The 57,114-nt window shown below is 73.2% G+C and carries 47 protein-coding genes, 1 tRNA gene and 1 pseudogene (1 of these 49 running past the window's edge); 20 read left to right on the top strand and 29 right to left on the bottom strand.

Translation table 11 applies throughout. The features are described from left to right. The 5 genes in view from ACZ5NW_RS35150 to ACZ5NW_RS35130 are tightly spaced (at most 54 nt apart) and all read right to left on the bottom strand, a layout consistent with a single transcriptional unit that may run on beyond the window. A protein-coding gene (locus ACZ5NW_RS35150; RefSeq protein ID WP_468748085.1) for a lipid II flippase MurJ crosses the window boundary here: on the bottom strand, positions 1-218 show its 5' end (the start). It extends 1,477 nt beyond the left edge of the window; the window shows 218 of its 1,695 coding nt (coding positions 1-218); the start codon lies at positions 216-218; its stop codon lies off the left edge, out of view. Then, complete coding sequence (locus ACZ5NW_RS35145; RefSeq protein ID WP_468748084.1) at positions 215-1,597, bottom strand: O-antigen ligase family protein; 1,383 nt, start codon at positions 1,595-1,597, stop codon at positions 215-217. Before ACZ5NW_RS35145 ends, ACZ5NW_RS35150 begins: the two co-directional genes overlap by 4 nt. Before the next feature lie 8 nt (positions 1,598-1,605). Beyond that, positions 1,606-3,021: an exopolysaccharide biosynthesis polyprenyl glycosylphosphotransferase gene (locus ACZ5NW_RS35140; protein ID WP_468748083.1), complete on the bottom strand. Its 1,416-nt coding sequence runs from the start codon at positions 3,019-3,021 to the stop codon at positions 1,606-1,608. Beyond that, positions 3,018-4,193, bottom strand: coding sequence for a glycosyltransferase (locus ACZ5NW_RS35135; protein WP_468748082.1), 1,176 nt, complete (start codon positions 4,191-4,193; stop codon positions 3,018-3,020). The genes ACZ5NW_RS35140 and ACZ5NW_RS35135 overlap by 4 nt, the downstream gene beginning before the upstream one ends. Before the next feature lie 54 nt (positions 4,194-4,247). Further along, a complete protein-coding gene (locus ACZ5NW_RS35130; protein ID WP_468748081.1) occupies positions 4,248-5,342 on the bottom strand; it encodes a DUF3344 domain-containing protein in 1,095 nt (364 codons plus the stop codon). A gap of 238 nt (positions 5,343-5,580) precedes the next feature. Here ACZ5NW_RS35130 and ACZ5NW_RS35125 point away from each other — a divergent pair, with 238 nt between their 5' ends. From ACZ5NW_RS35125 to ACZ5NW_RS35090, 8 genes are all read left to right on the top strand, one after another. Continuing rightward, positions 5,581-5,820, top strand: a complete 240-nt coding sequence (locus ACZ5NW_RS35125) for a chaplin (protein WP_468748080.1) — start codon at positions 5,581-5,583, stop codon at positions 5,818-5,820. 253 nt (positions 5,821-6,073) lie between these two features. Then, positions 6,074-6,910: a hypothetical protein gene (locus ACZ5NW_RS35120; protein WP_468748079.1), complete on the top strand. Its 837-nt coding sequence runs from the start codon at positions 6,074-6,076 to the stop codon at positions 6,908-6,910. Between the two features lie 219 nt (positions 6,911-7,129). Continuing rightward, entirely contained in the window at positions 7,130-7,420 is a 291-nt protein-coding gene (locus ACZ5NW_RS35115; RefSeq protein WP_468748078.1) for a hypothetical protein, read from the top strand. Positions 7,421-7,587: 167 nt separating this feature from the next. Further along, a complete protein-coding gene (locus ACZ5NW_RS35110) occupies positions 7,588-8,088 on the top strand; it encodes a DUF5949 family protein (protein ID WP_468748077.1) in 501 nt (166 codons plus the stop codon). Continuing rightward, a complete protein-coding gene (locus ACZ5NW_RS35105; RefSeq protein WP_468748076.1) occupies positions 8,088-8,726 on the top strand; it encodes a vitamin K epoxide reductase family protein in 639 nt (212 codons plus the stop codon). The genes ACZ5NW_RS35110 and ACZ5NW_RS35105 overlap by 1 nt, the downstream gene beginning before the upstream one ends. A gap of 119 nt (positions 8,727-8,845) precedes the next feature. Then, positions 8,846-9,361, top strand: a complete 516-nt coding sequence (locus ACZ5NW_RS35100) for a hypothetical protein (protein WP_468748075.1) — start codon at positions 8,846-8,848, stop codon at positions 9,359-9,361. Positions 9,362-9,558: 197 nt separating this feature from the next. Then, complete coding sequence (locus ACZ5NW_RS35095) at positions 9,559-10,065, top strand: tyrosinase family oxidase copper chaperone (protein WP_468748074.1); 507 nt, start codon at positions 9,559-9,561, stop codon at positions 10,063-10,065. Next, complete coding sequence (locus ACZ5NW_RS35090; protein WP_468748073.1) at positions 10,049-10,915, top strand: tyrosinase family protein; 867 nt, start codon at positions 10,049-10,051, stop codon at positions 10,913-10,915. Before ACZ5NW_RS35095 ends, ACZ5NW_RS35090 begins: the two co-directional genes overlap by 17 nt. Before the next feature lie 111 nt (positions 10,916-11,026). Here ACZ5NW_RS35090 and ACZ5NW_RS35085 read toward each other — a convergent pair whose 3' ends face one another. Together ACZ5NW_RS35085 and ACZ5NW_RS35080 are read right to left on the bottom strand one after the other, a co-directional pair. Beyond that, complete coding sequence (locus ACZ5NW_RS35085; protein ID WP_468748072.1) at positions 11,027-11,314, bottom strand: chaplin; 288 nt, start codon at positions 11,312-11,314, stop codon at positions 11,027-11,029. Between the two features lie 199 nt (positions 11,315-11,513). Continuing rightward, on the bottom strand, positions 11,514-12,464 hold the full coding sequence (locus ACZ5NW_RS35080; protein WP_468748137.1) for a beta-ketoacyl-ACP synthase III: 951 nt from the start codon (positions 12,462-12,464) through the stop codon (positions 11,514-11,516). Positions 12,465-12,561: 97 nt separating this feature from the next. Between ACZ5NW_RS35080 and ACZ5NW_RS35075 the strand changes: the two genes are divergently transcribed. Further along, a complete protein-coding gene (locus tag ACZ5NW_RS35075; protein ID WP_468748071.1) occupies positions 12,562-13,161 on the top strand; it encodes a TetR/AcrR family transcriptional regulator in 600 nt (199 codons plus the stop codon). 416 nt (positions 13,162-13,577) lie between these two features. On the opposite strand, the gene ACZ5NW_RS35070 is transcribed toward ACZ5NW_RS35075, so the two are convergent. Both ACZ5NW_RS35070 and ACZ5NW_RS35065 read right to left on the bottom strand, forming a co-directional pair. Then, entirely contained in the window at positions 13,578-15,116 is a 1,539-nt protein-coding gene (locus ACZ5NW_RS35070; RefSeq protein WP_468748070.1) for an NlpC/P60 family protein, read from the bottom strand. 516 nt (positions 15,117-15,632) lie between these two features. Then, a tRNA-Arg gene (locus tag ACZ5NW_RS35065) sits at positions 15,633-15,705 on the bottom strand. A gap of 320 nt (positions 15,706-16,025) precedes the next feature. Between ACZ5NW_RS35065 and ACZ5NW_RS35060 the strand changes: the two genes are divergently transcribed. The 7 genes and pseudogenes from ACZ5NW_RS35060 to ACZ5NW_RS35030 all read left to right on the top strand — a co-directional run bounded on the left by ACZ5NW_RS35060 (position 16,026) and on the right by ACZ5NW_RS35030 (position 25,157). Further along, positions 16,026-17,636 (top strand): dynamin family protein, encoded by a 1,611-nt coding sequence (locus ACZ5NW_RS35060; protein WP_468748069.1) that lies wholly within the window; start codon positions 16,026-16,028, stop codon positions 17,634-17,636. A gap of 3 nt (positions 17,637-17,639) precedes the next feature. Further along, on the top strand, positions 17,640-19,769 hold the full coding sequence (locus ACZ5NW_RS35055; RefSeq protein ID WP_468748068.1) for a YfjP family GTPase: 2,130 nt from the start codon (positions 17,640-17,642) through the stop codon (positions 19,767-19,769). Between the two features lie 221 nt (positions 19,770-19,990). Further along, a pseudogene (locus ACZ5NW_RS35050) lies at positions 19,991-20,413 on the top strand (single-stranded DNA-binding protein); the annotation flags it as partial. Positions 20,414-20,849: 436 nt separating this feature from the next. After that, positions 20,850-22,265, top strand: coding sequence for a Cys-Gln thioester bond-forming surface protein (locus ACZ5NW_RS35045; protein ID WP_468748067.1), 1,416 nt, complete (start codon positions 20,850-20,852; stop codon positions 22,263-22,265). Between the two features lie 136 nt (positions 22,266-22,401). Further along, positions 22,402-24,066: an energy-dependent translational throttle protein EttA gene (ettA, locus tag ACZ5NW_RS35040; protein WP_468748066.1), complete on the top strand. Its 1,665-nt coding sequence runs from the start codon at positions 22,402-22,404 to the stop codon at positions 24,064-24,066. 6 nt (positions 24,067-24,072) lie between these two features. After that, a complete protein-coding gene (locus ACZ5NW_RS35035; protein WP_468748065.1) occupies positions 24,073-24,489 on the top strand; it encodes an acyl-CoA thioesterase in 417 nt (138 codons plus the stop codon). Then, on the top strand, positions 24,486-25,157 hold the full coding sequence (locus ACZ5NW_RS35030; protein WP_468748064.1) for a DUF8185 domain-containing protein: 672 nt from the start codon (positions 24,486-24,488) through the stop codon (positions 25,155-25,157). The genes ACZ5NW_RS35035 and ACZ5NW_RS35030 overlap by 4 nt, the downstream gene beginning before the upstream one ends. A 329-nt stretch (positions 25,158-25,486) precedes the next feature. On the opposite strand, the gene ACZ5NW_RS35025 is transcribed toward ACZ5NW_RS35030, so the two are convergent. The 5 genes from ACZ5NW_RS35025 to ACZ5NW_RS35005 form a co-directional block, all read right to left on the bottom strand. Beyond that, a complete protein-coding gene (locus ACZ5NW_RS35025; protein WP_468748063.1) occupies positions 25,487-26,437 on the bottom strand; it encodes an ABC transporter ATP-binding protein in 951 nt (316 codons plus the stop codon). A 64-nt stretch (positions 26,438-26,501) separates the two neighbouring features. After that, positions 26,502-29,228 (bottom strand): FtsX-like permease family protein, encoded by a 2,727-nt coding sequence (locus tag ACZ5NW_RS35020; RefSeq protein ID WP_468748062.1) that lies wholly within the window; start codon positions 29,226-29,228, stop codon positions 26,502-26,504. Positions 29,229-29,232: 4 nt separating this feature from the next. After that, positions 29,233-32,529 (bottom strand): FtsX-like permease family protein, encoded by a 3,297-nt coding sequence (locus ACZ5NW_RS35015; RefSeq protein ID WP_468748061.1) that lies wholly within the window; start codon positions 32,527-32,529, stop codon positions 29,233-29,235. Positions 32,530-32,699: 170 nt separating this feature from the next. Continuing rightward, complete coding sequence (locus ACZ5NW_RS35010) at positions 32,700-33,113, bottom strand: globin (RefSeq protein WP_468748060.1); 414 nt, start codon at positions 33,111-33,113, stop codon at positions 32,700-32,702. A gap of 75 nt (positions 33,114-33,188) precedes the next feature. Then, positions 33,189-33,623 carry an Lrp/AsnC family transcriptional regulator gene (locus tag ACZ5NW_RS35005; protein WP_468748059.1) on the bottom strand — a complete coding sequence of 145 codons (435 nt, stop codon included), beginning with the start codon at positions 33,621-33,623 and terminating at the stop codon, positions 33,189-33,191. A gap of 101 nt (positions 33,624-33,724) precedes the next feature. Between ACZ5NW_RS35005 and ACZ5NW_RS35000 the strand changes: the two genes are divergently transcribed. Together ACZ5NW_RS35000 and ACZ5NW_RS34995 are read left to right on the top strand one after the other, a co-directional pair. Further along, positions 33,725-34,651 (top strand): SMP-30/gluconolactonase/LRE family protein, encoded by a 927-nt coding sequence (locus tag ACZ5NW_RS35000; protein WP_468748058.1) that lies wholly within the window; start codon positions 33,725-33,727, stop codon positions 34,649-34,651. Between the two features lie 70 nt (positions 34,652-34,721). Then, positions 34,722-35,711 (top strand): methyltransferase domain-containing protein, encoded by a 990-nt coding sequence (locus ACZ5NW_RS34995; RefSeq protein WP_468748057.1) that lies wholly within the window; start codon positions 34,722-34,724, stop codon positions 35,709-35,711. Between the two features lie 30 nt (positions 35,712-35,741). On the opposite strand, the gene ACZ5NW_RS34990 is transcribed toward ACZ5NW_RS34995, so the two are convergent. From ACZ5NW_RS34990 to ACZ5NW_RS34930, 13 genes are all read right to left on the bottom strand, one after another. After that, on the bottom strand, positions 35,742-37,493 hold the full coding sequence (locus ACZ5NW_RS34990) for an FHA domain-containing protein (RefSeq protein ID WP_468748056.1): 1,752 nt from the start codon (positions 37,491-37,493) through the stop codon (positions 35,742-35,744). A 36-nt stretch (positions 37,494-37,529) separates the two neighbouring features. After that, positions 37,530-38,876 (bottom strand): vWA domain-containing protein, encoded by a 1,347-nt coding sequence (locus ACZ5NW_RS34985; protein ID WP_468748055.1) that lies wholly within the window; start codon positions 38,874-38,876, stop codon positions 37,530-37,532. 110 nt (positions 38,877-38,986) lie between these two features. Then, complete coding sequence (locus tag ACZ5NW_RS34980; RefSeq protein WP_468748054.1) at positions 38,987-40,222, bottom strand: PP2C family serine/threonine-protein phosphatase; 1,236 nt, start codon at positions 40,220-40,222, stop codon at positions 38,987-38,989. A gap of 3 nt (positions 40,223-40,225) precedes the next feature. After that, a complete protein-coding gene (locus ACZ5NW_RS34975; protein ID WP_468748053.1) occupies positions 40,226-42,703 on the bottom strand; it encodes a serine/threonine-protein kinase in 2,478 nt (825 codons plus the stop codon). Further along, positions 42,700-44,031: a coiled-coil domain-containing protein gene (locus tag ACZ5NW_RS34970; RefSeq protein ID WP_468748052.1), complete on the bottom strand. Its 1,332-nt coding sequence runs from the start codon at positions 44,029-44,031 to the stop codon at positions 42,700-42,702. Before ACZ5NW_RS34970 ends, ACZ5NW_RS34975 begins: the two co-directional genes overlap by 4 nt. A 55-nt stretch (positions 44,032-44,086) precedes the next feature. Next, on the bottom strand, positions 44,087-45,124 hold the full coding sequence (locus tag ACZ5NW_RS34965; RefSeq protein WP_468748051.1) for a glutamate ABC transporter substrate-binding protein: 1,038 nt from the start codon (positions 45,122-45,124) through the stop codon (positions 44,087-44,089). 17 nt (positions 45,125-45,141) lie between these two features. Beyond that, positions 45,142-46,581, bottom strand: a complete 1,440-nt coding sequence (locus ACZ5NW_RS34960) for a hypothetical protein (protein WP_468748050.1) — start codon at positions 46,579-46,581, stop codon at positions 45,142-45,144. A gap of 210 nt (positions 46,582-46,791) precedes the next feature. Then, the gene (locus ACZ5NW_RS34955; RefSeq protein ID WP_468748049.1) at positions 46,792-47,763 is read right to left on the bottom strand and encodes an N-acetylglucosamine kinase; all 972 of its coding nucleotides are present in this window, start codon (positions 47,761-47,763) and stop codon (positions 46,792-46,794) included. After that, positions 47,754-49,019, bottom strand: a complete 1,266-nt coding sequence (locus tag ACZ5NW_RS34950; protein ID WP_468748048.1) for a 6-phospho-beta-glucosidase — start codon at positions 49,017-49,019, stop codon at positions 47,754-47,756. Before ACZ5NW_RS34950 ends, ACZ5NW_RS34955 begins: the two co-directional genes overlap by 10 nt. 6 nt (positions 49,020-49,025) lie before the next feature. Further along, positions 49,026-49,916 carry a carbohydrate ABC transporter permease gene (locus ACZ5NW_RS34945; RefSeq protein WP_468748047.1) on the bottom strand — a complete coding sequence of 297 codons (891 nt, stop codon included), beginning with the start codon at positions 49,914-49,916 and terminating at the stop codon, positions 49,026-49,028. Between the two features lie 3 nt (positions 49,917-49,919). Further along, a complete protein-coding gene (locus tag ACZ5NW_RS34940; protein WP_468748046.1) occupies positions 49,920-50,864 on the bottom strand; it encodes a carbohydrate ABC transporter permease in 945 nt (314 codons plus the stop codon). Further along, positions 50,864-52,213, bottom strand: coding sequence for an ABC transporter substrate-binding protein (locus ACZ5NW_RS34935; RefSeq protein ID WP_468748045.1), 1,350 nt, complete (start codon positions 52,211-52,213; stop codon positions 50,864-50,866). Before ACZ5NW_RS34935 ends, ACZ5NW_RS34940 begins: the two co-directional genes overlap by 1 nt. 66 nt (positions 52,214-52,279) lie before the next feature. Then, on the bottom strand, positions 52,280-53,491 hold the full coding sequence (locus ACZ5NW_RS34930) for an ROK family transcriptional regulator (RefSeq protein ID WP_468748044.1): 1,212 nt from the start codon (positions 53,489-53,491) through the stop codon (positions 52,280-52,282). 208 nt (positions 53,492-53,699) lie between these two features. Here ACZ5NW_RS34930 and ACZ5NW_RS34925 point away from each other — a divergent pair, with 208 nt between their 5' ends. Next, a complete protein-coding gene (locus tag ACZ5NW_RS34925; RefSeq protein ID WP_468748043.1) occupies positions 53,700-54,284 on the top strand; it encodes a hypothetical protein in 585 nt (194 codons plus the stop codon). Here ACZ5NW_RS34925 and ACZ5NW_RS34920 read toward each other — a convergent pair. Together ACZ5NW_RS34920 and ACZ5NW_RS34915 are read right to left on the bottom strand one after the other, a co-directional pair. Then, positions 54,245-54,862, bottom strand: a complete 618-nt coding sequence (locus tag ACZ5NW_RS34920; protein WP_468748042.1) for a Uma2 family endonuclease — start codon at positions 54,860-54,862, stop codon at positions 54,245-54,247. The two genes, ACZ5NW_RS34925 and ACZ5NW_RS34920, sit on opposite strands and share 40 nt — an antisense overlap. A gap of 153 nt (positions 54,863-55,015) precedes the next feature. Beyond that, positions 55,016-56,125, bottom strand: a complete 1,110-nt coding sequence (locus ACZ5NW_RS34915; RefSeq protein WP_468748041.1) for a mechanosensitive ion channel family protein — start codon at positions 56,123-56,125, stop codon at positions 55,016-55,018. A 303-nt stretch (positions 56,126-56,428) separates the two neighbouring features. On the opposite strand from ACZ5NW_RS34915, the gene ACZ5NW_RS34910 reads away from it, so the two are divergent. Beyond that, complete coding sequence (locus ACZ5NW_RS34910; protein WP_468748040.1) at positions 56,429-56,965, top strand: HNH endonuclease; 537 nt, start codon at positions 56,429-56,431, stop codon at positions 56,963-56,965. Positions 56,966-57,114 lie beyond the last annotated feature (149 nt).

Raw genomic sequence — 57,114 nt, 5'->3', positions numbered from 1 at the left:
AACAGCCGGGCCAGCGCCTGGTCGCGCACCAGACCGAGCAGGGCACCGGCGAGCGACAGCCCGGCGGTGACGAGAGCGGCCCGGGCGAGGAACCTCCGGGAGGCGGGCGGGAGTTCGGCGAGTTCGCCGGGGGTCTCCCCGGACCATACGGTGGCCTCCCCGGACGGCACGGGTGCGGCGCGGTCCGTCCTGGACGTCCGGGAGGGCGTCACCGTCATCGCGCGGGGGCCTCCTCGCGGCCCCCCGGAACGCCGGTGCGGCCGTCCGGCCGGGCGACCGCGCCGACCAGCGCCCACCAGGCCGCGAGGCCGAAGCAGACGGCGGTCAGCACGGTCGAGGGGCCACCGATGTCGGCGTACATGAAGTCGGTGAGCTGCCAGATCATCAGCCCGCAGGCGACCAGCGCGCACTCCGGCCCCGGGCGCCCCCGGTGCGTCGCCAGCAGCCCGCGCAGCGCGCACACCAGCAGCGCCAGCCAGCTGCCCCCGAGGGCGAGCAGTCCGATCAGGCCCTGTTCGCTGAGGATCAGCAGATACATGTTGTGCGGGGACAGCAGCGGCTGCTTGACGTACGCGGAGCCGGCGCCCTCGGTGTCGCTGCCGGACGACAGGGCGAGCGAGGCGCTGCTGTCGCGGTGCTCGGGGAAGCCCTTCAACCCGACGCCGGTCAGCGGCTGTTCGCGCCACATGCCGGTCGCGGCCGCCCACATCGTGTACCGGTCGGTGACCGACTGGTCGGGGGCGTCGGCGACCTGGCCGATGCTGCTGATGCGCTCCTGGAGCATCGTCGTGCCGACGCCGAGGCCGCCGACCAGGATCACACCGAGCGCGGCGACGACCGCGCCCACCTTCAGCGCCCTGCGCGGCCCGGCCAGCACCAGCTGCGCCGAGCAGGTCACCGCGGTCGCGATCCAGGCGCCCCGGCTGAAGGACAGGGCGAGCGGCAGCAGCAGCGCGCCCGCGCACACGGCGGCGATCAGCCGCTGCCGTACCGCGGCCCCGCCCCCGGCCGGCCGCCCGGACCCCGCCCGGCCCGCGGGCCCCAGGGCCAGACCCACCGCGCAGACGATCCCGAAGGACACGACCGTCGCCATGCCCATCACGTCCTGCGGCCCGAACGTGCCGACCGCGCGGATCTCCTCGCCCTGGTACGAGGCGCCGGTGCCAGTGACGTACTGGTGCACGCCGACCGCCCCCTGCCAGCCCGCGAGCCCCACGAACGACCAGGCCAGCAGCCGGAAGTCGCCCCGGTCGCGGATCAGCAGCAGGACGGCCGCCGGGACCAGCACGAAGATCTGCAGATAGCGGCCGAAGCCGGTGATCCCGGCCCCCGGCGAGGCGGCGCCCATCGCGGCGAGCGCGAGCCCCGTCACCGGCAGTCCCAGGATCACGGCGGCCGTGCGCGACAGGGGGCGCCGACGCCGCCGTAGGAGCCGTACGGCGCAGTACAGGACGACCAGCGCCGACAGGGCGTCGGCCGGACCCGCGCCGCCCTCGCCGCCGGGGCCGACGGGCAGGGCGAGCAGACCGATCACGGCCGCCACGGGCAGGACCGGCGACAGCGTCCGGGCGCGGGGCAGGGGCAGGGCGAGGGACATCGGACGGTTCAGCTCCCGGTCGGTCGCACGAAGGCGGCCGCGGTGCGCAGCAGGATGCAGACGTCCTGCCACAGCGACCAGTTGTCGATGTAGGCGTTGTCGAAGCGGGCCCGGTCCTCGATCGAGGTGTCACCGCGCAGGCCGTGGATCTGGGCGAGCCCGGTGATGCCGGTCCGCATCCGGTGGCGGGCCGCGTAGCCGGGGTAGGTCTGGCTGAACTGGCCGACGAAATAGGGGCGTTCGGGGCGCGGTCCGACCAGGCTCATATCGCCCCGGAAGACGTTCCACAGCTGGAGCAGCTCGTCCAGCGACGTCGTGCGCAGGAAGCGGCAGAAGCGGCTCATCTCGCGCTCACCGGCCACGCTCCAGCGGGTCGCCGCCTCGTGCTCGTCGGCCGGCCGGTGGGTGCGGAACTTCAGCAGGGTGAAGGGGCGCCCGTCCTGTCCGATGCGCTCCTGCCGGAACACCACCCCCCGCCCGCCGCTGATCCGCAGCACCGCCGCGCACACCAGCAGCAGCGGGGCGGCCAGCACCAGCAGGGGACCGGAGACGGCGATGTCCAGCAGCCGCTTGCCGACGCTGCCCCGCCGCCGGACGCCCATGTCCAGACGGCGGCGCGAGAAGCCGGCGAGCTGCTCGCGCGTGGCGTACGAGGGGGAGTCGGGGTCGAGCTCCCACACCGTGCAGCCCGACTCGGCGAGCGCCCGCAGCAGCGGGCCCTGGGCGGTGCGGGCGGCGGGGTCGACGCACAGGATCTCGCGCACCCCGTTCTGGATGAGCGCCCGCTGCACCTCCTGGCCCGTCGTCAGGACCGGGAGTCCGCCGCTGCCCTCGGGACGGCCGGCGACGACGCCCACCGGCCGCACTCCGCAGCGCGGGTGGCGCAGCACGGCGGCCGCCACACGCTGCGCGGTCGCGGCGGGGCCGACGACGAGCGCCGCCCGCGGATGCCGCAGCAGCGCCCGCCGACGGCGCCCGTGGACCAGCGCGCGGCCCGCGCACGCCACCGCGCACTGCACGCCGAAGCCGACGGCCAGGGTGCGCGCCGACAGGGCGTGCGCCGGGGCGCGGGCGGCGACGAGCGCGGCCAGGGCGAGCCAGGCGACCGCGATCCGGCCGCAGACGTCGGGCAGTTCGTCCAGCACGCCGGCCACCGGCCGGGCCCGGTGCGGCCGCAGCAGCATCGTCGCCGCGACCAGCAGACCGACCACGAGCGGGCGGCGCTGCGCCTCGGCCAGCGCCGGCACGCCCGCGAGCGCGGCGAGGCCGTCGGCGAACAGCAGCGGCAGGGGCGAGACGGGCCGCGCCGGGGGCCGCCGGGCCGGGAACCGGAATCCGGTGCCCGTGCCGCGCCGCGGGATGACCGAGACGGGTGAGAATCCGGGCCCCGCGGTGGGGGACGGGACGGTGCTTTCCGCAGTCACGAGTGGATGGACTCCCTGCACTCGGAGGGCACGGCATGCGAAGCCGGCGCGTGGCCGAGCAGGTCGCGGTAGAGATCCGCGACCGCCCCGGCCGTGCGCCGCACGTCGTGCGTGGACAGGACGTAACGGCGCCCCTGGGAGCCGAGCGACTCGCGCAGCAGCGGATCGAGCAGCAGACCGGCGACCGCCCCGGCCAGCGCGGCGGGACGCTCCGCGGGCACCAGGCAGCGTTCGGCGAGCGCGGGCGGCAGGCTCTCCCGGGCGCCGTCCACCTCGGTCACCACCACGGGCCGGCCGCAGGCCATCGCCTCCAGCGGGGCCAGCGCCATGCCCTCCCAGCGCGACGGCAGGACCACCAGATCGGCGGCCTGGTACCAGGGCACGGCGTCGGCGACGGCCCCCGCGAACAGCACCGACCCCGGTGCCCGGGCGCGCAGCCGATCGCGCTCCGGTCCGTCGCCGACCAGCACCAGCCGCGCGCCGGGCACCTTTTCCGCGACGGTTCGCCAGGCGTCGAGCAGCACGTCCTGGCCCTTCTGCCGGCACAGCCGCCCCACGCACACCACCAGCGGTGCGGCCGGGTCGACGTCCGGGAGGAGAGCGGCGCGCACGGTGCCGACGGCGGCCGGGTGGAAGCGCTCGGGGTCGATGCCGTTGGGGACGACCCGGTAGCGCCCGGTGATCCCGGCCCGCCGCCCGGTCGCTCGCTCGGCCTCGCTCACACACACCAGCCGGTCGGCCCAACGCGCCCCGAACCGCTCCCAGGTGAGGGCGACGGCCGCGGTGGGCCCGCCGACCGCCTCGAACGACCAGGCGTGCGGCTGGAACACCGTCGGGATCCGCCCGCGCACCGCGAGCCGTCCGGCCAGCCCGGCCTTCGCGCTGTGCGCGTGCACCAGGGCGGGCCGCACGTCGTCGAGGACGCGCGCGAGCCGCCGTACCTCACCCGGGAGCGCGGGCCCCGGCGCCCGCGTCGCCTCCCACCGCCGTACGTCCGCGCCCAGGTCCCGCAGATGACCGGCGAGGGGGCTCGCGGGGCAGGCGACCGTGACGCGCAGCCCGGCGGCGAGCTGGGCCCGCGCCAGATCCGTCACGACGCGGGCGACCCCGCCGTCCACCGGCTGGGTGACGTGCAGAACCCCCGGGCCGGGATCGGGTGCTGGCTGATGCATCGCGCGTTTTCCTCGCTCACGGGTGGCGCTCGGGACGGGCGGGAACGCGCCTGGTCACTGCCGGGCGTCGACGGTGACGAAGAGCGCGCCGGCCCATGCCGCGTCCCGCTGGGAAACGAGCCGGACGGCCGGCTGGTCACCGCCGTGCCGCAAACCCGGGCCGAGATCGAACACGTCCGAGTCGTAGCCGAGGGTGTTCGCGTACGCCGGGACACGCGCCGCCGGAGCCTCCCCCGGCTCGCTGATCGTGGAGTTCAGTACGTCCGCCGCGGGGTTGGCGGGATCGGTGAGCGCGACGGCGGCCCGGTGACCGGTCGAGAACATGAGCGAATCCCCCGTACGGCCGCGGTCACCGTCGTAGGCCACCAGTCCGGCCGTGCCGTGGGCGCCCGCCGGCAGGCCCAGGTCCAGGCGCGGGCCGGTGGCGTGGTCCAGGGTGTCGAAGCCGTCCCACAGGGCGAGGTGGCGTAGCGGTTCGCCGGCTCTCTCGTACGCCACGACGAGCGTCCAACCGCCCCACGCGCCGTCCGCCGATCTGCCCATCGCCGCGTTGATCTGCGCGACGGTGTACAGGCCCGAGCCGCTGTCGCGCACGAGCCGCGTGACGTCGGCGCCGGCCTGGTAGGCGTCGGCGCCCCCGGACGCGGCCGGGACGCGGTGGCCGACGAGGGTGTCCGCGAGGACCTCCTTGTACTGGCCGCCCGGCTCGGCGATCAGCACCCGCCCGTTGTCCCGCGCGGGCTTCTGCTCGCCGACGCGGAGATTGCCGCCCCAGTACAGGCGCGCGTACGTGACCCGCGCGCCCGGGGGCAGACGGACCTCCGCGCGGGAGGAGTTGTAGGTGTTCGGATCGCTGTCGACGTCCACGTAGAACATGTCGAAGTCGTCGTTCGCGGCCGCGCCGCCCGCGCGGGCCCCGGCGCATCCGGGGGCCGTCGTACGGCAGCTGACGGCCGTGTTGGCCGCGCGCACCCACCCGCCGTGCTGGGTGGCCCGATAGCGCTCGGCGAACGGGATGCGCTCCGCCTCGGCGGGGGCCGGCGCGGACACGGCCCCCGCGCCCGACGGCGCCCAGAGCGCGGCGAGGGCGAGCAACCCCACCGTGGCGCGGCGCAGCAGCGGACCCGGGGAAGCCAGGGGAAAACGCATGACCGGCATGGCCTTTCGTGCGATTTGCGGGCTATAGGGGTGCGTCGGATGGGCCGCAACTCTAACCGCTATCCGGATTAATCCATCGAAACCGGGCAAGTGTGTCGGATTCGTGGAGCCCACCCTCGGGGGACATCACCCCATTGGCGGCACAACCCCCGCTGATGTCGCGCGTTGACACAGCGCCGGGCATCCCCGCCCGGGTGTTTGTGTCAAAACCCCCAAGGAGCACCTCTCCATGTCGCGTATCGCGAAGGGCCTGGTCCTGACCTCCGTTGCCGCCGCGGCCGTCGCCGGCGCCTCCGGCATCGCCGCCGCCGACAGTGGCGCGAACGGTGTCGCCGAGCACTCCCCGGGCGTGCTGTCGGGCAACGTCGTCCAGGTTCCGATCCACGTGCCGGTCAACGTCTGCGGCAACACCGTCAACATCATCGGCCTGCTGAACCCGGCGTTCGGCAACACCTGCGTCAACGACTGACGTCTCGCCGACGGCTGACGTACCGGCGTACACCATCGACCGGCCGCCCTCCAGCCAGGAGGGCGGCCGGTCGCGCGTTGCCCCGAATGGGGGCCCGGTGCGCGACCCGCTCGACGGGCCATGACAAGGGCTCTCACCAGCGAGGATGACGCCGACCGGGTGGGTCGCTCCGGGTGAGCGAGCTGTTGCGGAGTGTCACATCCACTCTCACGGTGGACGCGAGACCCCCGATGGCTCATCGAAAGGAACCCCCATGCGTGGTCTGCCCGTTCGGCGTGTCGCGTCCACCGCACTGTGCGCCGCCCTCGTGATCGGAATAGCCGGCCCGGCCGCTGTCGCGGCCGACGGCGACTCGACCCGGGAGCGCGTCCATGCGGCGTCCCGCGCGCCCGTCCCCGGCGCGGACGCGCTGCTCGCCCAGGTCAAGAGCCTGGGCGACCTCGGATCCGTCCTCACCCCGGTCACCGATCTGCTCAACACCGTGCTGGCCGCCGACGACGGCCAACTGACCGCCGATCAGGCGAAACAGCTGGGCGACGCGGTCGCCGCCGCCATCGCCAAGATCACGGGCGCGGTACCGGTGACCCCGCCGGCCACGACGACGCTGCCGGACACGTCGTCCACGACGACACTGCCCGACACCTCCTCCACGTCGACGCTCCCGGACACCTCGGGCACGACGACCCTGCCGCAGACCCCGGCGGAAGCGGCGACCCCGGCGCTGTCGGCGACGTCCTCGCTGCCGGCGACCTCCGCCCTGCCCGCGACGCCGGCCCTGCCCGCGACGCCCTCGCTCCCCCTTCCCCCGGTGAAGAGCGGCCTGGACGACGGCAAGGCGGGCTCGGCCAAGCACGCGGTGCGGGCCGATGTCGTCGCCGACGCGCTCGCCGGCCTGCAGAAGGCGGTCGCCACGCTGCTCACGGCGGTCGAGTCCGGCGACGTCACCCAGGTCGTCCCGGCGGTCACCGGGGTCGTCACCGGCCTGGTCAACCTGCTGGCCGCGACCCTCCTCGGCAGCGGCCTGCCCGCGCCCGACCTGCCCGGCCTGCCCACGCTGCCGAGCCTGCCGACGCTGCCGTTGCCGTCCTGACGGATTCCGGATCCGGTGACCAATGTCCGTGCCGGATCCAGTGCTTGTTTCCGCACCCCCGCGCTTTCCTCATCTTCCCCATGGCGCGGGGGTGCAGAAATTTTCTGCGCGTGGGGTTTCCGCCGCGACGGGGAGTCGTTAGGCACGGCGTAAGGAATTCCGTGGTGACGCGAGTTGCCGAGTTTCCGAGTTTTCCGAGTTGCCGAAGAAAGGAACCCGATGAAGTCCCTGAAGGCTGCCGCTGTCGTTGCCGGAACCGTGGCCCTCGCCGGCGTCGCCGCCCCCGCGTTCGCCCACAGCGCCGCCGACCTCACGCCCACCAGCCTCAACGGCGCCGTGAACACGCTCACCCAGGGAGGTCTGACCGCCCGTGACGTGATGCCGCTCCAGCACCAGTCGAACGCCCTCGACACCGAGAACACGGGCTCCGCGCTCAACGCCGTCGACGGCGCGACCAGCGCGCTCAACAGCAGCGGCTCGCTGCTCGGCGGACTGCCCCTGCAGGGCTGAGCACCGCCGCGCGGCCCGCGCGCGAAGGGCCGGAACCGTGGGGCACGGGACCGGCCCTCGCCGCTGTTCGAGCCGCGTCCCTCGTTCGTGTGGAGCAGCCCGTCGGCGTCCTCCGCCCGGGTGAGAACACGCCCGGCCGCCCCCCGGCCCGTCGATAAGGTCGCGCGGTGACCTCAACCACCAGCGCCACCCGCCCCTTCCGCCCCGCCGACCTGGGCACCCTCGTCGTCATGCCGTGGAGCGGCGAGGCCCCCGACGGCAGCGACATGCCCTACCTGCTCGCGTACTCCCTCGGCGACGCGGAGGGCGGCGCCGAGACCACCACCGCCGCCATCGAGCACTTCCTGAACGACAACGGGCTGCCCGTCGGCGGCGACCTCGTCGACGGCACCGAGCGGCCCAGCCTGCCCGTCACCCTGCTCGTCGAGTCCGGCGCGGCCGTCCTCAACATGCCGAGCCTCAACGCCCAGTGCCTGCCGCCGGCCGAGTGGCTCGACGCCGTGCGCCGGCGCGGCTACGCCTACCTCGTCTTCACCACCCGCCCCTGGCCGGAGGCCACCCCGGGCAAGGCCGTCGAGGCGGAGCAGCTGGCCGCGTTCGCGGGCGCCGAGGAGACCCTGACCGCCGCCGCGCACATCGTCCTGCCGGCCCGTAGCCTGCGCTCCTGATGACACCGGCCGCCGGGGCGGAACCGGCGCGAGAGGTGCCGCCCGGCCGGGCGCGGCCGGAGCCGGCCGGCGGCGGCCTCGCCCTCGCCCTGCTGATCGTCCTGAGCGGAGCGGCCGGACTGCTGGCCTCCTGGGTCATCACCCTCGACAAGTTCAAGCTGCTGGAGGACCCCGACTTCACCCCCGGCTGCAGCCTGAACCCCGTGGTGTCCTGCGGCAGCGTGATGAAGAGCGACCAGGCGTCGGCCTTCGGCTTCCCCAACCCGATGCTGGGCCTGGTCGCCTACGGCATCGTCATCTGCGTCGGCATGAGCCTGCTGGCGGGCGCGGCCTTCCCCCGCTGGTACTGGCTGACGTTCCTCGCGGGCTGCCTCTTCGGCGTGGGCTTCGTGACCTGGCTGCAGTTCCAGTCGCTGTACCGGATCAACGCGCTGTGCCTGTGGTGCGTGCTCGCGTGGATCGCCACGATCGTGCTGTTCTGGTACGTCCTCTCCGTCGACGTACGCGAGGGGTTCCTGCCCGCTCCCGCCTGGGTGCGGACGTTCTTCGCCGAGTTCACCTGGGTCGTGGCCGTCGTGCACCTGGGGGTGATCGGGATGCTGATCCTGACGCGTTGGTGGGATTTCTGGACGAGCTGACCATGCGAAGGTCGGGCGATTGGTGCGGCCGGGGGAATTGTGCAGTGGTGGCGTTTTCCGGCTCGTTATTCGTACGCACGCACCGCCCGCTCCGACATCCGAAAGGGCCCGTATCCGACATGAAGTCGACCACCCGAGGAACCCTCGCCGCAGTGATCATGGCGGCCGCTGCCGGTGCCGCCGCCTCCGCGACCCCCGCCGCGGCGATCGGCACGGTTCCCATTCCCGTGCCGCTGGACGGCGTCGAGAAGTCCCTCAACGTGGAACTGCCAAAACTCGGCGGGGAAGTGCCGCTGCCGATGCCCGGCGCGCCCGACGGCCCGCGGTACGTCGAGGGCCGGCTCATCCCGGAGCGGGTCGTCCCGCAACTCCCGGTCGGCGCCGGGCTGCCGGGCGCCGGGCTGCGCGCGCCGCTGCCGGAGATCCTCGGCGACGGCTTCGACCACGTCGGCCTCTCCGCCCCCGCCTCCGACCTGCGCACCCTCGGCCCCGGCGTCGCCCTTGACGCCCCGCTGACCCCGCCCAACCCCGACAACTTCGGCCTCCCGGACCTGAAGCTCCCCCAGGCGGGTGTGCTCACCCCGGTCCTCCAGGCGGTCCCGGGGGCGGACCTGGGACTGGGCGGCGGGCTGTAACACCGGCTGCGACACCGGCGCCGGCTGGGCATACGGGTCCGGGATGCTCCCGGGCCCGTTTCCTTGTCCGGAGCTTCCAGGGGCCCCGGATTCCCGGATTCCCGGGTGGGGGCGGGCCGTTCGGGCGCCGGGTGGTGACCAGGTGGCGGGGTCGGCGGTTTACCGGGGTGACACGAGAAGCGTACGAGGAGGTCGGCATGGTCGTTGGCGTCGGAGGAATGCCCGCGGACGCGGGGAGATGGGGAGCGGGCCGGGCGCGGGGCGCGCGGCGGCGCGATGTGCTGCGCGGGCTGCTCGGCGCCGGAGCGGTCCTCGCGGTCGCCCCCGTCGTCGCCGCCTCCCGGCCCCCGGGCCCGGGCGACACCGGCGGCTCCGGGGAGAGCGGCTTCGACGAGACGTACCGCGGGCGGCACATCGTAGGCGTCCCGCTCGCCGCGGAGCGCGCGGAGGAGGCCGCGCGCTGGCAGGTCAGCATCGACGGCCGTCCGCTGCACCTGATGCGCCGCGCGGACGGCACCTGGCTGAGCATGGTCGACCACTACCGCTCGTACGCCACCCCGCTGGAGGCGGCCCGCGCCGCCGTCGACGAGCTCGGCCCCGGCGAGCAGCTGCGCGACACCGGCGAGCACATGCGCGCCCCCGGGGCGGCCCACAGCCCGCACGATCACATGCACCTGGGGGGACACGATGGTCTACACCCGTAAGGACGTCAGCACGCTCACCGCGGCCGAGAAGCGCCGCTTCGTCAAGGCGCTCCTCGAACTCAAACGACGCGGCGAGTACGACCAGTTCGTCCGCACCCACATCGAGTACTACGTCTCCGACGGCGAGGACGGACTGCGTACGGCCCACATGGCGCCGTCCTTCCTGCCCTGGCACCGCCGCTTCCTGCTGGACCTGGAGCGGGCGCTGCGCCGGATCGACTCCTCGGTGACCCTGCCGTACTGGGACTGGACGCGCGACCGCAGGGCCACCTCGGCGCCGTGGACGAAGGACCTCCTCGGCGGCACCGGGCGCAGCTCCGACCACCAGGTGACCACCGGGCCGTTCGCCTACGCCACCGGCGCGTGGACGATCCGGGAGGGCATCACGACCGGGGAGTTCCTCACCCGGGACCTCGGCCGCCCCCGCGACCCGATCGAACTGCCCACGAAGAGCGAGCTGGAGCGGGCGCTGCAGGACCCGGTCTACGACACCTCGCCGTGGAACTCCACGTCGACGGGGGGTTTCCGCAACCGGCTGGAGGGCTGGGGCACCGGGCGGGGCAGCGCCTCCTGGCACAACCACAACCGGGTGCACCGCTGGGTCGGCGGGGCGATGGTCGGCGGCGCGTCCGTCAACGACCCCGTCTTCTGGCTCCACCACGCCTTCATCGACCTGCAGTGGACCCGCTGGCAGCGGCGCCACCGCGAGCACCGCTATCTGCCGGCCGAGCCACCCGGCTGGGGCGACAGCCAGCGCGGCCGGGTCGTCGCCCGCCACCAGAAGCTGCCGCCGTGGGATGTGACGCCGGATCAGCTGGAGGATGTGAGCGGGATCTATCGGTATGCGTGAGGGGGCGCGGGCGGGCGGGGACGTGACATTCGTCCGGACGCGGACGTGAAAGAGCCCCGGCGCTCGATGTGCCGGGGCTTCCTCACGCGGTGCGTGCGGGGTGACGTACGGTCAGTTGCCGTAGCCGTAACCGCCGTGGCCGCTCTTGTCGCCGTGGTCGGAGACGTTGGCGCAGGTGTTGCCGAACGCCGGGTTCAGCAGGCCGACCACGTCGACCGTGTTGCCGCAGACGTTGACCGGGATGTGGATCGGGACCTGGACGACGTTGCCCGACAGGACACCGGGCGAACCGACGGCCGCGCCCTGCGCGCCCGCGTCCGCCATGGCGAGGCCGGTCCCGCTCAGGACCACGGCACCGGTGCCGACGGCGACAGCGGCGGCCTTCGCGATGCGAGACATCACGTACTCCTTCTGACTCGGTACGCACGGCGGCATAGGGCGCCACCGCACTCCCCGTTCAACGCGGCCGGCCGGGAGCGGTCACGGGGGAGGGGGCGCGGATCACCCTTCTGCGCGCCTCCCCGCCGCCGTTGAGCAGCGCGAACGCCGGCCCGGAGGATCTCGTACGGGATTCCGCCAAGGCGTGTTCAGGGCCTGCTCAGGGGCAGGTGACGACCTGGCCGGCCCAGGAGAGACCGCCACCGAAGGCGAAGAGGAGGACGGGGGAGCCGGAGGGCAGCTCGCCGCGTTCGACCAGCTTGGCGAGGGCGAGCGGGACGGAGGCGGCGGAGGTGTTGCCGGAGTCGACGACGTCCTGGGCGATCACCACGTCGTCGCGCAGGTCGAGCCTGCGGGTGAGGGCCTCGATGATGCGCAGATTGGCCTGGTGGGTGACGACCCCGGCGAGATCGGTGGTGGCGACGTCGGCCCGCTCGCACGCCTCGCGCAGGGCGGCGGGCAGTTCGGTGGTGGCCCAGCGGAAGACGGTCTGGCCCTCCTGTGCGAACCGTGGCTGCCAGGCGCCGGCCAGTCGTACGGCGTCACCGCGCGTGGGATCGGAGCCCCAGACGACGGGCCCGATCCCGGCGCCGTCCCCCTCGGTCGCGCTGATCACGGCGGCTCCGGCGCCGTCGCCCAGCAGGACACAGCTGCTGCGGTCGGTCCAGTCCGTGACGTCGGACATCTTCTCCGCGCCGACGACCAGGGCGTGCCGGGCGGCTCCGGCGCGCACGCTGTGGTCGGCGGTGGCCAGGGCGGTGCAGAAACCGGCGCAGCCGTTGTTCAGGTCGTAGGCGACGGCGGCGGGGATGCCGAGGCGCGCGGCGACCTGGGCGGCGATGGACGGGCAGCGATCGACGGCCGAACAGGTCGCGACGGTGACCAGGCCGATGTCGGCGGGGTCGAGGCCGGCGGCGGAGAGAGCCTTGGCGGCGGCGGTGGCGGCGAGGTCGGTGACGGACTCGTCCGGGCCGGCGATCCGGCGGGTGGCGATCCCGGTGCGCCGGCGGATCCACTCGTCGCTCGTGTCGACCATGCCCTCCAGGTCGGCGTTGGTGAGCACGCGGGAGGGCTGGTGGTGGCCCAGGGCGGCGATGCGGGATCCGGACACGGGCATGGGGCGTCCTCTCGTCGTACGACTGGTTCCGCGAATATAGCAACCGATCGTTCGGAAGCTATAGGGGTCGGCGAGGGCTACGATGGCGGCCATGAGCCCCCGCAGTTCCGTCCTGGAGACCCGTCGCACCCGGCAGCGCATCGTCGACCGGGGTGTGGCGATCGCCTCCCTGGAGGGGCTGGAGGGGCTGACCATCGGCCGGCTGGCGACCGATCTGGAGATGAGCAAGGCGGGGGTGCTCGGCCACTTCGGCACCAAGGCGAGCCTTCAGCTGGCCGTCGTGGACGCGGCGGCGGAGATGTTCCGGTACGAGGTCCCGCAGCGCGTCGGCGATGCGCCGCCCGGGCTGCCGTATCTGCGCGCGGTGTGCGAGGCGTGGGTGTCGTACCTCGAGCGCGGCGTTCTGCCCGGCGGCTGTTTCTTCACGGCGGCGGCGACCGAGTTCGACGGCCGGGGCGGTCCGGTGCGGGACGCCGTGGCGCGCCTGAACGAGCAGTGGCAGCACGGCTTGCGCGTCCACATCCGGCGCGCGGTCACGGCCGGGGACCTGCCCTCGGACACGGACGACGACCAGTTGGTCTTCGAACTGCTCGGCGTGATGCTCGCCCTCAACCACTTCCTGCAACTTCAGCACGACCGTAGCGCCCCGCACCGGGCGCGGGTGACACTGCGTCGACTGCTGGGGTCTTGAGAGACGCCGACCAGGCAGCGGGCCCTCCCGGAGGGAGAGCGGAGTGTCAGCCGTGCCCGGCAGGCGCAGCCGGATATCAGCGTCAGCGGAACAGCTGCGGCACTGGGCAGTTCTCCCATGGCTCCTCCGGCCGGTCGGCCCAGCGCCACCAGACATGCCGACCGGCACACCTCCACAGCGACCGGCAGGCGCGTCGGCCGTCTTCCTCCCGCGTGGACAGTACGAGGCCGCCGGACTCCATGGGTTGGCCGCATTCAGGGCAGTCCGGGGGGTCGTTGGTCATGCGGCGGACCCTAGCGGAGCGGCGGTCATGAACTCACCGGAGCGTGAAGGCGGCGGACCGCCGGCGGACCGTTGTCGGGTCCGGCGCCGGCGGTCCGCCACCGTTGTCCGTCGTTGTCCGCTGTTGTCCGCTGTCAGAACCAGCCGGTGCAGACGACCGTGTCGCTGTCGCCCGGGCTGCCGCAGGCCCGCATCACCACGTCGTGGTCGTTCCACTCGGGGGTGAACACGTCGGAGCCGCTGGTGATCCTGGTGAAGCCGAGCTGGTCCCAGGACTGCCCGCCGGTGAAGCTGCGGTCGACCCACACCTCGTCGCCGGGTGCTCCGCCGGTGATCCGCCCCCAGGCGCACTCGGTGGTGTCGCTGTAGCGCAGTTCGATCAGTCGACCCTCGATGGACACCGAGCGCGGCGAGCGGGCGCCCGCGCCGTTCGGGGCTCCGCCGTCGGTGCAGCCCGCCGTGGCGGTGCCGCCGCCCAGCGCGCCGCCGGCGCAGTCGGGAACCCCCGGCAGCACGGCGGGGCCCTTGATGTAGATGTTGGTGATCCAGCCGTCGTAGTCGGGCAGATAGGCCCAGACCGTGTTGACCAGGCCCTCCGCGTTGACGACGTCACCGTGCTGCTGGCAGGAGACGCGCACCGACGTCTCGCCGCTGATCGTCTGCCGGACGGCGGCGGTGAGCGTGGGCTGTGAGCGCACGTTCACCCTGTCGCCCCAGGTGGTGAACGGCCCGCCGTTGCCGGTCCCGGCGGCCGGGCCCCCGCTCAGGCAGTCGGGCACTCCCGGCAGCACGGCGGGCCCTCGCACGTAGATGTTGGTGATCCAGGCGTCGTAACCGGGCAGGTACGACCACATGTCGTTGGTGATCCCCTCGGCGGTGATCGACTCGCCGCGCTGCTGGCAGGAGATCTTCACCTGGGTGGGACCCGGGAAGGTGTGCTGCACCGCTGATCCGCGGCGCGGCTCGTCCCCCGCCCGGACCCACTCGCCCCATGTACTGAAGAGCTGGCCGGGAAGGCCGGAGTTGTCCGGTGAAGCCGAGTCCGATCCCTCGCTCGGCCGGATCGCCCCGACGTAGATGCTGCTGGAATGCGAGCTGAAGTCGGCGACCTGGAGGGGGTGCTGGGACTCCGCCGCCTCCACGATCTTCCCGTTGCCGAGGTAGATCGCGGTGTGCGTGGTGCTCCGCCAATAGAAGCGGGTGCGCTTCCAGAACAGCACGTCCCCGGGCTTGAGATGGGCCGTGCCGTCGCTGCCGTCGAAGCGGACCGGCCAGTAGCGGTCGAAGACGTCGGACGTCGATCCGGACCCGAGGATGTCCCGGCCGGTGGCCACCGACCATGCCCAGCGGGTCAGCCCCGAGCAGTCGAAGCCGACGACATTGCCGTCGTTCGCGGCCTCGGCACCGCCGCCGTCCGGCGTACCGTGCGTCTTGCCGGGCACCGGACCGTGGCCGCCTCCCCAGGAGTACATGGTGCCGGCCGCCACCTCGTCGCAGGCCGCCTTCACAGCGAGCGCCCCCTGAGCGCTGGTCTCCTCGTACGCCCTGCAGTCGCCCGCGGCGTGTGCGGGTGCCGCCGGCAGGACCGCCAGACCGAGGGCCAGCAGCGCGGAGGCCAGCAGGGACCGAATCAGTCCCGACCAGGTCGGCCCCGCGCGCAGATGTCCGTTCATCGTCTCCCCCTTCGGCGGGAGACCCGCCGCTGTACGCGCGGAGCCGGTCAGCTCCGCCGATCACCGAGAGGCTAGCTGATTACGCGGACATGCCAACGTCAGCGGCGGTTCGCCCTACCGGAGAGGGGGCCGCCGGGGCTGTGTCGTCGCCGTTGGACGAGTATGTGGACGCCGATTGGCCTCACCTCGGCGGCAACAGCCGTAAGGGGTCGACCAGATCCCAACAGTGGACCGCCCGTCAGGAGATGCTCACGCCGGAGGAGTTCGACTCGCCGCTCGGCAAACGGGTGTACGGCCTGGGGCATGCCTGTGGGCGAGCAACAGTGTCCCCGCCCTGCTGTCCAGCTACGCACGGTGCATTTTCGGTCGGCTTCGAGACCTCAAGCAAGCAGTCCTCGCCCGCGGGGACCTCCCGGAGCTGCCGGGCAGGGTCTGACGGGTGCCCGGAGAACTTCTCCGCGTATTCTCCGCAGCCAACAGCAAAAATGCCCTCCCGGAGGGAGGGCGGAGACTCGGCGCCCCCGGCAGGACTCGAACCTGCGGCCAAGCGCTTAGAAGGCGCCTGCTCTATCCACTGAGCTACGGGGGCCGGGTGTGGTGGCCTCGTACGAGGTGCCCGGGTGTGGGCCGATCCTGACGTTGCCGGGGACAAGGATAGGGCTCCCGCGTCCTTGCCCCTGTTGCTTCGCCTCCGTGGCTCGATGTGGAGGTTCGGTGAAGCGGTCCTGATAATCGCAGGCAGGTACGAATCGTGCACCGCTTTTGGCGTCTCGGTCCACGGGTGTTGTGCACTCGTTATGCCTGGCCTATGCCGCTGTCCCGCTCACCCCTTCCGTCCCTTGTGTCCTGTCGGCGCGCAGACATGCCTATATGCTTCATAAATCCCCCGAAGTTGGGCATTCTTCGCATGTGGTGACCTTGGACGTACGGCCTCAACTGCTCGACGCACTCTCCGCGCTGCGCGACCGTGTCGCCGCCGCACGCTTCCCGCTGCCCCTGGCCGGGGCCCCACGCGCGCGTGCCAACCGCGACGAACTCCTCGCGCAGCTCGACGACTACCTGGTGCCCCGCCTGAGACAGCCCGAAGCGCCCCTGCTGGCCGTCGTGGGCGGCTCGACCGGCGCCGGCAAGTCGACGCTCGTCAACTCCCTCGTGGGACAGCGCGTCAGCGAGGCGGGCGTGCTGAGACCGACGACCCGCACCCCGGTCCTCGTCTGCCACCCGGAGGACCATCACTGGTTCAGCGGCATGCGCGTCCTGCCCGACCTCACGCGCGTGTGGGTGCCCCACCAGGAGCCGACCGACGACCTGCTTCTGCCTGGCGAGGACGGCCGCCGCGTCCTGCGCGTCGAGACCGCCGACACCCTCCCGCCCGGCCTCGCCCTCCTCGACGCGCCCGACGTCGACTCCCTCGTCGCCGACAACCGGATCCTCGCCGCGGAACTGATCTGCGCCGCCGACATCTGGATCATGGTCACCACCGCCGCGCGTTACGCCGACGCCGTCCCCTGGCACCTGCTGCGCACCGCCAAGGAGTACAACGCCACCCTCGTCACCGTCCTCGACCGCGTCCCCCACCAGGTCGTCTCCGAGGTATCCCGGCAGTACGGCGCCCTCCTCACCAAGGCCGGCCTCGGCGACGTACCGCGCTTCACCGTGCCCGAACTGCCCGAGTCCGCCTGGGGCGGTGGCCTGCTCCCCGCGACCGCCGTGGCCCCGCTGCGCACCTGGCTCGTCCACCACGCCCACGACCCCGCCGCCCGCCAGCACGTCATGGCCCGCACCGCCTACGGCGTCCTCGACTCCCTCAAGTCCCGCATGCCCGAGCTGGCCAGCGCCGCCGCCGCCCAGTACGCGGCCGCCCTGCGGCTCACCACCGCCGTCGACAACGCCTACGACAGCGAGTACGCGCGCGTGCGCGGCCGGCTGCAGAGCGGCGCCGTGCTCGCCGGGGACGCCCTCAAACGCTGGCGCTCCTTCCCCCTCGACTGCACCGCCGCGGAACTCCTCGACGCGCTCACCGAGAGCCTCGCCGCCCTCCTGCTGTGCTCCGTCACCGCCGCCGACGAACGCATCGACGAGTCCTGGCGGCGCGAGCCGGCCGCGGGTGCGCCGACCCTCCTCGACGACCGCGATCCGGTGCTGGACAGCGCCGAGCACCGCATCGGCCTGGCCGTACGACGGTGGCGGCGCGAGCTGGAGGAGTACGCCGAGGAGGAGGTGCGTGAACTCGAACGCGGCGCCGGGGCCGACCCCGAGGTGATCGCCGCCCTCGTCGCCACCGCCCTGCTCGGCGGCCGCCGTGCGCGCAACGCGGGCGAGGGGCTCGCCGAGCGCATCGGCGCCCATGGCGCGCTCCGGCTGCGCGACCGGGGCGGGCGGCTGCTCACCGAGCACCTGGACCGCGTGCTGAACGCCGAACGCGAACGCCGGCTCGCCCCGCTCGACGGGCTCGACATCCACGCCGAACCCCAGGCCGAACTGATCGCCGCGCTGTCCGTACTGCAGAAGGAGAGGTGACCGGTGACCGCCGTCACTGACCAGGACCACGAGCACGGCCCCGCCGACCCCACCGAGCAGCCGGAGGACCTCCTGAAGGGGGGTCGTGACGGCGGCACCTCCGAGGAGCGCGGTGCGGGGGAGACGGTCGGGGAGGAGCCTTCGTGCGAGGCCGCGGAGGAGGCGGCGAGGGAGGAGGGGGGCACCTCACCGGACACCTCACCGGACACCTCACCGGGCACCTCACCGGGCACCGCTCCGGAGACGACCCCTTCCGCCCAGGAGGGCCACGCGCGCGGGCAGAGCGACGCCCCGTCAGCCTCGTCGACCTCCTCGGCCCCCTCCGCTCCCTCGACCCCCTCAGTCGCCACAGATCGCAGAAACCCCACAGAGCCCACAGCCTCTACAGCCGCCACAGCCGCCACAGCCGCCACTGACCCCACCGACCCCACGGATCCCAAGGACGCCTGGGACGACGGGCTGATCGCGCGGCGGGTGAACGAGACGACCACCGCCGAGCAGCAGGTCGCCGTCCTGGAGGCCCGGGGCTCGGGTGTGCCGCCGGCGATGCCCCTGGCGTACGACGGCCCGCTGCGGTCGCGGCTCGACGCGCTGCGCGAACTCGTCGGGCTGTCCCGCACCCGGCTGGACAGCCGGACCCTCGCCGAGGCCGGGCGGGTCCTGGACGAGGCGGCGGCCCGGCGCAGGCTCTCCGGTCAGCACACCGTCGTCGCGATCGCGGGCGCCACCGGCAGCGGGAAGTCCCAGCTGTTCAACGCCCTCGCCGGGGTGACCATCTCGGAGACGGGCGTACGCCGGCCCACCACGGCCGCGCCCATCGCGTGCAGTTGGAGCGACGGCGCGGCGAGCCTCATCGACCGGCTCGGCATCCCGGGACGGCTGCGCCGGCGGCCGGTGCAGAGCCCCGAGGCCGAGGCGCAGCTGCGCGGACTCGTCCTGATCGACCTGCCCGACCACGACTCGGCGGCCGTGCAGCACCGCGAGCAGGTCGACCGGGTCCTCGCGCTCGTCGACGCGGTGATCTGGGTCGTCGACCCCGAGAAGTACGCCGACGCCATGCTGCACGAGCGCTATCTGCGGCCCATGGCGGGGCACGCCGAGGTGATGTTCGTCGTCCTCAACCAGGTCGACCGGCTGCCCGGCGAGGCCGCCGACCTCGTCCTCGACGATCTGCGACGGCTCCTCGACGAGGACGGCATCGCGTTGGGCGAGTACGGCGAACCCGGCGCCACCGTGCTGGCGCTGTCCGCGCTCACCGGTGACGGAGTCGGCGAACTGCGGGAGCTGTTGGGCCAGTTCGTCGCCGAGCGCGGCGCACCGGCCCGCCGGGTCTCCGCGGACGTCGATCTGGCCGCGGCCCGGCTGCGGCCCGTCTACGCGACGGGGCGGCGCACCGGCCTCAGCGAGGAGGCGCGGGACGAGTTCGCGGCGCGCCTCGCGGACGCGGTCGGCGCCACCGCCGCCGGCGACGCCGCCGAACGGGCCTGGCTGCGCAACGCCAACCGCGCGTGCGGGACACCCTGGCTGCGGCTGTGGCGCTGGTACGAGGACCGGCGCGAGCCCGTGACGGGCCGGCTGCCGATCCGGGCCCAGGCCGATGAGGAGGCCACGGCACGGCAGCGGGTCGAGCAGGCGGTGCGGACGGTGGCCGAGCGGGCCTCGGCGGGACTGCCCGCGCCCTGGGCGCAGGCGGTGCGCGAGGCGGCCGTACGCGGTGCGCAGGGGCTGCCCGAGGCGCTGGACGAGCTGGCCGCACGGGCGGGACTGCCGCCGGGGCGGCCGCCGCGGCCGGGGTGGTGGCCGGTGGCCGTGCTGGCGCAGGCGTCCATGACGCTGCTTCAACTCGTCGGCGGGCTGTGGTTGGTGGGGCAGATCGTCGGGGTCATGGCGCCGAATCTGGGGGTTCCGGTGCTGCTGATGGTGGCCGGGATCATCGGCGGTCCGCTGGTGGAGTGGAGCTGCCGGATGGCGGCACGGGGTCCGGCCAGACGGTACGGCCAGGACGCGGAACGGCGGCTGCGCGAGGCCGCGGCCGGGTGCGGGCGGGCGCGGGTACTGGATCCCGTGGCGGCGGAGCTGCTGCGGTACCGGGAGGTGCGGGAGCAGTACGGGAGGGTCGTGGGGGTGCGCTGACCGGGGTGGTGACCTGGTCGGGTGATCGCCGGCGAGGGGTGGGCGGTCACTCGTGCGGGTAGTACCGGTCGTCCGTGCGGGTGGTGCCGGTCGCTCGTGCGGGTGACGGGGTTCTCCACAGGCGGGGGGTGATCCACAGCGCTCGGCGGGCTCGGTCCCGCGGCGGCAGTCTGGCTTCGCGGCGATCGCGACGGACGCGGTCGCGGGAAGGAAGCACGGACATGAACGAGACGATGGTCTGCGCGGTGGGCAATGTGGCGACGCAGCCGGTGTGCCGGGAGCTGGCGTCGGGGCCGTCGGCGAGGTTCCGGCTGGCGGTGACCGCCCGCTACTGGGACCGGGAGAACGGCACCTGGAAGGACGGGCACACCAACTTCTTCACGGTGTGGGCCAACCGGCAGCTGGCCACCAATGTGATGGCGTCGCTGTCGGTCGGGGAGCCGGTGATGGTGCACGGCAGGCTGAAGGTGCGCTCGGAGGTGCGCGAGGGGCAGCAGGCGTGGACGTCGGCCGACATCGACGCGGTGGCGATCGGGCACGACATGGCCCGCGGGGTGAGTACGTTCCGGCGCGGGGCCAGGCCCCCCGAGCCCAACTGGGAGACACCGACGCCGGATTCGGCGAACTCGGCGAACGCGGCGGCGGACCCGCTGAACGCGGCGGACCCGGTGAACGCGGCGGACCCGCTGAACGCGGCGGACCCGCTGAACGCGGCGGACCCGCTGAACGCGGCGGTCGCGGCGGTCACGGAGAAGGAGCCCGAGCGCGAGCCGGAGCGGCAGCCGGAGCCGGCGATGGCCGTGACGTGATGTCAGGAACCGCCCGGCGATGATCCCTTGCAAGGCTTATCGGTGAATACGCCCCGCATCGCGCGGTGGATTTGTCGATAAGCCCAGCTCAAAACCGCCCGGGTGCGATCTTGGCGATAACGATTCCGAGTCGGATCGGTTATCGGATGACCTGACCGGGAAGCCTGGTGCGCCGCGTCTCTAGGATGCCGGACGTAGCTCTTGTGGCTTCTGATTCTGCTGGTGGGACCGTGCCCCCCACGTCAACGGGTCCTGCTCGAAGGGGAATTGCGTGTTTTCTTGGTTCTCTGCGCCGTCCGCACGCAGGCGAGGGCCGGTCCGTCGCCTCGTCGCGGCGACGCTGCTCTCCGGCCTGGCCGCCGCCGGTGCGCTGACCGCCGCCGGTCCGGCCGCCGCTGCCGAGGGCGCGACGCAGAGCCAGGGCGGGGCGACCGCCACCATGGGCGCCCTGAAGACGTACGGCGATGCCGTGCTGCACGACGACAGCGGGGACCAGGAGATCTCGGCGGGCCTGTTCGAGATGTCCGTCGACGGCGGCGGCATGCTGCAGACGTACTGCGTCGACCTCCACAACCCCACCCAGAGGGACGCCAAGTACCACGAGACCCCGTGGAGCGGCACGTCCCTGAACGCCAACAAGAACGCGGGCCGGATCCTGTGGATCCTGCGCAACTCCTACCCGCAGGTCAACGACCTGGCCTCGCTGGCCAAGCGGGCGGGCATCACCGGCGGCCTCACCGAGCAGGACGCGGCGGCGGGCACCCAGGTGGCGATCTGGCGCTACTCCGACGGCGCGGACGTCGACGCGGTGGACCCGCAGGCGGAGCGGCTGGCGGACTACCTCCAGAGGACCGCGCGCAGCGCGCCCGAGCCCCGGGCGTCCCTCACCGTGGACCCGCCCGCCGTGTCGGGCCGGCCCGGTGAGCCGCTGGGGCCGGTGACGGTGCACACCGACGCGAGCGCCGTGACGGTGATCCCGCCGATGGACGCCGCGACCAGCGGGGTGCGGATCGTGGACCGGGCCGGCAAGACGGTCACCGCGGCGGCCGACGGCAGCCAGCTGTTCTTCGACGTGCCCGCGGACGCGCCCGCCGGGACGGCCGAGCTGACCCTCCAGGCGTCGACGACGGTTCCGGTCGGGCGGGCCTTCACCTCCGAGAGCCGCAGCCAGACGCAGATCCTGGCCGGCTCCAGCGAGTCGACGGTGTCGGCGACGGCGACGGCGATCTGGGCGGAGCGCGGGGCGGTACCGGCGCTGTCCGCGGCGAAGAACTGCGCCAGGAGCGGCCTGGACGTCACCGCCGCCAACCGCGGTGACCAGGTCTTCACCTTCACGCTGATGGGCAGGGAGTACGCGATCGCGGCCGGCGAGTCCCGCACGGTGACGGTCCCGCTCCAGGAGGACCAGGCGTACGACTTCACGATCACCGGCCCGCAGAACGTCTCCCAGCGCTTCACCGGCGTCCTCGACTGCCGGACGACGGGCAGCGGGACGGGCCTGACCACGCAGACCCTGAGCGAACCGAGCCCGGCGACGGTGGCGGCCCCCGCCCAGGACACGGACCTCGCCCAGACGGGCGGCACCAGCATGACCCCGGTGATCGCGGGCACGGCCATCGGCCTGGTCCTGATCGGCGGCACGATCCTGGTCCTCCTGGCCCGCAAGGAGACCCCGCACCAGAACTAACACCTCCACCCGACCCCCATCGGAAAGCCCCAGGTCAGCGCCCCCGCCGCGAACGGGTTTCCGCCAAGGGGTAGCCGTCGGGCAAGATGGGGTGTATCTGCCCACTGCCAGATTTCAAGTTGCCGGACGGTTTCTCTTGGCTGAGTACATCTACACCATGCGCAAGACGCGCAAGGCACACGGCGACAAGGTGATCCTTGACGACGTCTCGCTGAACTTCCTGCCCGGCGCGAAGATCGGTGTGGTCGGCCCGAACGGTGCCGGTAAGTCGACCGTTCTGAAGATCATGGCCGGGCTCGAGCAGCCGTCCAACGGTGACGCCTTCCTCTCGCCGGGGTACAGCGTGGGCATCCTGCTCCAGGAGCCGCCGCTCAACGAGGAGAAGACCGTCCTGGAGAACGTCCAGGAGGGTGTCGCCGAGATCAAGGGCAAGCTCGACCGGTTCAACGAGATCGCCGAGCTGATGGCGACCGACTACTCCGACGCGCTGCTCGACGAGATGGGCAAGCTGCAGGAGGAGCTCGACCACGCCAACGCGTGGGACCTCGACGCCCAGCTGGAGCAGGCCATGGACGCGCTCGGCTGCCCGCCCGGCGACTGGCCCGTCACCAACCTCTCCGGTGGTGAGAAGCGCCGCGTCGCCCTGTGCAAGCTCCTCCTGGAGCAGCCCGACCTGCTGCTCCTCGACGAGCCCACCAACCACCTCGACGCCGAGTCCGTGAACTGGCTGGAGCAGCACCTCGCCAAGTACGCGGGAACCGTCGTCGCGATCACCCACGACCGGTACTTCCTCGACAACGTGGCCGAGTGGATCCTGGAGCTCGACCGCGGTCGCGCCTACCCGTACGAGGGCAACTACTCCACGTACCTGGAGACCAAGGCGACCCGTCTGAAGGTCGAGGGCCAGAAGGACGCCAAGCGGCAGAAGCGGCTCAAGGAAGAGCTGGAGTGGGTCCGCTCCAACGCCAAGGGTCGGCAGGCCAAGTCCAAGGCGCGCCTCGCCCGGTACGAGGAGATGGCCGCCGAGGCGGAGAAGATGCGGAAGCTGGACTTCGAGGAGATCCAGATCCCGCCGGGCCCGCGTCTGGGCAACGTCGTCGTCGAGGTCGACGGCCTCAACAAGGCCTTCGGCGAGAAGGTCCTCGTCGACAACCTCAGCTTCACCCTCCCGCGCAACGGCATCGTCGGCGTGATCGGCCCGAACGGCGCCGGCAAGACCACCCTGTTCAAGATGATCCAGGGCCTGGAGGAGCCGGACACCGGCAACATCAAGGTCGGCGAGACCGTCAAGATCTCCTACGTCGACCAGACCCGCGCCAACCTCGACCCGAAGAAGACGCTGTGGGAGGTCGTGTCCGACGGCCTCGACTACATCAACGTCGGCCAGGTCGAGATGCCGTCCCGGGCGTATGTCTCCGCCTTCGGGTTCAAGGGCCCCGACCAGCAGAAGCCGACCGGCGTCCTCTCCGGCGGTGAGCGCAACCGCCTCAACCTGGCGCTCACCCTCAAGCAGGGCGGCAACCTGCTGCTCCTCGACGAGCCGACCAACGACCTCGACGTCGAGACCCTCTCCAGCCTGGAGAACGCGCTGCTGGAGTTCCCCGGCTGCGCCGTGGTCGTCTCCCACGACCGCTGGTTCCTGGACCGCGTCGCCACGCACATCCTCGCGTACGAGGGCGACTCCAAGTGGTTCTGGTTCGAGGGCAACTTCGAGTCGTACGAGAAGAACAAGATCGAGCGGCTCGGGCCGGACGCCGCGCGCCCGCACCGTGCCACCTACAAGAAGCTGACCCGGGGCTGATCGATCTTGCGCCACCTCTACCGCTGCCCCCTGCGCTGGTCGGACATGGACGCGTACGGGCACGTCAACAACGCGGTCTTCATCCGCTACCTGGAGGAAGCCCGTATCGACTTCCTGTTCCGCCCGGAGAAGGACTTCAAGCAGGGGTCGGTGGTGGCGCGCCACGAGATCGACTACAAGCGCCAGCTCGTCCACCGGCACACACCCGTGGACATCGAGCTGTGGGTCACCGAGATCCGGGCCGCGTCCTTCACCATCACCTACGAGGTGAAGGACGACGACCTGGTCTACGTACGGGCCTCGACGGTGATCGTGCCGTTCGACTTCGAGGCACAGCGGCCCCGCCGGATCACCGCCGAGGAGCGGGAGTTCCTCCAGGAGTACACGGACGAGGCCGAGGCCGAGGAGGCCGTCGCCGCATGACGGTGCTGCATCTCGCCGACGAGGGGGAGGCGGCGGATCTCGCTGCCTTCCTCTCCCGGCTGCTGCACTACGACCGCGGGGCGGCGGTACGGGTGCAGGGATCCGGCACCGCACTCGCCGTCTTCGGGCGGCCGCCGTCCTTCGAGGTGCTGGCGATCCGCGCGGTGCGGCTGGCCAAGCCGTACGAGAAGGGGCTGGACGTCACCCTCGACGTCACCGTCTCGGCCGGTGAGCTGCTGGAGTCCGTCGACGAGGCGGGCGCCACGGCCGTCGTGCCGGCCGCCGTCACCGGTCCGCCGTGGGCGGGGGTCCTGCCCCCGCGCGGCGGCTGGCGTCCCGAGCCGGGGCTGCCGGCTCCCGACGCGCTCCGTGCGACGGTCGCCGGCGTCGTCGCCGAATTCCGGTCCCGTACGCAGGAGTTGGGGCCCGATCGGCGTACGAGGGCCGAACTGGACCGGATCGGGCGGGAGATCTGGTCCCGCACGGTCGGCGAGACCCCGCTGCCCGTTCGGGCCGTGCACGCGGCGCAGTCCCTGGGCTTCCTGCGGCCCGGTCAGGCCGAACCGGCCCTGCTGTCGTCGGGCGCGTGGCTGCGACTGCGCACACCGTTCGGCTCGATCGCCGTACGACGGTCGGGCCTGGGCGCACTGGACGTCACCGTCCGCTGACTCGTCGGCGGTCACCCCGGCCCGCTCACCGCAGGGCCGGCTCACCCCGGCCCGCTCACGGCGACCGGCTCGCCCCTGTTGTCCGGTCACCGCGGCCCGTTCAGCGCCGCCCCGGCACCCGACCCGCTCGCTCCGGATCCGGCACCCGACCCGGTCCCTCCGGCCCCGTCACCCGGGCCGGTTCACCCCAGCCCGTTCGCCCCGGCGCCCGGTCACCGCGCGGCCGGCTCGCCCCAGCCCGGTCACCCCTGCCCGTCACCCGGCCCCGTTCACCACAGCCCGGTCACCCCGGCGCCCGGTCACGCAGGGCCCGCTCACCCCAGCCCCCGTCACCCCTGCCCACTGTCGTCCGGCCACACCGTGATGTGGTCCTCCTCCAGGTCCAGGGCCACCCGGTCCCGCATGCCCAGTGCTCGCGTGTACTCGGCCGGCAGTTGAAGGCGGCCCGCGCGGTCGAGCATGGCGTACTCGCGGGCGACCACCGTCTCGTGGCCGGTGGCCTCGTCGACCTCGCTGCGGCGCAGCACCTCAGTGGAGGTACGGCCGTCGCGGATGGCGACCGTGCGGCGGACCTCGGTCGCCACGGCCCGGTCGTGGGTGACCACGACGATCGTGGTGCCCAGCTCCTCGTTGGCCGTGCGGAACGCGGCGAAGATCTGCTGCGCGGTGTGGGAGTCCAGCTCACCGGTGGGCTCGTCGGCCAGCAGCACCGCCGGGTCGTTCGCGAGGGCCACGGCGATGGCGACGCGCTGCTGCTGCCCGCCGGACATCTGGTGCGGCCGGCGGTCCCGGCAGTCGGCGACCTGCATCAACTCCAGGAGCGCCAGGGCCCGTTCGCTCCGCTCCCGCTTGGGCGCGCGGGTCAGCTGGAGCGGCAGGGCGACGTTCTGGACCGCCGTGAGATAGGGCAGCAGATTGCGGGAGGTCTGCTGCCAGATGAAGCCGACCACCTTGCGCCGGTAGTGCAGGCGGTCCTTCGCGGTCATCGCGAGCAGATCGTGCCCGGCCACCCGCGCCGCGCCGGCCGTCGGCGTGTCCAGCCCGGCGAGGATGTTCATCAGGGTGGACTTGCCGCTGCCCGAGGCCCCCACCAGCGCCATGAGCTCGCCCTCGCGTACGAGCAGGTCGAGCCCCTGGAGCGCCTGGACCTCCACGCCGTCCGCCGAGAAGATGCGGACCAGCCGGTCGCAGGTGATCAGGGCGTCATGGCCGTAGACGGGCGCCTGGCGGGCCGAGGTCACCCGGTCGGCGAGGTCGGTCAGGGTCGGATGCGCAGTCATAGAAGTCCTCGCTCGGCCGCCGTAACGGATGCCTGTGCGCCGCTACGGTCATCGGCGCGCGTTCTCATCGCGTGTCACCCACCCTCAACTCCCGTACGGATCCCCGCCGTCCGCTCCACCACGCCTGAAGCGCGGCCACTCCCACCGTCACCGCGAGCACGGCCAGCGCCGGCACCGTCAGCGACACGAGGTCGGTGTGCAGCCGGGAGCCGTCGAAGGACGTGGACGCCGTCGGCAGGGCGAGGGCGCTCAGATCGACGCCGGGGGAGAGCAGCAGAATGGTGGCCCAGCCGGTCAGGGTGCCGCCCACCGCGGCCAGCGCGGCCTGGGGGAGGGACTCCAGGACGAGCAGCCGGCGGCCCTGCGCCCGGGTGAGGCCCATGGTCCGGAGCCGGGCCAGTAGGGCGCCGCGCTCGGGGGCCGTCCGCAGCAGTGTCAGCAGCAGGGCGAGGACGGCGTACGCGGAGCCCGCCGCGACCGCCCCCGTGTAAAGGCGCTCGGCGCCGGACTGGAGGGGCGAGTCGACGTAACCGGCGCGCACGACGGACCGCAGTTCCACGGCCGGACCGGGGCCGACCGCCTTCGTCAGCGCCGCCCGGTCCAGGCCGCCGCCCGTCAGCAGCAGCGCGGTGGGCCGGGCCGCCCGGGCGCTCAGGCCGGCGCGGTCGACCACCAGGAACTCCTCCCCGGCGACCGCCGGGGTGCGGTCCCGGACGAGGGCGATCCGCACGTCGATGCTGCTGCCGTCCTCCAGGCGCACCGGGAAGACGGAGGTGCCGTAGGTGGCGGCGACGGCCGGCGAGGCGATCGCCGGGAGCGGCGCGCCCTTCCGGGCCTTCAACGCGCCCTCGGTGAACGGCCCGAGGCCGGTCCGGTGCGCCAACTCCGCGTAGGTGTCCGGGTCGACGCCCGCGAGCGGCAGGTAGGTGCGCCCGTCCAGCGGGTTGGCGTGGTAGGTGATCGCGGCCTCGGCCATCGCGCGCACCCCGGGGGTCTCGCGGACCTTGCCGGGCATGTCCGACGGCAGCGCGGCGATCGCCTCGACGCGGCCGTCGGCGCCCACCGCGAGGAGCGCGGCGTGGTCGCGGGCCTCGGCCACGCCCGCCAGGACGGAGCCGCCGAACGCCGCGGTGGTCAGCGCGGTCAGCAGCGCCAGCAGCGGCAGCGCCGTCGACGCGGAGGTGCGGCCCGCGCGGGCCAGCGACAGTGGGGTCACCAGGCCCCGCAGCCGGGTGGCGGGCCGGGCCAGACCGCGCAGCGGGAACGGGTAGAGGCGGACCAGCACCAGCGCGGCGATCACCCCGACCAGCACCGGCGCCAGGCTCATCAACTGCCCCCCGTCGGTGCCCTGGCGGCGCAGGCTCGCCACCGCGCCGGCGGCGAGGGCGACGAGGGTGAGCTCCGCGACCGTACGGCGCCGGGACGGTCGTACCGACACGACGTCCTCGCGGCCCGCGTGCACCCGGACCCGGCGATGGGCGGCGGCCGCGCGCAGCGGGAGCGCGGCGCAGGCGGCGGCGGTGACGGCGAGGGCCGCGAGCAGTGCGGGCAGCGCACGGCCGCCGGGCACGGCGAGCAGCGCCGCGGCCAGGCCGAGGGCGCCGGCGGGCACGGCGACGACCGCCGTCTCGGCCAGCAGCCGGCCGGCGAGGCCGCGCAGGGAGGCGCCACGGGCGCGCAGCAGGGCGAGTTCGGTGCGCCGCCGGTCCGCGGCCAGGCCGCCCGCCATCGCCAGGACGACGACGGCGACCGTGCCCGTGCCGGAGGCGGCGACGGAGATCAGCGGGGAGATGCCCGAGCGCAGCCGGCCGTAGGCGCCGAGAACCTCGTCGAGCTCGGTGCCCACCTGGGCGTCCGGGTCGGTGGCCGTGCGCATCCGCCGCAGGCCGGGGCCCGACTCCAGGGACGCCACGGCCGCTTTGAGGCCGTCCAGGTCGTGGCTGTGCAGGGCGGCCGGGTCGGGGGCCACCTGCCAGTAGCGGAAGGGCTGCCCCGGGGTGCCCAGCAGGGCGGGCGCGGCCTCGGGGGCGAGCAGGAGGGCGCCCTTCCAGTACTTGTCGGCCTCCAGGACGTCCCCGGGCAGCCGGACCAGGTACGGGGTGCGCAGCAGCGGCTGGGTGGACCACCAGGCGCCGGCCCGGTCGCGCGGGGCGACGATCCCGGTGACGCGGACGACGAGCGGGGCGCGGTCCGCGCCGGGCACGTGCAGGACCGAACCCACCGCGATGTGCAGGGTCTTGGCGGTGTCGGTGCTCACGGCGGCCTCCACCTCGGCGGTCCCCGCGGTCACCTGCCCGGTCGCGCGCGGCAGCCGGCCGGCGCTCACCCGGCCGTGCTGGGCGAGGCCCTGCTGCGCGGCGAGCGCGAACCGGGCGGGCAGCTTGCTCGGCTGCGGCAGCCAGGGCTCCGGCACCTCCTGGGCCTCACTGGTGATCACGCCGTACGACGACTGGTTCCGGTCGGCGACGAGCGGCCGCTGGACCGTGCCGAGGACCTTGGCCTGGAGCGCGGCCAGCGGGCCGGGGCGCAGGGACTCCTCGCGCTCCTCCTGCGTGGCGTCGTAGGCGGGCGGCGGCGCGGCGAGCTGCACGCTGGTCCGGTCGGGCTTCGCCTGCCGTACGGCCTGGCGCAGCCCGGAGTCCTCGTAGCGGTCGACGGCCCGGGGGAAGCCGGCGGCGAGGAACGCCGTCACCGCGACGAGCAGCGCGAGGGCGAGCGCCCCGGCCGGGGCGGCCCGCAGCCGTGTCCGGACCCAGGGTGCGACGACCCGGTCGCGCCGGTGGACGGTCACCACCTCACTCCCCCTCCCTCAGCAGCCGCACCGTGTCCGTGCGCCGCACCGCGAGCACTCCGGTGACCAGGACGGGGACGGCGGCCACCGCGGCGAGCAGCAGCGCCACCCGGGCCGGCGGCAGCTGGACCAGGACGTCCGGGACCGGCCGGGTGGCCTCCCCGGTCAGCACGATCAGGGGGAGCACGGCCCGGGTCAGGACGGTCCCCAGCAGGGTGCCCACGAGCAGCGCCAGCACCACCAGCACGCCGTGCTCGACGGCGACCGTACGGGCCAGCCGGCGGCGCGGGGCGCCCAGCGCGCGCAGCACCGCGAACTCGGTGTCCCGCTCGCGCAGCGAGCCCGCGGCGCTCACCGCGAAGCCGAGCGCGGCCAGCACGGCGGCCATCGCCGCCGCCGCGGTGAACGCGGCCTCGGGGCCCGCCCCGAACGGGTCGTCGCGCAGCTCGGCGGCGATCTCGTCCCGCACCACGACCCGCGAGGGATCCATGTCGGGGCGGGCCCGCAGGGCGGCCGCGACGGAGGCCGGATCGCCGGTGGTGCGCAGCCACCACTCGGTGGGCGTGACCCCGGTGCCGTAGCGCTGCGCGAGGAGCCGGTTCACGGCGCGCAGGTCGAGGAGCAGGGCGCCGCCGTCGCTCGCCTGCTCGCCGGTCGTCGGCAGGGCGCGCACCGCGCGCACGACGCGGACGGAGAGGTTCTGGCCGCCGAGGGCGATGTCCACGCGGTCGCCCGGGTGGGCGCCCGTGGAGTCCAGGAAGCGGTCGGTGGCCAGGGCGGTGAGCTCGGCGGGGCGCGGCTGGGCGGCCCGGACGCGCACGGTGAGCGACTGATCGGCGAAGAGGTCGGGCGTGTAGCCGGTGCCGTAGTCGACGGTCGGCGGGCCGGTGGCGGTCAGGGCCGGCGGGACCGGGCGGGTGCTGGGGTCGGGGAAGCCGTCGTTCGGGTCGATGCTGGAGACCGCCGTCCACGCGCTCGGCAGGGTGAGGGGGCGCGGGGCGCCGTCGGCGCCGGTGGCGGTCAGCGCGCCGAGGGCGAGCCGGTGCTGCTCGGCGCGACGGTGCGGCACGGGCGTCACGAGGGACAGCTCGGTGAAGGTCGACACGCCCTGGGAGCCGGGCAGTTCGACGGCGAGGACGTGCGGCCGCCCGTCGGCGGCCAGCGTCCCGGCGGGCATCCGGTACGGGGTACCGCGGTCGTCCTCCAGGACCAGCCAGGTGTCGGCGGCCAGAGCGGCGCGGGCGGCGCGGGGCGCGCGCAGCGTGACGGTCAGGGCCAGCCGCGTCGTACCGGCGGGGACGACGGCACCCCGCGCCGCCGTCGGCCGACCGAGGCCCGTGATCAGGTCGGCCGGGGGCCCGGGGGCGAGGTCGGGGCGCATGAGGACGGTGTGCGCCGCGTGGGCCGTGTCCAGGGCCAGGACCGTGGCCGTGCGGTCGCCGGAGAGGGGGAGCTCGGTGCGGACGGCGGGGGCGGCGTCACTCACGTGGGGCAGGGTGGCGTACGCCTGCGTGCTGCCCAGCGGGGTGTCCCCGGCGGCGAGCACCCGCACCGGCGCCCCGGCCCGGAAGTCGGCCTGGTCGTCCTGCGAGCGGCCCCACGAGGAACCCTGACCGATCGCCAGCACGCCGAGCGCCACCGCGAGGACGAGCAGCAGCACCGGGCCCGCGCCGCGTCCCGGCCGGCGGCTGAGCTGCCAGCCGGCGAGCGCCGTGGTCAGTCCCCGTCCGCGTGTCGCCCGCCGCTCGGCGAGGCGGGCGGCCGGCGGCAGCAGACGCAGCGTCAGGACCGTGCCGCCGAGCAGGGCCAGGGCGGGCGCGGCGACCAGCAGCGGGTCGATGCCGAGGGTTCCGCCGGTGTCCGCGCTCACCGCTCCGGACGTACGGCTGTCCAGCTGCCAGTAGGCGACCCCGGCGACCACCGCCAGCCCCAGGTCGGCGCCGGCGCGCAGCGGGGCGGGCAGGGCGCTGCCGCGCACGGCACGGGCGCCGGGCGGGGACAGCGCGGGCAGGGTCACCGCCAGGGCGCAGCCCAGGGCCACCCCGGCCGCCGTCAGCCACACGGCGAGCCGCCCGCCCGCCGGAACGTCGACGTGCAGCCCGATACGGGCCAGCGCGCCCTGCCCGGCGAGCAGCCGGGTCAGCGGACCCGCGAGCAGCGGGGCGATCAGCAGAGCGGGCAGCGCCAGCAGCAGCGCCTCCCGGGCGGCGAGGCCCGCGAGCGCGGCGCGGGAGGCGCCGCGGGCGCGCAGCAGCACGGTCTCGCCGGTGCGTTCGGCGGCGAGCAGCCGGGCCACCAGCAGCAGCGCGCAGGCCGCGAGGAGGGCGAGCTGGAGGGCGACGATCAGCAGGGTGGAGCGGGAGACGAGCAGGGAGCGTTCGACCCGGTCGAGGACGTCGGGCAGGCCGGTGGTCGCGGTCGTCTCGGCCGGTGCACCGCCCTTGACGGCCACCTGGCGCAGGGCGGCCGCCTCCTCGCGGGCGGAGGCACGCAGCGCGTCGATCCGCCCGGTGCGCAGGTGCGTGAAGTCGGCCGACGCGAGCCACGCCGTGCGACCGGCGCTCACCCGGCCGCCGGTGACGACGGAGGGAGCGGTCAGCAGGGGGCCGTACGTGGTGAAGTCGGAGATCTTGACGCCCCGGCCGGCGAGGTCGTCGAGGCGCCAGTAGGGGGAGGCGGGGTCGGTGGGCCGGTACACGCCGGTGACGAGGATCCGTACGGGCGGGCCGTCGAGCCGGTCGGTGAGGGTGAGGCGGGCGCCCGGCACCAGCCGCAGCCGCCCGGCGGCGGCCTCGGGCAGGGCCACCTCGACATCCCGCGCGCCCGCCCGCGGCAGCCGACCCGCACTGAGCCGCACTTGGGCGGAGTCGAACGCGGCGAAGTAGGTGAGGTCGGGCTCGGTGGTGGCAGTGGTCCCGGCGGCAGCGGTGGTCCCGGCCCCCGCCTCGCCGGTGCGTGCCGTGATGGGCAGGGCGTACGGGCCGGAGCGCAGCAGGGTTCGTACGGTCACCGGCAGGCCGTCGAAGGCGCGGCGCGCACCCGCGCGTACGGCGGTGTCGACGGTCGCGCGGCGGTCGGCCGTGATGTCGGCCTTGACGACGAGCGCGGCGTCGGCGGCGTTGCGCGGGTCGGCCAGGGAGTGGCGCAGGGCCGCGTCGCCGATGGCGCCCGAGAACGCGGTCAGGGCCGCGAGGACGGACGTGGTCAGCAGGACGGTGAGCAGCGCCGCGGTGACCAGCGGACGGTGCGCACGCGCGCGTGCCAGGACGAGCGCGGCATGCCCCGTCCGTCCCCCCGACATCCTCACCCGGCTTCCCCCAAGCCTCAGTTGGCCTGATCGTCCAGGCCTCTTGGTGATGTTGTCAGACGGCAGGGGCCGAGGTTAAGCGTTTGCGGAGCGGGCTTGACCGGATCGTGACCGGAATCCGACGTTCTATGACCGGAATCCGGGATGCGGGGCCTACGGGCCGTCTACTCCGGGGTGTTGACCATCGACGCGGCCGCGTACGTCAGGTAGTGCCACAGGGTCTGCTCGTGCTCCTCGGACAGCCCCAGCTCCTCGACGGCGACCCGCATGTGCCGCAGCCACGCGTCGTGCGCGGCCCGGTCGACGACGAAGGGGGCATGCCGCATGCGCAGCCGGGGGTGGCCGCGGTTCTCGCTGTACGTCGTCGGTCCGCCCCAGTACTGCATGAGGAACAGCACCAGGCGCTCCTCGGCCGGACCCAGATCCTCCTCCGGGTACATCGGCCGCAGCAGAGGATCCTCGGCGACCCCCTCGTAGAAACGGTGGACCAGCCGGCGGAAGGTCTCCTCCCCGCCGACCTGCTCGTAGAAGGTCTGCTCCTGAAGCGTGCCGCGCCGAATCTCTTTCACGCCCCCCATGGTCTCAGACGGGGAGACCCAGGACTTGGGGCTTAGGACCCGCCGACGGCGCCACGGGGTCACCGGGCATGGCCGCTACGGGGTGACCGGGCGTTCGAAGAAGGTCTCCAGTACGACCGTGGCCTGGGTGCCGCTGACGCCGTCGATGGCGTAGACGCGGCGCAGCACGTCCTGGAGCTGCTCCGTCGTCGCGGTTCTGACCTTGAGGAGGACCGAGGCGCTCCCGGCGATGACGTGCGCCTCCTGGATCTCGGGGATCGCCGCGAAGAGCTCGCCCGAGTCGCCCACCCAGCTCGTCGAGTCGACCATCACGAAGGCGAGCACGCCCCGTCCGATCGCCGCCGGATCGACGTCGATCGACGTCCGGCGGATCACGCCCCGCTCGCGGAGCTTGCGCACCCGCTCATGGGTCGCCCCCGCGGACAGCCCGACGGCCCGGCCCAGCGCCGCGTACGGCGTCGAGGCGTCCTGCTGGAGCAGGGTGAGCAACTGCCGGTCGACGTCGTCCATGGGATCTCCTTCGGGAAAGTGCTTGATCAGCCGAACGCCATTCTGCATAGTTTGGATCCATCAGATCAACATTCGGAATATCTGAGGGTGAGGGTGACGGGATGGCGGGCGACCGACCGCAGGTGTACGAGATTCTCGACGAGCGGTTCCGCACGGGCCGATGCCACGCGGGTGACTCGAAGCTGGAGACGCTGTACGAGGGCTGCCGCTGGGCCGAGGGCCCCCTCTACGTCCCGGCCGGCCGGTATCTGGTGTGGAGCGACATCCCCAACGACCGCCTGCTGCGCTGGGACGAGACCACCGGCGCCGTCGGCGTCTTCCGCTCGCCCGCCGGCCACCCCAATGGCAACACCCTGGACCACGAGGGCCGTCTCATCACCTGCGAGCAGGGCAACCGCCGCGTCACCCGCACCGAGCACGACGGCTCGATCACCGTGCTCGCCGACCGCTACCGGGGCAAGCGGCTCAACAGCCCGAACGACGCCGCCGTGCGCAGCGACGGCTCGATCTGGTTCTCCGACCCCGACTTCGGCATCACCACCGACTACGAGGGCCACCGGGCCGAGAGCGAGATCGGCGCCCGCAACGTCTACCGCGTGGATCCCGCAACCGGCGAGGTGCGACTGGTCGCCGACGGCTTCGACGGCCCCAACGGCCTCGTCTTCTCGCCCGACGAGAGCCGGCTGTACGTCTCGGACAGCCGGGCCAACCACATCCGCGTCTTCGACGTCCACGACGACGGCACGCTCTCCGACGGCGAGGTCTTCGTCGAGTGCAAGCTCGGCAACTTCGACAACATCCGCTTCGACGACGACGGCCGGCTCTGGGCCGCCGCGATGCACGGCGGCGTGCACTGCTACGACCCGGACGGCACCCTGCTCGGCCGCGTGCTCGTCCCCGACGTCGTCGCCAACATCCGCTTCGGCGGCGCCAAGCGGAACCGCATGTTCATCGCGGCCGACACCGCGCTCTACTCCCTCGTCATGTCCGTCACCGGCACCCCGGCCCTGCCGACCGCCCGCCGATGACATCAAGGCGGGTCGGCTCGCAGCGCCGGGTGGGCTCGCCTCGCGCCTTCTCCGGCAGGACAGTGGAGGCATGAGCGGAGACGCGCTCGACAAGGAGCTGGCGGACCTCGCCGTCACGGCGCGGGCCGGGCTGGTGCGCGAGATCGAGGCGAGCGGGGCCTTCGCCGCCGACCCGCGATGGAAGGAGGCGTTCGCCGCGGTCCCGCGCCACCTCTTCGTGCCGTACTACTACGTCGCCGGCCCGGGCGGCTACGAACGCCGCTGGGGCGAGAGCCCCGACCCCGCCGCCCGCGAGCGCTGGCTGCGCGGCGCCTACGCCGACACCCCGCTGGCCACCCGGCTGCGCGACGGCGAGCTCATGTCGTCCAGCAGCCAGCCCTCCCTCATGGCGCTGATGCTGGCCGAACTGCGCGTCGAGGACGGCGACCGCGTGCTGGAGATCGGCGCCGGCACCGGCTACAACGCCGCGCTGATGTCGTACCGCCTCGGCGACGACCATGTGACCACCGTCGACCTCGACCCCGAGATCACCGAGGCCGCGCGTCGGCATCTGGACGCCGCCGGGTACCATCCCGCCGTCCTCACCGGGGACGGGGCGCGCGGGGCGCCGGAACGGGCGCCGTTCGACCGGATCATCGCGACCTGCGCGCTGAACACGGTGCCGCCGGCCTGGCTCGCCCAGGGGCGGACCGGCGCGCGCATCCTCACCCCGTTCGCCACCGGACTGATCACGCTGACCGTCCGGGACCCGGAGTACGCCGAGGGCCCGTTCCTCCACAGCCCCGCCTACTTCGTCCCCCTGCGCGGCAACGGGCGCCCCGAGCCGGAGCCGGTCGCCCTGGGCGGGGTGCCGAGCCGGGCCAGGGACGACGATCTGTTCCGCTTCCTGGTGGCGCTGACCCGGGGCGTCCTCGAACCGCAGGAGGCGTACGCGCTGTGGGAGCGCGAGGGCAGGCCCGGGCGCGAGCGGTACGGCATCACGGTCGAGAGCGGCCGGGCCTGGGCCTGGCTGGACGACCCGGAGGGGCCGTACGCCTGGCCCCTCCCGGGCTGGTCCTGACCTACGGTTGTACGTCTACGACGGCACCGCTCAACCGCGCCGGATCGTGATCGTCGTCCAGGCGCCCACGTGCACCCGGTCGCCGTCCTGGAGCGGCACCGGCACGAACGGCTGGATCGGCTCGTCCGAGTGGTTCACCGTGGTGCCGTTCGTCGAGTTCTGGTCGACGACCGCCCAGGTGCCGTCCGGCTGCTGGACCAGGACCGCGTGCTGGTGCGAGACGCCCGGGTCCTCCGGCGGCACCGACAGGTCGATGTCGGGGGTCTCGCCGGTGGAGTGCCGGCGGCGGCCGATGGTGACCTGGTTGCCGGTGAGCGTGCGCTGCTGCTCGGGGGAGTACGCGGGCAGATTCAGGCCCGCGGCCTCGGGGCCGGAGCGCTGCATCATCGCCATGAAGTACTCGCGGTCCGGGCCGATCGTCGCCGTCCAGGTGGCCGGCTGCTGCGGGAACGCGGGGCCGGGCACGGGTGGGGGCGCCTGGGTGGCACCGGCGGGCGGATAGCCGTAGCCACCGCCCTGCGGAGCACCGCCGGGGCCGCCGGGACCGCCGGAGGGCGGCGAGATCACCCAGTCGTCGTCACCGCCGCCGAAGGCGGGGCCGGCCGGCGCGGGCCGCTGCGGGGCCTCCTGGGGGAACGCGGGCGGCGCGGGCGGACCGGCGGGACCACCGGCCGACTGGAACGCCTGCGGACCACCCGGACCGCCGGGGCCGCCCTGCTGACCGGGGGCACCGGGGAACCCGGGCGGAGGGGGAACGGGACGCGACGGATCGGCCCCGAAGCCGGAGGGGCCACCGGGACCGCCGGGACCACCAGGCCCACCAGGACCGGAAGGACCACCGGGGCCGCCAGGACCACCGGGCGCGCCGAAGGGGCCGCCGTGAGTACCAGGCGCGCCGGGGCCGCCAGGGGCACCGGGACCGCCGGGACGCCCGGGACCGCCGAAGGGCTCACCGGGACCGCCGGGACGCCCCGGACCGCCGAAGGGCTCACCGGAGCCGCCGGGGCCACCCGGACCGCCGGGCGCGCCGAACGGCCCGCCATGGCCGCCACCAGGACCGCCGGAGCCGCCAGGCCCACCAGGCATGCCCGAGCCCCCGGGCGCACCCGGACCCGCAGGACCGCCGGGGCCCCCGGGGCCACCCGGGCCGCCGCCGAACGGCCCGCCAGGAGTGTTAGGGCCGCCGACCGTCCGCGCAGGCTCACGCCCGAAGGGCGCTCCGCCGGACGTCGCGCCCGGGCCGGTCCCCGGCGCCGTGGAGCCGTTCGGTCCGTTCGGGTCGCCGCCGAAGGGCGGGCCCGACGGGATCGGTTCGGCCGGGCGGTTCACCTGGGACGGCCGGGAGCTCTGGTAGTCGAAGGCGTCACTGCCCCCGAAGGAGGGCGGCGGCGGAGCGAACCGCCCACCGGGAGCGCCGGGACCACCCGGAGCACCGGGACCCCCGGGACCGCCCGGGCCGCCCGGAGCCGGCGTCTGCGGGCGCGGAGCCGCGGGCGTGTACGACGTGGCCGTGTTCGTCAGGAAGTTCCACCGGCACTCCTCGCAGAAGGGCGCTCCGCCCTCGCGGGGTGTGCGGCACTGCGGGCACAGCTCCGGCTCGTGCTCCGGTACGGCGGACAGATGCCGGCCGGGAGCGCCGGGCGCGGGCGGCGGAAAACCGTATCCGCCGCCGGCCGGGGGAGGCGGCGGAGGGGGCGGGGGCACGGCACCGGCCATGCGGTGACCGCAGACCTCGCACCAGTCGTCGGAACCCGACTGGTGTCCGTTCGGGCAGGTCGGCATGTCGGCGCTTCCCCCTCTCCTTCTCGTCCTACTGGGTCACTTCTTTACACGAACAGTCTTGGTGGACCGGGTCTCGAGGGTCATCTCGTCGGCCTCGGCGACCTTCGCCTTCAACCGCACAGTACCCGTCGCGGCGTCGACGACGTCCACCACCTTCGCAAGCAGTTTCGCAGTATCCGCGTTACCGGAAGCGCTTGCCAGCTGAACGGCCCGCCCCAGTTTGGCCGTTGCTCCATCCATATCGCCTGCTTTACGCAGATCGAGCCCTTGTTGGATGGCCTGGGCCAGTTCGGCCTGGCCGGTGTAGTGGGCGACCTGGGGGTTGATCGACGTGGAGGCGGCCATGTCGTCGGTCCACACGGCCCGTACGAGGCCCTGGGCGCCCAGGTTCTGCGCGCTGCCGTCGGGCTGGGGGATCACCAGGGAGACGCGCGCGGCGAGCATCTCCTGGCCGATGTGCGCGGCCGGGACCTCGACGCACACGTGGTAGTCGCGCGACTCGTCGCCCCAGGAGCCGGTGGGGTAGTCGCCCGCGCGGGGCCCGGCCTCGGTGCGGCGGTCGGTCAACTGCTCGACGGTCGGGGCGACTTGCTTGACGAACTTGATCGTCGTGCCGACGGGGGTCCACAGCCGCAGGGCGACGTCGGCGACCTCCTTGCCCATGGCCGTCTCCATCATCCGCGTGAAGTCGGCGGCGAGGCCGGCCGGGTCGGCGACGATGTCGGCGGTGCCGAGCAGGGCGGAGGCGATTCCTGTGACTTCTTTCACTTCCCAGTCGGTGCCCACGCCCCGGGCGTCACAGGTGAAGCGTCCGGCGCAGGAGTCCAGGGCGGCCTTGAGGTCCTCGGGCGACTCGTGCTCGTTGCGGCCGTCGGTGAGCAGGATGCCGTGCCGGATGGCGACGTCGGCCGTGGACAGCAGGCGGTCGGCGAGCCGCAGCCAGGTGCCGATCGCCGTGCCGCCGCCCGCGCTGAGCCGGCGCAGCGCCTGCTTGGCCTGCTCGCGGGTGGTGGGGTCGGCGACCGCGAGGCGGCCGCCGCCGGGGTAGACCTCCTTGGCGACATGGGTGCCGCCGATCACCGCGAAGTGCGTGCCGTCGCGCAGGGTGTCGATGGCGGCGGCGGTCGCGTCGCGGGCGTTGCGCATCTTGGTGGGCGGGTAGTCCATCGAGCCCGAGCAGTCCACCATGAGCGCGACCGCGGCGGAGGGGCCGGCCGTGGAGCCGTAGAGGTGCGGTGCGGCGACCGCGCTGCCGACCGTGCCGCCGCCGGTCGAGGTGACGGTGACGATGGCGTTGACCTCGCGGCCGCCCTCGGGCAGGTACTCGTTCTGGTAGACGTCCACCGAGAACTGCGGCGCGTTCGACTTCGAGAAATTGGCCATACCTACTCAAATCCCCCTAGGAGTCCCTGCCTACGGCAGGTGAAATGACTGGTCCGCACCGGCCCCCACCGGTGCGGCGCGTTTCCCCGTGTTCGTCTGTGTTCGTGGCCTCAGGCCGATCCTGCCCCCTGCGACGGCGCGGGGAACGGCACGACGGCCACTGTTACGTTGTCGTGGCCCCCGCCGTCGAGGGCGTGCCCGACCAGGACGCGGGCGCCGTGCAGGGGGCGGGCGGCGGCGTCGAGGGGCACCGTGTCGGCCATCTCCTGCGCGGCCTCGGCGTAGTTCCACAGGCCGTCCGTGCAGACCACGACCACGCCCGGCCGGTCCGGCTTGAAGGACGCGGTGTGCGGCTCCAGTTCGTAGGCGTCCGCGCCGAGCCAGCCGGTGATCGCGTGGGCGCGCTCGTCGGCGTACGCCTCGGCCTCGTTCATCAGGCCCGCGGCGACCATCTGCGCGGCCCAGGAGTCGTCCTCGGTGAGCCGGGCGGGCGGGCCGGAGCGGTCGGCCGGGACCCAGTAGGCGCGGCTGTCGCCGACCCAGCCGACGACGAGCAGGCCGGCGGTGACGACCGCGCCGACGAGGGTGCAGGCGGGGGCGTTCTGGTGCGGGGCGTGCTCGCGGGCGGTGGCCGGTTCCTCGGCGAGCGCGTTGACCGCGTGGGAGGCGGCCACGATCGCGTCGTGCATGGCCTGCTGCGGATGCGTGCCCAGCGGGAGCGCGGCCAGCAGCGACTCGCTCGCGGCCCGGGACGCGGCCAGCGAGGCGTCGTCGGGGCGGGTCGCCGAGGAGACCCCGTCGCACACGATCGCCACGGACGCCGGGGAGCCGTCGGGCAGCGCGGCCTGGCCGAGGGCGAACGCGTCCTCGTTGCGGTGGTGGCGCAGCCCGCGGTCGCTGACGGCGGCGACCGGCCCGCACTCCTGCTCCATGTGGTCGCGTTCGCGCGGCTGGGCGTGCCCGCAGTTCTCGCAGTAGCCGTCGCCGTCGACGCGGCCCGCGCGGCAGGCCACGCACAGCTGCACGGTCTCGGCGGCCGCGGCGGCCACCCGCGGGTCCGGCGCCTGGAGCGGGTACTCGTCGGGCTCCGGCGGCCGGTCGAACCGTACGCCGGGGGCGGGCGGGACCGGTGAGCCGTTCAGGGCCGGCGTGGGATGGTCGTGGGCCTGGGCCGGGTCCTGGGCCGGATCGTGGTCCTGGCCCGGATCCCGGTCCCGGTCCGGGGTGTTCGGCTGGGCGGCGGACAGGTCGTAGCCGCACACACCGCAGAAACGGTCACCCGATTCGAGGGGTTCCGCGCAGCTCGGGCACGTCGACAGGGCGGCCTGCCGGGGCATCTGGGTCATCGACTACACCCACGTCCGGGGGCGGTAACGGTTGGCACGTTCCACCAGTTCGATCCTCTCCTCACCGCCGGTGGCCAGCCGGGCCAGCGTGCGGTACGAGCGCTCCAGGCCGAAGCGCAGGCCCCGCTCGTCCAGGTCGCTGCCGAGCAGCGTGCGCCGGGCGTCCGGGGCGGTGGCGCGGCCACCGGAGAGTATCCAGTCCAGCGCGCTGCCGAGGACTTCGGCGGACAGCAGCTCGCGCCGGTTCGGGTCCAGCCCGTACGCGTCCAGCGCCTCGACCTGCGCCGCGGCGGCGGTGAGGTCCTCCAGGAAGGGTACGTCCGTGGCGGCGGCGGTCCGCTGCCGCAGGCGCGCCCGTACGGCGGCCACGCGCGCGGCGGTGTAGTGGATGGACGCCTCCGGCACCGACTCCAGGGTCCGTACGGCGCTACGGCGGTCCCCGGCGGCGAGTTGGACGCGGGCGAGGCCGAACGCGGCGCTCACATAGCTGGGGTCGGTCGACCAGACCAGGCGGTAGTACTCGGCGGCGTTGTCGAGCTGGCCGAGGATCTCCGCGCACAGGCCGAGGGCGAGCTTGGGGGCGGGTTCGCCGGGGAACGCGTCGTAGATCGCGTCGAAGGCGAGGGCGGCGCCCTCCTGGTCGCCGGTGACGAGGGCGGCGACGCCGCGGTACCAGACCACGCGCCAGTCGTCGCGCCGTTCGTCCTCCAGCTCGGTCAGGGTGGCGAGGGCGGCGTCGAAGTCGCCGTTCTCCAGCCAGGCCCGCACCTGCCGCAGCCGTGTCTCGACGGAGGGGGCCGGCGCGGCCGCGAGGGCCGCGATCAGCTCGCCGGCGGCCGAGGCCATGAGCCCGGCGAGGAAACCGGCGTTGGGGTCCCCGGGATCGACGTGCGGCACGGGAAGCGCGAGCGCCGCCGCCGCGGAGTCGACGGCCTTGACGAGTCCGGGAGCCCCGGCCGCCGCGGCCGCCGGAGTCGCAGCCGGCGAAGCCCTGCGGGAAGCACGTGCGCCGAGTCGGGACACGTCCTGCGTCAGTCTCGGGACGAGTTCCGTGTCCGTCACCCGGGTCTCCGGGCCGAACAGGGTCGACAGGGCCGGGCGGGCCTGGCCGCTCTGGAGGGACACGACCTCCCGCAGCACGCCCGTCAGCTGCTCCGCCATCTCCTGCGCGGAGGCGAACCGCCGCGCCGGATCGGGGTCGGTGGCCCGCACCAGCAGCCGGTAGAAGGACTCGTAGGTGCGGAACACCTCGATGCTGTCGGGGTCGGGCAGCGAGTCCGCGTAGACGGTGGTGTAGCCCTGGAAGTCGAAGGTGAGGACGGCGAGCGTGCGGCCGACCGTGTACAGGTCGGAGGCGACGGACGGGCCGACGTCGGCGACCTCGGGCGCCTGGTAGCCGACCGTGCCGTAGATCGCGGACTCCTCGTCGTCCATCCGCCGCACCGCGCCCATGTCGATCAGCTTGAGCTGGTCCTCGCTCTGGATGGCGTTGTCGACCTTGAAGTCGCAGTAGAGGAGGTTGCGGCTGTGCAGATGCCCGAGCGCCTCCAGGGCCTCGATGCCGTACGCGCACGCCTGTTCCACCGGCAGCGGGTCGCGGCGGCCGTCGGCCGTGCGGCGGTCGTTGGCGATCTCCTTGAGGGACTTGCCGCCGACGTACTCCATGACGATGTACCCGTCCAGCGAACCCGTCCGCTGGTCGAGGTGCTCCACGAAGTTGTAGATCCGCACGATGTTGGCGTGCTCGATCTCCGCGAGGAAGCGCCGCTCGGAGATCGCGGCGGCCATGGCGTCCTGATCGCCGGTGTCCAGCAGGCCCTTCAGCACGACCCACCGGTCGGAGACCGCCCGGTCCACGGCGAGATAGACCCAGCCGAGGCCGCCGTGCGCGAGACAGCCCACGACCTCGTACTGCCCGTGCACGATGTCGCCGGACGCGAGCTTGGGCACGAAGGAGTACGGATGGCCGCACTTGGTGCAGAAGCCCTCCGTGCGCCCCTCCCGCTCACCGCGCGAACGACCCACCGGCGCACCGCAGTCGGAGCGCGAGCAGAACCGCTTGCGCTCGGGCACCTCGGGGTTCTCCAGCACCATCGCGCGCGGATCGGGCCGGGGCACCTGCGGCACGCTGACCAGGCCGGCGCCGAGCCGGGCCCGCCCGGAGGAGCCGGCGGTGGAGCCGGAGCTGCGCACCGACACCGAGCGGCCGGTCGACTTCCCCGACAGCGAGCGCGACAGCCGCCCGGAGACCGAGCGCCGCGACTTCGACGACTGCGAGGACGTACGGGAGGAGCGGGAACTCCCCTCGGCGGAGGCCTCCTTGCCGCCGCCGGTGATCCCGGTCGAGGGCGAGCCGACCATGCCCGTGCCGGAGACGACCGGGGCGAGACCACAGGTGTCGCAGTACAGCTCGCCGCCGCCCATGTCCTCGTAGGCGCCCTCGCAGCCCGGCCGCTGGCACGCCTGACCTGCCTGACTCATGACCTGCCATCCCCCCTGTGATCCTCGGGCCCGCCCTGGTTCGGCACGCGCGGTCCGCCGAGGAGTTCGGCGGCGAGCTGCTGGTAGCGCAGGACGGCCTGTTCGGCGACGCGCAGGTCGCAGGGCGCGCTCCACAGCATGCGGCGCGCCGCGTCGTAGCGCTCGATGAGGAACGGGTCCTCGGCGAGCCCGTGCCGGGCCACCTTCGCCTTGTACGCGTCGAGGCGGCCGCGCAGCTCGGCACGGACCGCGAGCGGCGCGGTGACGGCGGTCAACGACTCGCGGGCGCGCAGCAGTTCGTCCTCGGCCTTCTGCTCCAGGGCCTCCAGGAGCGGGGACAGCCGGTGCCACTGCGCCTGCCGGCGGTACTCGGCGGCCGTCGCCAGTTGCTCCTGGAGCACGGTCGGCGGGCCGCTGACCACGGGCACCTCCGTCGCGGCGATCTTCGCCAGCACCTCGCCGCGCGCGGTGCGCGCCTCGGCGAGGGTGCGGTCCGCGCGGCTGAGCACGTCCCGCAGCCGCACCAGCCGCTGCTCGGCGTCCTGACGGACCGTCAGTACGGCGTCGATCTCCCGGCGCACGTCCTCCAGCGCGCGCGCCTCACGGTCGTAGACCGTGGTGTCGGGGCGGCCGCCGCCGGGCGCCGAACTGCCCTGCGCGGGCAGCCAGAAGGCGAGCGGATCGGAGACCACCTGCTCGCGCAGCGCGGTGAGCGTGCGCGTGATGCGCTCCAGGTCGTCGCCCGCCGGATGCTCGCCGGGGCGCACGCCCACGGAGTGCGCCAGCCTGCGCGTGCGCTGGAGTTCCGCGGCCAGTAAATCGATCCGCGCGGGCAGCGCCGACCACACCGCGTCGGCGGCGACGACCATGTCCAGCGACGACGCGTACAGCTCGTTCATCCGGTCGACGAGGGCCGTGAGGGAGAACGTCTGGCTGAGCCGGCCCGTGCCGAGCAGCGTGGGCGCGTTCGCCGTGGCGGCGGCGGAGCCCGCGACCGTGACGGACTCGCCGCGCAGCAGATCCGTCAGCTCCACCAGGTCCTCGCGGGAGGACCAGCGGCGCCGCGAACGGATCTCGCGGGCCGTGCGCAACGCGGCCGTGTACGCGTCGAAGTACGTCCACAGCAGCGTTATCGACGCCTCCGTGGCGCTCCAGCGTTCCTGGGTGACGCCGGTGAGCGCGGCCCCTTCGAGGAGTCTGCGGCCCGCGTGGTCCTGGAGGGCCAGCAGCGAGGTCTCGATCGCCTCGTGCTCCTGGCCGAGCCGCGCCAGCGCACGGTCCACCTCGTCCCGGTCCATTACCGGCCCGGGGGGTCCCGTGACGCCCATCGATCACCTCTCGCTGCTGTGGATTGTCCGTCGCCCGGTTTTCTGCCCGCTTCCGTCAGCTCGCGCGCAGATACTGGGGTGCGGGCGGCCGCGACACCGTCGCGTCCTCACCCAGTGTCGCCGACAGCCATGTGTCGTACGACGCCTGCCAGCCGCTCGCGCGGTACGCCACCAGGATCTGGTTGACCCGGCGCACCAGATCGTCGGCGTCCTTCTTCATCGCCACCCCGTAGTACTCGGCCGTGAAGGGCGCGCCCTTGAGTTCCACCGTCGGGTCCTGCGCGGCCTGGCTCGCGGCGAGCGCGCCGTCGGTCACCACCGCGTCCGCCTCGCCGAGTTGGAGGCGGACCAGGCAGTCCAGCTGGTTGGGCACGGTGAGCGAGAGGTCCGTGCTCGCGGGCAGCCGGCCGGACTGCTGGTCCGCGTGCAGCTGGGTGTTGGCCGTCGAACCGGCCGCCGTGCACACCTTCTTGCCGGCCAGCGTCGTGTCGTAGCCCTTGATCGTCGAGGACTTGGGGGCCAGGACCTGCTGCCCCGTCCTGAAGTACGGCGCCGAGAAGGCGACGTCCTTCAGCCGGCCGCAGGTGATCGTCATCGTGCGCACCACCATGTCGACCCGGCCCTCCTGGATCGCCGGGATGCGCTGGTTGGTCGGGATCGCCTTGAACTGCACCGCGTTCGGGTCGCCGAGGATGTCCTGCGCGATCCGGTGCACCAGGTCGATGTCGAAACCCTCCAGCGCCGCACCGGAGTTGTTCGGGTCGCGGTAGCCCCAGCGGTAGCTGTTCTGGTCGACGCCGACGATCAGCTTGCGCTTCTCGCCCTGGCGGGCCTTGATGGCCGCGATCGTCGGCCCGTCCGCGCCCGACGGCGCGAGCGTCTGCCGCTCGGGCGCCGTGCACGTCGTGTCGGCCGCCGGGGTGCCCGTGCCGGTGCCGGGGCCGCTCACACCGGTGCTGCCGTCGCCGTGCCCGCCGTGCGAGCCGACCGTCGGCAGCAGCAGGACGAACGCCAGCGCGAGGGCGCAGACGACCGCCATGGCACCCACTCCGCCCCAGCCCCGCAGAGCGTCCCGCACCCGTCGCGTACGCATCGTCGCCACGCCCCCTCTCACCGGTACTCCGACAGCCTGCGGCCGATGCCGAGGACCGCGCCCGCGGCACCCAGGACGGCGAGGACGGCGGCGCCCACCGACAGCCCGCCCATCGCGTCCAGACCGTCACCGGCCGCCCGCTGGAACTCGCTCTGCTCGTGGTCGAGCGCCTTCGCGAGGTTGGCGTCCACGCTGTCGAAGCACTCGCCGGTCGCGCCCTTGCCGCCGATCACCAGGGCCAGCGCCTGCTCGTAGTTGCCGTTGTCGTCCTGGGCGCGGGCGGCGGTGTGGCGCTTCTTCCACTCCGTCATATTGCCCTCGGCCGCGGTGACCGGCTGGGCGCCCGTCCGGTCGTCGGCGAGCCGCGCCGCCTGGGCGAGGCCCTTGCCGAGCAGGCCCATGTCCTCGGAGAAGGAGTGGTCGAACCGGTCGACCGTCCTCGTGCCGGCCTTCTCCGTCTCGGCGCCGCGCGCGACCAGCGTCAGGTTCTCGTTGCCGCGCGCCTTGAGGGAGGCGATCCGGGCGTCGTGCAGCACGTTCAGGGAGCGGACGCCGTGGTCGTAGGAGTCGTTCAGGCCCGCGCGCGCGACGGTGTGGCCGACGACCAGCCACAGCAGTACGACCGTGGCGGCCGATGTCGCCGCGACCAGGCCCTGGTTGAGGACCCGGTTCGTCCGCCGGTAGGTGCGCACCTGCGCCCACGCGAGCGCGGCCAGGACGAGGACGCCGAGCGCGATCGCCACCCACGGGTACGGGGTCGCGTCCGCGTAGTCGTCCTTGAGCCGCTGGTTCTCCTTCTTGTAGAGATCCTCGGCCGCCGGGAGCATCTCGTCCTGCATCTTCTGGTTGGCGTAGCGCAGATAGGCGCCGCCGACCGGGAAGCCCTGGCGGTTGTAGGTGCGGGCGCGCTCGACCAGGCCCTTGTACTCCGGGAGCAGCGTGTTGAGCTTGGTGATCGCCGCGGCCGAGGGGGAGCCGGGGTCGGAGTTGTTGGCCGCGGTGACGAGTTTCTGGGCGGCCGTGTCGATGTCCCGCTCGTAGCGCTGCCGGGTGTCCGCCGTCTCCTGGCCGCCCGCCAGGAAGCCGCTGGAGGCCGCCGTGTTGGCGTCCGCGAGAGAGCGGTAGATGTCGGCCGCGGCGGTGCTCAGCGGCTGGCTCCGGTGCAGGACGGCGTCGGCCGCGCTCGCCCGGTCGGCGGTCTGCCAGGCCGTGACGGCGCCGAAGGCGACGACGAGGAGGGCGAGGACCGCGCCGATGGCCCGCAGCCGGCCGGGCTCGGTGGTGGCGGCGGCCCGCACCCGGTCGACGCCCTCGGCGAAGGCCGTGCGGCGGGCCTGCGGCGCGCGGGCCGGAGGAGGTGTTCCAGGGGCTCCGGACTGGGACGGGATCGCGGGCGCGGGGGATGCGGCGGGCGCGGCGGAACCCGGTGGCGCCGTGCTGCTCTTCGGCGGGTTCATCACGTCCGACCTCCCCCATGGTCAACTCTCGCCGCAAGTATCCCTGCCGGGACCGACATCCGCACCGGCCTTCACTGGATCTTGATCGGATCGCAGCGAGGCCGCCCGGGTTCGGTCACGTCGCGACGTCCCGCACCACCCTCTCGTCCTGGAACACGTTCCGCGTTGGTGTTCGGTTCCCCCTGCCCCGGCGTTCTCGCCCCTCCCGCCTCAGCGTTCGTAGTGCTCGCGCACGCGCGTGTGGGCCCGCGGTCCCGCTCCCACGCGGTCCAGCCCCAGCAGCGCCGCGCCCAGCACCGGGCTCGCCCGCACCACCTCGGGCACCGCCTTCGGCGCCCGTGCTGCCAGCAAGTCCCTTATACGGTCGTCGAGTTGGGCGTGTCCCGCGGTCAGGACACCGCCGCCCAGCAGGACCGGTGTCTCCTCCTGGAGCAGATCGAGCCGGGTGAGCGCGACCACCGCCATGGCCACCACCTCCTCGGCGAGCCGGTCGACGACCGCCCGCGCGATCCGGTCGCCCCGCGCCGCCGTGGCGAACAGCACCGGCGTCAGCTCGTGCCGGCGGTGCGGCTCGATGCCCTCCAGGTGCAGCGCCTCGATCAGCGCGGGCATGGAGTCCAGGCCGAAGTGGGCGGGCAGGGTTCTTTCCAGTTCCGTCGGCTCGCCCCTGCCGTCCCCGGCCCGCGCCGCGTACCACAGCGCCTCCTCCGCGAGGCCCCAGCCGCCGCCCCAGTCCCCGGAGACCCGGCCCAGCGCGGGGAAGCGGGCCGTACGGCCGTCGGGGCGCATCCCCACGCAGTTGATGCCGGCCCCGCACACCACGGCGACCCCGCGCGGCTCGGCGACCCCCGCGCGCAGGATCGCGAAGGTGTCGTTGCGCACCTCCACGGAGGGCGCCCACGCGCGCGCGTGCAGCGCGGCCGTCAGTCGTTCCTCCTCCACGGGGAGGTCCGCGTTGGCCAGGCAGGCCGAGACATGGGCGGCCGCGTCCACCCCGGCCGCCCGGTACGCGCGCGTGACCGTCTCCGCGAGCGCGGCCACGGCCCGGTCCACGCCGACCGCCGGCGGCCGGAACCCGCCGCCGCGCGCCGTTGCCAGCACCTCGCCGTCGGCCGCCACCACCGCCACGTCGGTCTTGCTGTTGCCCGCGTCGATGGCGAGGACGCTTGCGGTCAGGCCCACGCGAGGTGCTCCCGGTTGTGTGCGACCAGCCGGTCGGTGAGCGCCTCCGCGGCGGCGTACTGGCCGACCAGCGGGTGCGCGAGCAGCGCCCGGAAGACCCGCTCCCGGCCGCCCCTGATGGCCGCGTCCAGCGCCAGCTCCTCGTACGCCGTCACGCCCGCCATGAGGCCCGCGAACAGCGGGTCGGGCGGCGGCACCGGCAGCGGCGTGGGTCCCTTGGCGCCCACCGCCGCCTGCACCTCGATCACCGCGTCCGGCGGCAGGAAGGGCAGCGTGCCGTGGTTGTACGTGTTCACCACCTGGTACGGGCTGCCCCCGCCGCCCAGCAGCGCCGCCGCCAGGTCCACCGCGGCCTCCGAGTAGTAGGCGCCGCCCCTGCGGGCCAGCAGCTCCGGCTTCTCGTCCAGCGCCGGATCGGCGTACAGCTCCAGCAACCGCCGTTCCATCTCGGCCACTTCGGCCGCCCTGGACGGCTTGGCGCGCAGCTCCTCGACGACCTCGTCGTGCGCGTAGTAGTAGCGCAGGTAGTACGACGGGACCACGCCCAGCCGGTCCAGGAGCGGGCGCGGCAGCCGCAGGTCGGCCGCGATGTCCTCGCCGTGCTCGGCGAGCAGGCGCGGCAGCACGTCCTCGCCCTCCGGCCCGCCCAGCCGCACCCCGGTCTCCCAGGTGAGGTGGTTCAGGCCCACGTGGTCGAGGTGGACGTCGGCCGGCGCCACACCCAGCCGCGCCGCGAACCGGCGCTGGAAGCCGATCGCCACATTGCACAGGCCGACCGCCTTGTGGCCGGCCCGCAGCAACGCGCGCGTGACGATGCCGACCGGATTGGTGAAGTCGATGATCCACGCGTCCGGGTTGGTGCGGCGCACCCGCTCCGCGATGTCGAGGACCACCGGGACCGTGCGCAGCGCCTTGGCGAGGCCGCCCGCGCCGGTCGTCTCCTGCCCGACGCAGCCGCACTCCAGCGGCCATGTCTCGTCCTGCTCGCGCGCCGCCTGCCCGCCGATCCGCAGCTGGAGCAGCACCGCGTCGGCGCCCTCGACGCCCGCGTCCAGGTCGGCGGTGGTGACGATCCGGCCCGGGTGCCCCTGACGGGCGAGGATCCGGCGGGCCAGGCCGCCCACCAGCTCCAGGCGTTCGGCCGCCGGGTCGACGAGGACCAGTTCCTCGACGGGCAGGGTGTCCCTGAGACGGGCGAAGCCGTCGACGAGTTCGGGGGTGTAGGTCGAGCCTCCGCCGACCACTGTTAGCTTCATTACCGGTCAGCCCTTCACTCCGGTCAGCGTGACACCCTCGACGAACGCCTTCTGCGCGAAGAAGAACACGAGGATCACGGGGGCCATGACCAGCACGGTGGCGGCCATGGTGAGGTTCCAGTCGGTGTGGTGCATGCCCTTGAACGACTCCAGGCCGTAGGACAGGGTCCAGGCGCCGGGGTTCTCCGAGGCGTAGATCTGGGGGCCGAAGTAGTCGTTCCAGGCGTAGAAGAACTGGAACAGGGCGACGGCCGCGATCCCCGGCTTCGCCATCGGGATCACCACCCTGAGCAGGGTGCGCAGATCGCCGCAGCCGTCGACCTTGGCCGCGTCGACGTACTCGTCGGGGATCGTCGTCAGGAACTGCCGCAGCAGGAAGATCGAGAACGCGTCCCCGAACGCCATCGGCACGATCAGCGGCCACAGTGTGCCGGACAGGTCCAGCTGCTTCGCCCAGAACAGGTACATCGGGATGACGACCACCTGCGGCGGCAGCATCATCATCGAGATCACCAGCATCAGCGCCAGGTTCCGGCCCCGGAAGCGGAACTTGGCCAGCGCGTACGCCACCGGGATCGAGGACACGACGGTCAGGACCGTTCCCAGTCCGGCGTAGAGCAGGGTGTTGCGCCACCACGTCAGGAAGCCGGGGGTGTCGAAGACCTTCCGGTAGTTGTCCCACTGCCAGGTGTCCGGGACCAGATCCCGGCTCAGGGCCTGACTGTCGCTCATCAGCGAGGTCAGGACGACGAACACGAAGGGGAGCGTGAAGAACAGCGCGGCCGCGATCCCGAGCGAGTGGACCGCGACCCACTCCAGGACGGCCCGGCGCCGCGCGGTCCGCGCCGCCGGTGTGGACGCCGTCAACTCGACCGGCCGGTCCAGTACTTGGGTCATACGTCAGTCACCTGCCTGGATGAGCCCGCCCCGGCGGCGCATCAGCAGCGCCGTGAACGCCATCGACAGGGCGAACAGCACCAGCGCCACCACGCACGCGGAGCCGTAGTCGAAGCGCTGGAAGCCGAGGTTGTAGACGAGCTGGGGAAGGGTGAGCGTGGAGTGCTCCGGGTAGCCGGGCTCGAACAGGGTGCCGGCGCCCTGGATCACACCCGAGGCGACCTTCCCCGCCACCAGCGGCTGTGTGTAGTACTGCATGGTCTGGATGACCCCGGTGACGACGGCGAACATCACGATCGGGGAGATGTTCGGCAGCGTCACGTACCGGAACCGCTGCCACGCCGTCGCCCCGTCCAGCTCCGCCGCCTCGTACTGCTCCCTCGGCACGTCGAGCAGCGCGGCCATGAAGATGACCATGAGGTCGCCGACGCCCCACAGGGCCAGCAGGGTGAGCGCCGGCTTGGACCAGGAGGGGTCGTTGAACCAGCCCGGCGCCGGGACGCCGATCTTCTCCAGCATCGAGTTCACCGGACCCGTACCCGGGTTCAGCAGGAACGCGAACGCCATCGTCGCGGCCACCGGCGGGGCCAGATAGGGCAGATAGAACAGGGTGCGGAAGACACCCGTGCCCGTCTTGATCTTCGTGATGAGCAGGCCCACGCCCAGGCCGAAGGCGACCCGGAGGGTGACCATCACGAGCACCAGCCAGAGCGTGTTGCGCAGCGCCGGCCAGAAGTAGGGGTAGTGCTCGAAGACATAGGTCCAGTTCTTCGTGCCGCTCCACGTCGGCGGCTTGAAGCCGTCGTAGTGCATGAACGAGAAGTAGACCGTCGACAGCAGCGGATAGGCGAAGAAGACCGAGAAGCCGATCAGCCAGGGGGAAAGAAAGGCAACAGTCCGCAGCGCCGCGCGGCGGCGCTTGGACGCCAGGGTGGTGGGCGCGGCCATCACTTCGCCTGCGCGATGTCCGTGTCGATCTGCGCGGCCGTCTTCTTCAGACCGGCCTTCAGGTCCTTGACCTTGCCGCTCTCGTAGTCGTAGCCGAACTGCTGGATCGTGGCGAGGTAGACACCGCCGTTGACGGTCGCGGGGGAGGTCGTCGAGTTCGGGTTCGCCGCGATGTCCAGGAACGTCTTGAAGCGCGGGTCGAACGTGAGCTTCGGGGACTTCAGGGCCGCCAGGGTGGAGGGCACGTTGTGGATGGCGTTGGAGAAGGCCACCACCGCGTCCGTGTCGGTGGTCATGTACTTCACCAGTTCCCAGGCCGCGTTCTGCTTCTGGCTGGTGGCGGCGACGCCGGCGATGGTGCCGGTGATGTAGCCCTTGCCGTACTGGTCGGCCCGGTCGTCGGGGACGGGCAGCGGGGCCACGCCGATCTCGAAGCCCGGCTTCGCCTCCTCGGCCATGCCGAGGCGCCACTCGCCGTCGAGCTGCATGGCGACCTGACCGGTGTGGAAGGGGTGCTTGGGGCCCCACTCGTCGCCGAGGCCGGCGCGGAACTTCTCCAGCTTCCGGTACCCGCCGAGGTCGTCGACGAGCTTCTTCTGGAGGGTGAACCCGGCCTCGAACGCGGGGTCCGTCCCCACCTGCGACGTGCCGTCCTTGGCGAAGTAGGTGGGGGAGAACTGGCCGAGGTAGTGCTCGGTGGTGGACTCCCAGCCGTGGTAGAGCGGCATGAACCCGACCCGCTGGAATCCCTCGCCCTGAGGGATCGTCAACTTCTTGGCGTCGGCCTCGAACTCGGACCACGTCTTCGGCGGGGCCGCGATGCCGGCCTGCTGGAACGCCGTCTTGTTGTAGTAGAGGCCGTAGGCGTCACCCAGCAGCGGCACCGCACAGCGGTCGCCCTCGAACTGCGTGTACTCGTTCATCGCCTTCGGGAACGTCTTCTCCGGGTCGATGCCCGACTTCTTGAAGAACGGGGTGAGGTCGATCAGCGCGCCCGACGAGCAGAACTTGCCCACGTTGTTGGTGGTGAACGACGAGATCACGTCGGGCGCCTTGGAACCGCCCGCGCGCAGCGCCTGGTTGATCTTGTCGTCGGTCATGTTGCCGACGACGTCCACATGGATGTTGGGGTGCGCCTTCTCGAAGCCGGCGACCAGGTCCTTGACGGCCTTGACCTCGTTCGGCGCGCTCCAGGCGTGCCAGAAGGTGATCGTCGTCTCCTTGGACGCGTCGTCGTCGGCGCCAGCGGAGGACTGGCCGGTACAGGCGGTCGTGAGCAGGGCCAGCGCGGTGGCGGCAGTCAGGGCGAAAGCCGCTTTCCGGGCGGCTGAGGGCAGGGCTGTGGGCATGACGGGGCCTCCCAGGGGCAGGGCGGTGAGGTGGTGGTGAGGTGAGCCGTGGGGGGAGGGGGTGGGTCAGCGGGAGGTGTCGAAGACCTCGTCACGGGTGGCGGCGAGCGCGCTCTCCAACGCGCCGCGCAGCACGGGGTGTTCCTGTACGCCGCCCACGACGAGCCTCGGCCGGGACGCGGCCAGCTCCGCCAGCTCGTCCTGGACGAGGGCGCGCAGGGTCTCGCCGCCGGCGGTCAGCGAGGCGCCGCTCAGCACGACGAGTTCGGGGTCGAGGACGGACACCAGCGAGGCGAGACCGGTCGCGAGCCGGGTCGCGTACGTCTGGAGCAGCAGCCGGTTCAGAACGGTGTCCTCGGTGGCGGCACGCCGGACCAGAGCGGCGGCGGCGTCGGCGTACGGCCCCGAGGGGATGTCGTTCATGCCGAGTTGGAGGGCGAGCTGGGGGATGGCCTGGGAGCCGGCCAGCTCCTGGTAGCCGCCACTGTTGGCTTTGGTGACATGGCGGACGAGGGGCGCGCCGGGAACCGGCAGGAAACCCACCTCGCCCGCGCCGCCGGTCCAGCCGCGGTGCAGCCGGCCGCCCAGGACCAGGGCGGCGCCCAGCCCCTCCTGGTTCCACAGCAGCACGAAGTCGTCGTGGCCGCGGGCAGCGCCGAGGCGCTGTTCGGCGATCGCGACGAGGTTGACGTCGTTCTCGTACTCGACGGGCATCGGCAGGGCGGCGGCGATCTCGTCGAGGAGCGCGGGGGAGTGCCAGCCGGGCAGGTGCGAGGCGTAGCGCAGTCGGCCGGTGGTGGGGTCGAAGGCGCCGGGCGTGGCGACGACCAGCCGCCGCACGTCGTCCCGGGCGAGTCCCGCGGCCTTCACCGCTCCGTCGAGCGCGTCGGTGACCTGCCGTACGACGGCCTCGGCGGTCTTGCGGCCCGGGGCGGGCACCTCGTGGGTGCCGACGGTACGGCCGGTGATGTCGGCGACGGCGGCGAGCACCCGGTCGGGGGTGACGTCCAGGCCGGCGGCGTGTCCGGCGCCCGGGTTCACCTCGTACAGCTGGGCGTTGGGGCCGGGGCGGCCCTCGCTGGTGCCGGTGGCGAGGACGAGGCCGGCGGACTCCAGGCGGGCGAGGAGCTGGGAGGCGGTGGGCTTGGACAGGCCGGTGAGCTTGCCGATGCGGGTGCGGGAGAGGGGGCCGTGCTCCAGCAGCAGGTCGAGCGCGGCCCGGTCGTTCATGGCGCGCAGCACGCGTGGCGTTCCCGGCGTTCCGGCGGTTCCTGCCATGGTCGACACCTGCCTTTCAGCCGCTCAGCTTTTCAGTGAGGTGGGAGGGCTGTCCAACCGCGGTCTGCGGGGGCGGCCTGCTGCGGGCTCTGTTAGGAAAGTTTCCTATCGATGGGAGGACCGTAAGGCCGGGCGCGGAAGGCGTCAAGGGACTGTTTCGTTTCTTGTTGGTTGAGCCGTCAGGGACTTCTGCCCTTGGATGCGGACCGTGAGACGTTCTCTGCTGCTGCGGCTCTGGGGGATCGCCCTCGGTCATCTGATCCCGATCATGGTGATCCAGGCCCTGCTGGACCTCTCCAACGACGGCTGGTCCTGGCACAACCTGGCCCAGACGGCGGAGGTTGGGCTGATCTGGCCGGCCTTCGCGCTCGTGTGGGCGGTGGCGGCGTACTGCTCCCTGGCCCGCCGCGCCCGGGGCGCCGGGGTACGGGCCACGGCGGCGGCACTGGACCACCGGCAGGAATTCCCCGTCCCCGGCGCCGACCGGGACGGCGTCCTCGCGGCCCTGCGCTCCTCGGAACGGGCGACCCGTGTGACGTCACGGGACGGGGAGAACGGCGACTGGGAGGCCGACTTCCTCTGGCGCCCCCACCGCGGCCCCGGCGAGATCCCGGGACGGGTGAGCTGGGTCGGGGGCGCGGGTGCCGCGCAACTGGAGCTGCGCGCGGGCTACGGCTACCGGGGCGCGGCGGGCCTCCGCGCGGGCACGTCCTTCATCGCGGCCTGCCAGGTCCTGCGCACCCTGACCCCGGATCAGTCCCCGACGAACGGGGCGGTGTCGAGGGCGGGGTAGGGGGCCGGGAGGGGGAGCGGGTCGCCGAGGGTCACCTTGGTGTCGGTGGCGTAGTAGGCCTCGGTGGGGTCGTCGCCGGGGAGGACGGGGCCGGTGAAGCAGTGGGCAGTCTTGGAGTGGCGGTCGATGAGGACGTAGATCGGGATTCCAGCCGCTGCGTAGGTGCGGAACTTGGGGCCGGTGTCGGTTTCATGGTTGGTGGAAGTGACCTCGCCGACGAGGGCGATCATGTCAATGGGGTACCAGCCCTTGTTGACCTTGCGGTACGACTCGTCGAGTTCAGTCGCTCGGCGGCGGCGGACATAGAAGTCCGGAATGATCAGGGCCGTCGTCTTGCCGTCCGCGTCGGCGGCTCGGTAGCCGTTGCCGAATCCCACAAGGTCGAATCCGGCTACCCGGAACTGGTAGAACAGCTCCCCAGCGCCGTGGTTGTGGTTGTCGTTCGGTTGCGGCGGCACGATGACCGTCCCCTCGACATACTCCGGTCGAATCGGCGTCGACGACGCCTCTTCGAACGCGATCAACAGGTCGATGGGGTCCTGCGTCATGACCGGCTCCATGATCGGTTCGGCGCTCATCGCTTCTCCTCGCCACGCTGCTGCCAGGCTAAGCCTGCGTTGGATGCCCCGGCAGAACGATGGGGCACTCCGCGCGCTTCCGGCGCCGGAATGCCCCAACCGTTCACTCGAACGAGTGTGCTGAAACCGTTCCGCGGAGACCCCCGCCCGTTCTTACTTCGCCGGCGGAGCCGTCCGCTGCGGCGCTATCGGGGTCGCCGCAGCCGCCTGCGGGGAATCGGCGTTGGCGAAGGCCGACGGGGCCGCGATCGTCGCCGTCGGGTCGGCCGGGGGTTCCTCCTCCGCCGGGGCCGTCCCGCCGCCCACGATGCGGATGCTCGCCGCGTCGAAGGCCCGCTTGATGCGCCAGCGCAGCTCGCGTTCCACGGACAGCGACTTGCCGGGCATCGTCTTCGCGGAGACGCGGACCACCATCGAGTCCAGCAGCACACTGTCCAGGCCGAGGACCTCGATCGGGCTCCACAGGAGCTCGTTCCACGGCTCCTCCTTGCCCATCCGCTCGGCGACCTCGCTCAGCGTGGCCTTCACCCGGTCCAGGTCCTCCGAGGACCGCACGGTCACATCCACGCCGGCCGTCGCCCACCCCTGCGAGAGATTGCCGATCCGCTTCACCTCGCCGTTGCGGACGTACCAGATCTCCCCGTTGTCGCCGCGCAGCTTCGTCACCCGCAGCCCGACCTCGACGACCTCGCCCGAGGCCACCCCCGCGTCGATCTGGTCGCCGACGCCGTACTGGTCCTCCAGGATCATGAACACGCCGGACAGGAAGTCCGTGACCAGGTTCCGCGCGCCGAAACCGATCGCCACACCCGCGACACCGGCGGACGCCAGCAGCGGCGCCAGATTGATCTCGAAGGTCGCCAGGACCATCAGCGCGGCCGTGCCGAGGATGAGGAAGCTCGCCACCGACCGCAGCACCGAGCCGATCGCCTGCGACCGCTGCCGGCGCCGCTCGGCGTTGACCAGCAGCCCGCCCAGCGCCGTCCCGTCGACCGCCTGGACCGTGCGGTTCATCCGGTCTATCAGCTTGGTGATCGCCCGCCGCACGAACACCCGCAGCACCGCCGCGATCACCAGGATCAGCAGCACCCGCAGCCCGATCGCGAGCCACGTCGACCAGTTCTCCTCGACCCAGCCGGCGGCGTTCGTCGCACTCTCCTGGGCGTCCTGCAGTGTGGGCACCGTCACGGTCGGCGACTCCGACGGGGTCGGCGACGGCGACGGTGACGAACCGGCGGCCAGCAGGACGGCGGACAAGGACACGGCAGGTACCTCCAGGTGCGGCGGCCCGGGCACGGCACATCGGCAAGGTCACGAAAAGGTCACCGCGCGGGCAGGGTCACCACACTAACGGGGCACAGTGTGCGGGTCCGCCGGATGCGCTGAGGAGAGACCGTGCTCACCTGCGCTTGAACCGTCTGTCAAGCGGGGCATGCATCGGATGTGGTCGAAAACACTCCCAGCCCGTTACCGGGACATGGTGGCGCGTTCACCAGGCATGAGGGGAGACTGACTGCAGATCGTCCCGGCGCGAGCCACGCGCCGCCGGCGTACAAGGAGGCATCCGTGCCGCATGTCCTGGTCCTCAACGCGTCGTACGAGCCCCTCGGCGTCGTACCGCTCCGCCGCGCGCTCGTCCTCGTCCTGGAGAACAAGGCAGTCTCCCTGGAGGAATCCGGCGCCTTCATGCACAGCGCGACCGTCACAGTCCCCGCACCCAGCGTGGTCCGGCTCAAGCGATTCGTCCGGGTTCCCTATCGGGGGCCCGTTCCTCTGACCCGCAGGGCGCTCTTCGCGCGCGACGGGGGCCGGTGCATGTACTGCGGTGGCGTCGCAACCAGCGTCGACCACGTCATCCCGCGCAGTCGCGGGGGCAAGCACGTCTGGGACAACGTGGTGGCCTCGTGCCGCCGCTGCAACCACGTCAAGGCCGACCGCCACCTCGGCGAGATCGGCTGGCGGCTGCGCCACAAACCCGCTCCCCCGACCGGCCTGGCCTGGCGCATCATCGGGACCGGCCACAGGGATCCGCGCTGGCTGCCCTACCTGCAGCCGTACGGCGCGGACGACGCCCTGGCCCGGATCGACGGCATCTCCGCCTGACGATCCGGGCCTTCGTGCACCCGGCCGTCCGGCCCGCCGGCCCAGGGGGGGGGGGGGGGGGGGGGGGGGGGTGAGGGGGGGGGGGGGGGGGGGGGGGGGGGGGTGGTGTGGGGGGGTTGTGCGCTGTGGTCCAAGGGCGAAAAGGGCTA

Source organism: Streptomyces sp. NPDC032126 (assembly GCF_055580085.1).
This window is presented reverse-complemented; position numbering and strand designations above follow the sequence as displayed.

Coding starts and splice junctions, on each gene's coding strand:
- ACZ5NW_RS34935 (WP_468748045.1), bottom strand. CDS start 52,213: ATGCCCACAGCCCTGCCCTCAGCCGCCCGGAAAGCGGCTTTCGCCCTG.
- ACZ5NW_RS35105 (WP_468748076.1), top strand. CDS start 8,088: ATGACACCGGCCGCCGGGGCGGAACCGGCGCGAGAGGTGCCGCCCGGC.
- ACZ5NW_RS34965 (WP_468748051.1), bottom strand. CDS start 45,124: ATGCGTACGCGACGGGTGCGGGACGCTCTGCGGGGCTGGGGCGGAGTG.
- ACZ5NW_RS35145 (WP_468748084.1), bottom strand. CDS start 1,597: ATGTCCCTCGCCCTGCCCCTGCCCCGCGCCCGGACGCTGTCGCCGGTC.
- ACZ5NW_RS35120 (WP_468748079.1), top strand. CDS start 6,074: ATGCGTGGTCTGCCCGTTCGGCGTGTCGCGTCCACCGCACTGTGCGCC.
- ACZ5NW_RS34970 (WP_468748052.1), bottom strand. CDS start 44,031: ATGGGCGTCACGGGACCCCCCGGGCCGGTAATGGACCGGGACGAGGTG.
- ACZ5NW_RS34985 (WP_468748055.1), bottom strand. CDS start 38,876: ATGGCCAATTTCTCGAAGTCGAACGCGCCGCAGTTCTCGGTGGACGTC.
- ACZ5NW_RS35025 (WP_468748063.1), bottom strand. CDS start 26,437: ATGACTGCGCATCCGACCCTGACCGACCTCGCCGACCGGGTGACCTCG.
- ACZ5NW_RS34945 (WP_468748047.1), bottom strand. CDS start 49,916: ATGACCCAAGTACTGGACCGGCCGGTCGAGTTGACGGCGTCCACACCG.
- ACZ5NW_RS35070 (WP_468748070.1), bottom strand. CDS start 15,116: ATGAACGGACATCTGCGCGCGGGGCCGACCTGGTCGGGACTGATTCGG.
- ACZ5NW_RS35005 (WP_468748059.1), bottom strand. CDS start 33,623: ATGGACGACGTCGACCGGCAGTTGCTCACCCTGCTCCAGCAGGACGCC.
- ACZ5NW_RS34975 (WP_468748053.1), bottom strand. CDS start 42,703: ATGAGTCAGGCAGGTCAGGCGTGCCAGCGGCCGGGCTGCGAGGGCGCC.
- ACZ5NW_RS34950 (WP_468748048.1), bottom strand. CDS start 49,019: ATGAAGCTAACAGTGGTCGGCGGAGGCTCGACCTACACCCCCGAACTC.
- ACZ5NW_RS34995 (WP_468748057.1), top strand. CDS start 34,722: ATGAGCGGAGACGCGCTCGACAAGGAGCTGGCGGACCTCGCCGTCACG.
- ACZ5NW_RS34930 (WP_468748044.1), bottom strand. CDS start 53,491: ATGGCAGGAACCGCCGGAACGCCGGGAACGCCACGCGTGCTGCGCGCC.
- ACZ5NW_RS35100 (WP_468748075.1), top strand. CDS start 8,846: ATGAAGTCGACCACCCGAGGAACCCTCGCCGCAGTGATCATGGCGGCC.
- ACZ5NW_RS34940 (WP_468748046.1), bottom strand. CDS start 50,864: ATGGCCGCGCCCACCACCCTGGCGTCCAAGCGCCGCCGCGCGGCGCTG.
- ACZ5NW_RS34990 (WP_468748056.1), bottom strand. CDS start 37,493: ATGCCGACCTGCCCGAACGGACACCAGTCGGGTTCCGACGACTGGTGC.
- ACZ5NW_RS34960 (WP_468748050.1), bottom strand. CDS start 46,581: ATGAACCCGCCGAAGAGCAGCACGGCGCCACCGGGTTCCGCCGCGCCC.
- ACZ5NW_RS34920 (WP_468748042.1), bottom strand. CDS start 54,862: ATGAGCGCCGAACCGATCATGGAGCCGGTCATGACGCAGGACCCCATC.
- ACZ5NW_RS35000 (WP_468748058.1), top strand. CDS start 33,725: ATGGCGGGCGACCGACCGCAGGTGTACGAGATTCTCGACGAGCGGTTC.
- ACZ5NW_RS35125 (WP_468748080.1), top strand. CDS start 5,581: ATGTCGCGTATCGCGAAGGGCCTGGTCCTGACCTCCGTTGCCGCCGCG.
- ACZ5NW_RS35030 (WP_468748064.1), top strand. CDS start 24,486: ATGACGGTGCTGCATCTCGCCGACGAGGGGGAGGCGGCGGATCTCGCT.
- ACZ5NW_RS35010 (WP_468748060.1), bottom strand. CDS start 33,113: ATGGGGGGCGTGAAAGAGATTCGGCGCGGCACGCTTCAGGAGCAGACC.
- ACZ5NW_RS34980 (WP_468748054.1), bottom strand. CDS start 40,222: ATGACCCAGATGCCCCGGCAGGCCGCCCTGTCGACGTGCCCGAGCTGC.
- ACZ5NW_RS35085 (WP_468748072.1), bottom strand. CDS start 11,314: ATGTCTCGCATCGCGAAGGCCGCCGCTGTCGCCGTCGGCACCGGTGCC.
- ACZ5NW_RS35090 (WP_468748073.1), top strand. CDS start 10,049: ATGGTCTACACCCGTAAGGACGTCAGCACGCTCACCGCGGCCGAGAAG.
- ACZ5NW_RS35075 (WP_468748071.1), top strand. CDS start 12,562: ATGAGCCCCCGCAGTTCCGTCCTGGAGACCCGTCGCACCCGGCAGCGC.
- ACZ5NW_RS35015 (WP_468748061.1), bottom strand. CDS start 32,529: ATGTCGGGGGGACGGACGGGGCATGCCGCGCTCGTCCTGGCACGCGCG.
- ACZ5NW_RS35135 (WP_468748082.1), bottom strand. CDS start 4,193: ATGCATCAGCCAGCACCCGATCCCGGCCCGGGGGTTCTGCACGTCACC.
- ACZ5NW_RS35130 (WP_468748081.1), bottom strand. CDS start 5,342: ATGCGTTTTCCCCTGGCTTCCCCGGGTCCGCTGCTGCGCCGCGCCACG.
- ACZ5NW_RS35115 (WP_468748078.1), top strand. CDS start 7,130: ATGAAGTCCCTGAAGGCTGCCGCTGTCGTTGCCGGAACCGTGGCCCTC.
- ACZ5NW_RS35095 (WP_468748074.1), top strand. CDS start 9,559: ATGGTCGTTGGCGTCGGAGGAATGCCCGCGGACGCGGGGAGATGGGGA.